The sequence below is a fragment of the Leptotrichia sp. SK-5 genome, from assembly GCF_055387215.1.
The window spans coordinates 634,387-692,057 of the sequence record NZ_AP028931.1 but is presented as its reverse complement, the minus strand read 5'-3'; the positions used below and the strand labels follow the sequence as shown (position 1 = coordinate 692,057).

Genomic DNA, 57,671 nt, shown 5'->3' with positions numbered 1-57,671 from the left:
TCCTGTTACTCCATTTATTTTGAGCGGTGAATTATCTCCATTCTGTATTTCAACGATTATTTCAGACAATTTTGGAACATTTTCTAAATTTATTATCAAATTTGACTTTTCCCCAACTTTAGAAATTATCCCTTCTGCATAAAAATTATCTCCGCTTCTCACAGCATAATTTCTCTGAAACTCATCATTTACATCTAGAACAATATTTTTTAACGGCAAAAACTTGCTCTTGATTTTCAAAATTGTATTTTTTCCTTCCTGCTCAACTTTATAATCTAATTTTGTCCCTACAGTTTTAAGTTTTCGAGCCTCACTATTTGACAATTTCAAAATTGCTTCACTAAAAATATTCCCTTTATCTAACGGCGTTACAACTTTATAAAATTCATATCTTTTTTCCGAAAATTCTATTGTCAAGTTTGCCTTATCAGGTGTCTTATAAATTTCTCCCGAAGTTATCTGTTCCCAATCTGTACCGTTATTACTTCCAAGCAAAATATATTCGCTGTAAAAATTTTTGGAAGAAATCAGCACAAGCCTGTTTCCAATTATATCCTTTAACAAACTATCAGAATTAAATTTTACAATAAATTCCATTTTATCCTTTTTCGTCAATACTTCATCTATTTTTTCCCTTGCCACAATTTTTTCACTGTGCTTTTCCTGCTCTTTTCCAGTTTCAATAACATAAGGAACTTCTTTCCCATTCTTATCGATTATCCGTATATCTCCAAGATTATTTTTACTGTTCTCATAAATATCCTCTGTCAAAAAAAATTGCTTGTATGTAGACTTTCCTGTTATTTTTATAGTTTTAAAATACTGGCTGGAAAAAAGTTGAACAATTGTCAATAAAAATAAAAACAATATTATCTTAGTTATTTTCTTCATTTTTCTCACCTTTCCCAAAATCCGTGTCACTCAAACTCTCTTTAACTTCCTGCTCCAACTTTTTCAAAGCCGTCTGATAAATATAGGAAGTTCCAATCAAAATAGCCCCCATACTAAAGTAAGCAATCAACTTATAGGAATTATCAAATCGTAAGAAATCCCATAAAAAACTTTTTGCCACAAAAAATATTCCTATTCCAAGCCCAATTCTTCTAACATTCCTATTTGGCACTTTAAACCCTTTCCAGACTAAGTATCCACATAATAGCAGTCCAACTATATCCAAAGCCAATCCAGCTCCTAAAAATAGCATATTTGACTGTTCGTATATTCGTAAAATAATATTTGCTACACAAAGGAAATATATTGATTCTCCCAGTATCCACAATGGTTTTTTCTCATTTTTTTTGAAAAAGCATAAATGAATATCATTTTTAGCAACCATAAATAAATATATATTTATTACAATTGGCAAAAAGAACGGAAATATATAACTTATTGATACTCTTTCTTTTAATATATCCGAACTCCAACCAAAAAAATACAGGATAAGATTAATCATATTTATGAATAACAAATAAATTATTTCAATTATTATCAAGAATTTCAAACTAAAACTGTCTTGTAATTTTTTCGCTTTATACGTTACTGTTCTTAAAACAAAAAGCGAAACTAATAAACTCAAAAATATATCTTCACCATAATTTATTACTTTAAATGAAGTAACAGCATTAATAACAACTTTATTTATAAAAAATACTGAATATGTAAAAATCAGATATTTGAATATTCCATTTAAAATCCTAACTTCTGTCTTGTAACTTTTTTGTTTTATCAGGAAATAAAGCACAAATGAAAAAGATATTATCATCAAATCCTGAATATACACAAGCAAATATTTTTCTTCCCGCACAATCAAATTACTTACCAGCGAAACTAGATAAATTGCAATCGTTCCGTATCGCATTTCTTTATTTTTATATTTTCTATAAAAGAAATATAATAGTGCAGTTTCAGCACCCCACGCAACCACAACAAATTTTTCTGGCACAATTAACGGGATAATCAGGATAAAACTTCCTAATGCAACGATATAAAAGATTTTTGCAACTTTGTTGTCCTTGAGCCTGTCGCCAAAAAATCCGTAAATTATTCCGACTGTTGCAACTAATACCGCTTTTAGCCAACTTGGCGTTGTCTTGTCAAACAGGCTGTAAATCAATGAAAATTTTATAATTAGATTTAAACTTAGAAATATATAGTCGATTATGTTACTTTGGCGATTTTCTTTTTTGTGAGAATTTAGGAAAATAAAACTGTATGCTGTTGTGAAAATTACGATGTAGAAAAACGCCGTAATCTTGTCGTGAATACTATGATTCAAATAATAAACTAGCCCCGTCATATTTACTACACCTGTAACAAATCCAAAAATCTTGCTGTATAGCCAGTCCTTTTTCCAAGAAACTCCAAGCACAATTCCCTGCAAAATCAAAGAATATGCCAAAACATAATAAATCTGGACATTGCTCTTATTCACCCAAATATAAGCTCCGTAAGGCAAATATCCACCAATCAGCGACAATACTCCAATTATCTGGCTATCATATCGCAATGAAAGAATCACAACTAGCCCTGTCAGTATTACCGATATAAAAAGTCCTGCTGTCATTGGATAAAGTTTGAGATATAACGTAGAAAGAAGCGTAGTCAAATAAAGAATCCCAATTCCACCGCCAATCAGCCCAACTGCAAAATGCTTTTTATTTTTCTGATAAAATTTTTCTCCAGCAAAAAGAAAAAACATCCCAAGCAAATACGACGCCGAACTTTTTACATAATTATTTGAAAGAATTTTTACAAACTGTGTCCGAAATACCAAAAAAACTCCCAAAAAGATTGATATTATCCCTAAAAAGTTAAATCCTTTAAGTCCAATAAGTTTTTCAAATACAAATCTTTTTTTCTCTTTTTCAAAAAGAAATTCCCCTTCCTTTAAAGCCGCTTCTTCCTTTATCTTATTATGAAACACCGAAGATTCTTCTTGAAGAAATACCTTATTTTCAAAAGTTTTCCTGTTACTTTTCTCTAAAAAATCACCAATTTTTCCATTAATTTTTTTGAGTTCATCTCTTAATGAATCAGCTTCATCTGAAAATTCGTGAGAAAGATTTCTTTCCAGCATTTTTACTTTTCTCTTCATCTCCTCTGCATAATTAGAAAGCCTTCTAGTCACTCCACTTTCCAATTCCACATTCATCTTCTCCGCCAAAATATTCTGAAACTTATCAATCTCACCATTTTTCCTAACCTTTTTCGCTTCCTTCAATTCCTCAATAAGCACTGCATTACTATTTTTAAGCCTTCCAATTTCCTCTTCCCTATCTTTCATCTTTTCATGAAATGCCTTTAAATCTTTTGATAGCCTTTCATTCTCTTCCAAGAGTTCCTTTTCCCTGCTTATTCCAGCCTCATTTTTTATATTTGCAATTATTGATTCTATCTCCGAATTTAATTTCCCAATCTCCTTATACTTATTCTCAAGATTTTCCAATTCCTTTATTTTGTCAATCATTGTAAAACCTCCTCAAAACTCACAATTTTTTATAAATGTATTTTTAATCTGTAAAATAATTTATAACTTTATACTATTCCCCATTTAAATAGTGAATATTTAATAAAACAAATATTCTAAAGCAAGGGGTCAAGACCCCTTGTGGAAATAAAAAAACTTAGGTTAGCGAACACATCTAATATAAATTGGATTTAGTATTAACTATAATTTCTATCAAATTTAACTGCTACTTCTTTTCCAAAAAATGCTATCCCAATTTTCAATACATTCTCAACTCCAGAATTTTTTAATACAGAAGCATATTCTTTCTTTTCAATCTGCTGTAGTGCAATATCACACTCATTCTCTAATTTTTCAAAAATTTTATCTTCACTCAAATTTTCCATTGCATTTACAACCTTCAATTCCAAAATAATCCCTTCTTTTCTTTTTTCCATATTTTTAGGCTTCAAAAGCAAATCATATCTGCCTTTCCCGGCAAAATTATTTGAAGTTATTTCATACTCATTTTTCAAAGTCAAAATTATTCCAAGCATTAAGCCATGATAAAATTGCTCTTTATAAACTCCGCTTACATCCAATATTCCCACGTTTTCCAATAAAATTTTTCTTAATTCCTTCTTAAAAATTTCGATATCTCCATTTTTCAAGGAATATACCATATTATAAAAGCTGTTATAATTCTCAAAATATACTTCTATAAACATTTTTGAAAACATTTTTAATATTTCTTCATTCGGAATTTTCAAATAAACTTGTTCCTCATCATCTTGAACTTCTTCTGCCAATGTCAAATAACCGCTGTGAAAAAACAAATTCCATATATTTTCTTCATAATTTGCTTCCAAGTTTGCAAAAGTCATATTCTCATCTATTCTTCTTAAAATGGATTTTTTATTCAAAAGTTTTGAAAAATCATCAAAAATCTCATTTTTGAGTTTTTTTAAATATAATTTTATCAATTCATTTCCACTCGTATTTACCCAGTACGACTTTAATTTTTCATCATTCAGAAAATTAATAATCGACCACGGATTGTAAACTTTTATATCTCCAAACAAATATCCATTGTACCATCGTTGGACATCTTTAAGTTCAAATTCTAAATCAAAATCCTTTAAAGCCTGCTCAACTTCACTTTCCGTAATCCCAAAATATTCTGTAAATCTATTGTCCAGAATTGTATGAACTCTTAAATTATTCAATCCAGAAAATATATTTTCCTTTGCAACTCTCAAAATCCCAGTCATAATTCCCATTTCCAGATAATTATTATCCTTTAGGACAACTCCATAAAATGTTTTAAAAAAGCTAATTGCTTCTTGATAATAGCCTTTCACGTATGAATCAATTATCGGCTGATCATACTCGTCTATTAGCACTACCACTTTTTGTCCATAATATTCATATAGATATTTTGTTAAATCCAGCAAGGATAATTTCCATGTTGCTTCTGTTGCTCTGTTAAATAAAATTGAATCGTATTTTTCTTTTTTTCTCGCACTTAAATTTTCCTTTACAAATTCAAATTCATCATATAAATCCGAAATTGTATTTTTTATCATCTCAAACCCATTTCCCCAGCTACTTTCATCATAATTCCTAAATGAAATCGAAATAACTGGAGCGGTTCCCTGCTTTTCAAAATACTCATTTTCAGAAATTTTTAAATTCTCAAACAGCTTTTTATTTCCATTTTTATTTTCAATATCAAAAAAATATTTTATCATCGACATATTAAGTGTTTTTCCAAATCTTCTTGGACGTGTAAACAGCCTAACTTCGCCAGGTTCTCCTATAATGCTTTTTATCAATTCTGTTTTATCAAAATAATAGTAATTTCCGTCTATTATTTTTTTAAAATCTGATATTCCTATTGGCAGTTTTTTCTTCATTTAACATTCCTCCCTTTTTACCTGGTCAATACCAAACTAGACTATTTATAAATAAACAGCAGAATTTCCCTAAGCAGTTTGCAAGCTAGTGCCGTAGATTGCCCAGACTGATCATATACAGGCGATAATTCGTTCATGTCAAGCCCAACAATATTTAACTGCGAAATTTTTTCTATTGCCTTATGTAGTTCCACAAAAGTAACTCCTCCAGCTTCAGGCGTTCCAGTTCCAGGAAATTCCGATGGATCAAGTACATCTAGATCCAATGTAAAATACACAGGTTTTCCTTTTAATTTTTCTACAACTTCATCAAGTCCATCAAAATTAAATTTTGTTGTATGGAGATGTTCCTTTGCAAATTTCCATTCATCTCTTTCCCCACTTCTTATTCCAAACTGAAAAATTCTGTCATCTCCAACAATGTCCCAACATCTTCTAATTACAGAAGCATGTGAATAATACTGCCCTAAATACTCATCTCTCAAGTCTGTATGTGCATCAAACTGGATAATATGCAAATCTGGATATTTTTCAGCAACTGCTCTCACAGCTCCCAATGTAACAGAATGCTCTCCACCAATCATAAACGGAATTTTACCATCCTTCAAAATTTCTGCCGTTTCATCCTGAATATCCTGCAACGTACTTTCCGAATTTCCAAACGAAAGTTCCAAATCTCCTCCATCAAAAACCTTAATATCCTCCAAATCCTTATCTTGATAAGGGCTATAAGTTTCTATCCCAAAACTCTCATTTCTCATAACCGCCGAAGCAAATCTAGTCCCTGGTCTAAACGAAGTTGTACTATCAAATGGTGCTCCAAAAATAGCGATTTTGCTCTCATTATATTCATTGTCACACCCTATAAATGTATGTATATTTTTATTTTTCATATAAACTCTCCTTCTCATTTTTTATTCTAAATTATTTTATTAAATCTTTCACATAATTTGGCAATGCAAAAGCCCCTTTATGCAATTCTGTATTATAATATCTTGTTTCTATCCCAAACTTATTCCATTCATCAGTCTTCAAGTCCTTTACAGGATTGTATTTTTTTGAAGCAAAACCAAATAGCCAATGTCCTGATGGATATGTCGGTATATGCAGCTGATAAACTGTCGCAAATGGGAAAACCGCCCTTAATTGTTTGTTTGCTCTTGCTGTCGCTTTGGCATCTGCCTCATAATATGGGCTTTCGTGCTGATTCACAAGAATTCCATCCTCTTTTAGTGCATTAAAGCAATTTCCATAAAATTCTCTTGTAAATAAATCTTCTCCAGGCCCAAACGGATCTGTCGAATCCACAATTACAATATCATATTCATCAGTTTTTGAACGTACGAATTTTAGTCCATCCTCATAATAAATATGTACCCTTTCATTATCCAATTTATTTGCCGTCTTAGGCAAGTATTCTCGACAAATATCGACAACCATCTTGTCAATTTCCACCATATCAATTCTCTCAATATGTTCATACTTTACAAGTTCACGAACAGTACCTCCATCTCCAGCACCGATTACCAATATTTTCTTAGCCTTAGGATTTACAGCCATGGGAATGTGAGTTATCATCTCATGGTAAATAAACTCATCCTTTTCTGTCAGCATCATAAATCCATCCAATGTCAAAAATCGCCCAAATTCTGGCGACTCAAAAATATCAATTCTCTGAAAATCACTTTTTGCACTAACTAACTGCTTATCAATCTTTATAGAAAAACGAACATTTTTCGTATGTTCTTCTGTGTACCATAATTCCATCTGCTACACTCCTTTCAATTTGTATTACCTTTTTTTAATATCTAACCTTTTATTTCCAATATTTTGTACTTTAAAATTTTTTTATAAATTCCTCAACTTTTCCATTGTTTATAATTTTATTCTATTTCTTACACTCATTAAACATTTCTCAAATAATTTTCCTTAACCTTAACTCTGTTCAGCCATCCAGCTAGAAAATCATTCTGAGTTACATTATTTTTAGCAAGAGACTTGTAATATTCACGCTGTAAATTATGATAAGCCATCAAAAATTTAGCTGGATTAACTTCGTTTAAATATTTTAATGTCATAGGCCCAACCGCTCCATCTACACTAATTACATTTTTACCATAAACCTTGTTCACAGCCTCCTGAGCCTTTTTAATTCCATATCTCCCAGCATTTACTGAAAAATCAAATATGCTTAGTGCCACTTTATCATTTTTCACTTGATCCAATTTTCTAGCCTTATAATATTTTTCCTCATAAATTTTTTGTGCCATTGCTTTTGTTAAATCTTTCATACTACCTTTGTATCCACATTCTCTAGCTCGCTCCTTAGTAATGCCATATTTTGTTTCCCCGCCTTTATCATTCTTATCATTAGAGTAGCTTCCTTCAACTAGCAAAATATAATTAAAAAATTTCAAAAATCTGCTGTCAACCATTTTTAATTCCTTCTTTCATTTATTTTAATTGGAATTTCGCAGATACGGTCTGCGTTTTTACATCAAAAATTTTCACTCTAAAACAACATTTATCTTTTCAACATGCATATCCTCAGTTCCTGTTAATAGACATCCTTTTTCCTTTGCATATTCGATATAATTTATGATTTCCTCAGTAATTCGTTCTCCTGGTGCTAATATCGGTATCCCTGGCGGATAAGCCATAACAAATTCCCCGCTTATTTTACCAGCACTATCTTTTATAGGAAGCATTTCTTTTTCTGAATAAAAGGCTTTTTGTGGCGGAAGCACAACATCAGGATTTATATATTCATGATCAAACATTCCTGTAGAGTCTTTTGAGTAAAGCCGTTTAATTTCTGCAAGCGAAGATATTAGCCGTTCTATTTCCAAACCTCTGTCTCCCGCCGAAATTATCGCCAAAATATTTCCCAAATCTCCAAATTCAATCTGAATTTCATAATCATCCCGCAAAATATCATAAACTTCAATTCCAGCAAGCCCAATATCTTTTGTATACACAGATAATTTTGTCGTATCAAAGTCATAAACCGAATCTCCATCAATCAGTTCTTTCCCGTACGCATAATACCCACCTAGTTTATTAATTTCATTTCTGGCATATTCTGCAAATTTAACTGTTTTTTCAAAAAGTTCCCTTCCGTTTATCGCCAAATTTTTTCTTGCCACATCAAGTGAAGTCATAAGTAAATACGATGCACTCGTAGTTTGAGTCAAGTTTATAACTTGCCGAACATAATCAGCGTTTATTCTCTCACCACTTAACAAAATCGAACTTTGTGTTAAAGAACCACCTGTCTTATGCATACTAATTGCCGCCATATCTGCTCCAGCTTCCATAGCTGAAATTGGTAAATTTTCATCAAAGTAAAAATGTGCTCCGTGTGCCTCGTCAACTAACACAAACATATCATTTTCATGTGCCAGCTTTACAATAGATTTCAAATCTGAACAAATTCCGTAATAAGTGGGATTATTCACTAATATTGCTTTTGCATCAGGATTTTCCTGAATTGCCTTTTTCACATCATTAATCGACATCCCAAGAGATATTCCCAATTTCTTGTTAAGTCCGGGATTAATATAAACTGGAATTGCTCCAGAAATTACCATTGCATTAATGGCACTTCTATGCACATTTCTTGGAATAATAATTTTATCTCCAGCCTTGCAAGTTGCCATAATCATAGCCTGTACAGCCCCAGTCGTCCCGCTTACCATAAAATAAGCCTCTTCTGCCCCAAAAGCTTCTGCCGCTATATCCTGAGCCTCTTTAATAACTGAAGTTGGATGGCATAAATTATCAAGCGGCTTCATCGAATTAACATCCATCTGCATCGCATCCAGCCCAATAAAATCTCGAAATTCCTTATTTCCACGCCCTCCTTTATGCCCCGGCACATCAAATCTCACAACTCTGTTAGAAAGATGATTTTTTAAAGCATCAAAAAGAACAGTCTTATTTTGTCTATCTTTATCAATATTTTTCCCCATTTCTTCAACTCCTTTCATATTTTTTAATTTATTTATAATTTTAAATCCCAAAATTTTTTATTAAACATTTAGACAAGTACATTTACATTTTGATTAGTAACTATTTTTTTGTAATTTATATGTTTTTTCTTTTTCTTAAAAGCAAAGGGGAACAATCGCCATTCCCTTTTATTTCGCAATATTAGTTATTTCAATTTCTTCAAATTATAATATCTGAAGATTTTGGCGAAAGTGCTACGCACTAATCCCCGCTCGTCTAAGCATTTTTTGAAAACAAAAATTAAACTCGCTTCGCTCACTTTCGCAAATAAAAATTGATAAAACTTTACAAAATAAATTTACTATAAAGATTATTGCGAAAAAAACACATAAATGTGTTTAGTAATTTTTATTTCCAAAAAATCACGACATTTCTGATTCAATTATAACAATTATTTTACTTATTATTTTCATGAATATAATTAAAAAATTTTTTATAAATTTCCAAGATTTTAATTTTTCAGTAAAAGACAACTTGTTTGAGCTTTTCTGTTATATTTGAATTAAATAACAACCTTATGAAATTAAAATAACTTTTATTAAAAGCGAGTTTTGTCTTTTGCTGTAAAATTGAAATTCGAGAAGCGGGAGTGCAGAGGTATGGCGTTTGATACCTCTACTTTAAAAAAATTAATATAAATAAAAATAAGTGAAAAACTATTATTAATCAAAATACTTTAGAAACCAAAATATAAAAAATATTTTTTTTGATATTTAATTTAAGTATAAAATGTTCTTAATAAATATTCATTCCACTATAAATTTCAATCATTTCCTTCCTAAGTCTATCTGTAATTTCCAGCCTTTTTTTAGGTGCGATTTCATAAACATCTTGATTGAATAGATAATTTTGTAATCTGATTTCCTTTATTAGCATTTTTGTATGGAAAATGTTAGACTGATATACATTTACGTCAATTGCATCGTATATTTTTAATTTTTCAGGCTCAATATAATCTTGAATAGAAGTTATATTATGATCTGTAAAAAATTTCTTTCCTGAAATATCTCTTGTAAATCCACGTATTCTGTAGTCAATTGTAATTATATCAGAATCAAAGCTGTCTATCAGATAGTTTAACGTATTTAGTGGGGAAATTTCCCCACAAGTTGCAATATCAATATCCACTCTAAAAGTGGAAATTGAATTATCTGGATGGTATTCTGGGAAAGTATGCACCGTTATATGGCTTTTATCCAAATGAGCGTGAACTGTATCAGTGTCTTGACTTGTATTTCCCTTTTTCATGCTCTGGCTATCTATCCCAATTTCCTCAAAGAATGGTTTCCCTTGATTACAAGATTTATCAATGTTCTCAGGACTTATTCTTTCTTCTGCAATTAAAACATTTACAGAAGCTCCTTGTGGCTCATAATCCTGCTTTGATATATTCAAAACTTGTGCTCCTATCATTTCTGCAACACGAATAAGTATTTTTGTAAGCCTTTCTGAATTATATTGCTCGTCAATATACGCAATATAGTCCTTCTGCTCCCTCTCTGTTTCCGCATAGCAAATATCATAAATATTAAAACTTAATGTCTTTGTTAAATTATTGAATCCATATAACTTAATTTTATTATTTTCCAACTCATTCATCACTTCCTCTCCTTTTCCATCAATTTCTTTCATATTTTTAAAACTCTTTTAAATACAGATAAATTTATGATTTAGATTTGATTTTAAAATCTTATTTTGATAGTCTTAAAAATTATTTATTTTTCTTTATATTTTTAATTATTTTTTTGACTTATTTTTTCGCCAAATTATAACATTTATAGACAATTTTTACAATTAAAATTACAAAATGAATTTTAAAAAAAAATCACAGCTAAATTAATAACTGTGTTTAATAAATAAAATATCTTTTTATAAAACCATCCTATACTTAACTATCCTATTTCCACACCCCATAACATAAATTTCATCTTCAATTACACAAATTTTTACAATTCCTTCCTTCAATACTTTTTCCTGTTTTAAAATATGAAATTTACTATCTGTAATTACCAATTCTCCACTTTCCAAACCAATAAAATATTTCCCTTCAAATTCTTCAATGTACGTTATTTTTCTGTCAGAAATTTTTATTGAATTATAAAGCTCTTGATCCAAAATGTTCCATATTTCTATTTCACCATCTTCTGTTCCTGCAAAATATTGAAGTCCAACTATTTTTGAGTAAGTGTGATTATTTTCCGTTTTTACTTCAAATATTTTTTTTAATTTATTTTCAAAAATATTTATTGTATTTATATGTTTATGGTCTTCCCTAAATTTGATTATAACGTTTTCTCCACTTGTGAAAATTTTGTAATTTCCATTTTTTCTAGTTCTTGTCAACTTTGTAGAAATAAGTTCCTCTGTGTCAACATCATAGGAAAATAGACAATTTTTTTCAATATAGACAATCCTGCCGCTTGTTATGAAATTCATTACTTTTATGTTATCATTTGTATCAAATACAAGTTCAACTATTTTCTTTTTATTTCCATCACATTTATAAACTTTACCATTAGGAGTCGAAACAAAAAACATACTTGAAACAAATAACTGGTTTTTTTCTTTTATATATTTTATAATTTCGCAGTTTTTTACTTTTCCGCCGCTTTCCTTTTCAAATTTATTTTTATTAAAATATATCAGCTTTTCTCCAGTTGTTATAATTCTTTTGTTAACCGGCTCTACGCCAAAGTCGTTTATTTTTGTTCTATATACAATATCTTCTTCTAAAATTAATTCCATTTTTCCCCTTAATTAATACACAATATCTTCAGTAGGATTATATCCGCTATCCTTCAATGTTTTTCGCATTTTCTCGCTTGTTTTGGAGAAAATTTCATTATTATAATATGTTTTCCAGTCCCCGTCAATCTTATTTGTGTCTAAAATATATTTAAATAGCATAAAAGTATCTTTTTTAGTTGCATCATAAGCATAGAGTCTGAAAGTATAATATCTTGGTTTTTTCTTTTCATCTTTTTTTGGAATATTTGTAGGAATCAGTTTTGCAATATCATTTTCAAAATCAATTAATATTTTAAAAATATTTTCATATGTCAATTCTCTTCTTTCACGTATATTGTAAACTAATCCAACTTCCAAATTATCTAGCCCAACATAATAAGTCATAAAATCACGTTCTACATCGCAATAAATATTTCCTGTCAGACGTGAACGACCTATAAGTTCAATTTCCTTAGTTACATATATATTCGGATCTTTTATCCAATTACAAGTTTTTGAAAATGAAATACCCGACACCAATAAAATAATTAATATGATTAATTTTTTCACGTTTCCTCCCAATGTTTACAATTTCATTCAATATAAATATTTTATAAAAATATCCTTATAATTAAATTTTAAAAAACATAGTTTTGGATTTTAAAATTTTTTGAAATCTATTTTATTATTATTTTTATAAGTTTTATTTTATCTTTTATTTCTATTAATACATCTACTAATAAAAGTTTACCATATTTTTTTATTAATTTCAAGACATATATTAAAACCTCTTTAAAAGCAAGCTCAAAAATCAAGTTTTTACGTAAAAAAGAAAATCAAATTAATGATTTTCCAAAATTATATATGTATAATATTTAAAATACTCATCAAAACAGGTACTACTAATATAAATAAAATTGTACTTGTTGTAACTACATTGGTAGAATATCCAATATCCCCATTAGTTTCATTAGCCAAAATTGGCAATGCTGCAAACACTGGTGCTGCTGACTGTATCACAAACGTCTTTATTTCCAGTTCATTCAACTGCACAAAATGTCCAGCAATTTTTAATAATACTATCATGACAATTGACGAAAATACAAATCTTCCAAGTAAAGCCAAATTTGTATCCAAATCAAACCGAATACTGTGAAGCCCTGCATCTGCGAGCACTATTCCTATATACAGCAACGCAAGAGGAGTTACAACACTTCCAAGATATTTGGTAGTTTCTACAATTGGAGTTATCACTCTTATGCCTGACAAAAGTACAGCAAAGGCTATCACAAAAGCAATAAGTGGAGGAGATAATAATTTTTTTAAATTAAATCCACCTTTTCCATCTTTACTGCCGTCAATCGAATCTCCTGCTAAAAGCATGTATCCCAATGTCCAGATTGACACAGTATTTGTAATGTAATACATCAAATAATATTTTGAAGCGGCTTCTCCAAAAAGTGCCATATTTAACGGAAGCCCAATAAATATAGTATTTGCATTTACCACAGCATTATAAAAGATACCACGTCGTCCATCTCTCATTTTTACCATCTTTATCACAAAAAAAGCAGCTAAATATCCAATAATAACTGAAGCAAATGTAAAAACTAAACGATTTGACACTTCTTTCAAGGCATCCATATTCAAATATTTCAAAACTGAATAAAATATTGAACAAGGCAAAGCTACATTTGTAATAAGTTTTGAAACATTTTCACTAAACGTATGATGAAACCAGTGCCTTTTTTTCAAAATATATCCAATCGCAATCATAACAATAATTGGGAAAATACTCCCTAGTGATTTCAAAAAAATCATTTTTTAATATTCCTTTCTTTACTACATAATTTTTAAAACAAACAAAGCAAGGACTTTTAAAGCCCCTGCACTTTTATCAATACTATAACTTAAATAATAAATCCGTGTAAGTTGGGAAACTCCAATATTCTTGATCAATAACTTTTTCCAAATTATCACAAGGAATTCGTAATGCCTCAAGTCCTGTTACCAATTTTTCTTTTGCCAAATCTGTCTGTTTTCCTAAATCTTTTTCATTTCTTACTCGATTAATTTCTTTTTCAAGTGATTTTACTTCTTTTCTCAAGCTTGTAATATTTGCTAATACATCTTTTAAGATTTCTTCCTGCTCCTTTATGAACGCTTTCCCGTATTTTGAATTTTTTTCAATATGATCAGCTAATAAATTTGCATATTTTAATCCTGATGGCAAGATATTTTTGTTTGCAATGTCAATCAATGTTCTTGACTCTATGCTTAACTGAGTTACATATCTGTCTGCATAAGCATTGTATCTTGCAATAGATTCCTGTTCAGAAAGCATTCCAACTTCCTGAGTTAGTTCAAGCACATCTTTATCTATCATTTTTCTAAGTGCAGTATTTGAAGCCACTTCGTTTGTAAGTCCACGTTTTTTAGCTTCTTTTGCCCATTCTTCGCTGTATCCATTTCCATTAAAAATTATTCTATGATGTTTTTTATATGCATTAGCAATAATCTCATTTGCCACTTTCGGGAATGATTTTTCAGTTGCTTTTTCAAGTTTATCTGCATATTCAGACAGCACTTTTCCTACCATTGCATTTATTACAGCCGCAGAAGTTGCAGGTGTCGAACTTGATCCCGGCATTCTAAATTCAAATTTATTTCCAGTAAATGCAAACGGAGAAGTTCTATTTCTATCTCCAGCATCCATACTAAATGTAGGTAGTACATCAACTGACAAGTTTACTTTTGATGATTCTGACACAGGTGCATCTTTTTTATATGCAATATTGCTTAAAACTGTTGTCAATTCATCACCTAAGAAAACTGAAATAATTGCAGGTGGTGCTTCATGTCCACCAAGTCTGTGATCATTTGTAGCAGTTGCAGTCGCATATCTTAACATCGGGTAATATCTGTCAACAGCTTCAATTACCGCAGCCACAAAAATTAAAAATTGAGTATTTGATTTCATATCTTTTCCAGGACTGAAAAGATTTTTACCATCATCTGTTCCTAGTGACCAGTTATTATGTTTACCTGAACCATTTACCCCTGCAAACGGTTTTTCGTGAAGCAATGCTACTAAATCGTGTCTTAACGCTGTTTTTTCAATAGTTTCCATTATTATCTGATTTTGATCCGATGCCAAGTTCGCTACTGAAAATAATGGTGCTACTTCAAACTGATTTGGAGCCACTTCATTATGTCTTGTTTTTGATGGAATACCCAATTTCCATAATTCAACGTCAACATCACTCATAAAGTTTATTACTTTTTCTTTAATTTTTCCATAATAATGATCGCTTAATTCCTGTCCTTTAGGTGCAGAAGCTCCAAATAACGTTCTTCCTGTAAGCAACAAATCATCTCTTGCTTCAAACATATCTTTTTTAACAAGAAAATATTCCTGCTCTACTCCCAAAGTATTAAATACATGATTAGAAGTTTTATTTCCAAAAGCACGCAAGACTCTCAATGCTTGTCCACTTATATATTTCATTGATCTCAATAAAGGTACTTTTTTGTCCAACGCTTCACCAGTAAATGAAATAAAGGCTGTCGGAATATACAATGTAACTCCATTTTTATTTTCTCTTATAAATGGATATGAACTCGTATCCCAGATTGTATAACCTCTTGCTTCAAATGTGCTACGAAGTCCTCCATTCGGAAATGAAGATGCATCAGATTCACCTTTTATCAAATTTTTTCCAGAAAATTTATAAATAAGTTCCTCATTTTCAGTAGGTTCCAAAAATGAATCATGCTTTTCCGCTGTCAAGTCATTTAATGGCTGAAACCAGTGACAATAGTGAGTAGCACCTCTTTTAGTCGCCCAGTCCTTAATAGCGTTTGCAATAACTTCAGCAGTTTCTTTCGACAATTCAGTTTCCCCCAGTTGCGACGCCTTAAACTCTTTAAAAACAGCCTTGGAAACTCTTTTTTTCAAATTACTGTCCCTAAAGACATTTTCTCCAAAGCTTTTCATAGCGTTTTCCATAAATTTTAACCTCTTTTCCGTATCAATTTATTATGAAGCAGTATTTTTAGACTCTTCATTTTTTCAAATATATTTTATTATACAATGTGGGAAAATATAAGTCAAACAAAAAATTTTTTCATTTATTATTTCTTTATACATAAATAAATTTCTATTTTTTGACTTATTTAATTATTTTGGTTAGGATATGTATAAAAATCTAAAATATTTTATTTTATAAAAAATAGTAAAAACTTAAAATATATGTTAAAATATTAGCATAAACAAAATTATAAAAGGAGTTGATTACCTATGAAAAGACTACTAACTTTTCTACTACTAACACTTTCAATCCAGCTATTCTCAGCCAATTACAAAGTTGTTCTAAAGAAAGGCGTTACTTTATCACAGCAGGAAATTACAAAAAATAACAGTGAAATTGAGATTGCGGCTAAAAGGGATTATGATTCAATTAAACGAGCAGTATCAATTGGGATGAAATCTATGATTTCCAGAATGATGGATGAACAAATTCAATTACCCGCAATAAGTCAAAAAAATTCTCTTAAATTTCAGAAAAAAATGAACGAATTATATAATGATATGTTTGATTATATAATGGATAAAAACAAAATTGACGTTGAAAAAATAAGATATGTTACAAATGATATTGTTGAAGTAACATTAAATATAAAAACGCCAGATGTAACAACAAATTTACAAAAATATTCAGAATTAATGAATAACAACTTTCTAAACGAAAAAGAAATGAAAAATCTAAATAATTTCTCAGAAGACGAAATCTTTGATAAAATAATAACAAAAATGTTTAGTTCAATGAAACAAGCCTTCCAAAAAACCGATAAGTATGCTTCTATGAAAACAACAATTTACTTGGAAAAGGATAATGGAAAATGGGGAATTGCTGAACTTGATGAAAAACTAAAAAACTTTAGAGAAATATATAAATCTGTAAATTAATAAAAAATATAAAAGGGCTATCTAGTTTCAGGTAGCCCTATGTTTTATTAATTATTTAGGTGATACTAAAATTTTAACTTGACTTTTTTCTTTTACAAGTGCGTCAAATCCTTCATTCACAATATCTTCTAGTTTAATTCTTTTTGTTACTAATAAATCTTTTGAGAAGTATCCTTGCTTCATTAATTCTAATGTTTTAGGGAATACATCACGGTATGCGATAACTCCTTTTATTGTTCTTTCTTGAATTACCACTTCGTTAGGCTGAATCGGTGCTTCTGTTTCCCAGATACTTACAACCATCAATTCTCCATCTTTTTCAGCGACTTCTAAAGATTGCTGTAATACAGCGGGAACTCCTGTAACTTCATAAGAAACGTTTACTCCACCATTTGTTTTTTCTTTTATAAATTCAACTGCATTCACTTTTGTAGGATCTACGATTATTGCTCCTAATTTTTTAGCTATTTCCTGTCTTTCAGGCGAAACTTCCACAGCATAAATTTCTGTTGCTCCAGATGCTCTCAATGCGTCAATTATAAGAAGTCCGATTGGTCCACACCCAAAAACTGCTGCTGTATCTCCTGTATTAAATCTGCTTTGTCTAACTGCATAAACTGCTACTGCTGCAGGTTCTGTCAATGCTCCCTGTTCATAATCAATTTCATCTGGTAATTTATGAGCCTGATCCTCATTTACAACTACAAATTCAGAGAATCCCCCTCCTCCACCAGCAAGTCCGATAAAGTTCAAGTTAGGATCCAAATTATATTTCCCAATTAATCCATTTTTTGCTAAAATTGGCTCAACTGTAACTCTGTCTCCTACTTTAAATTTTGTAATTCCACTTCCTATTTCCACAACTTCTCCACAAAATTCGTGTCCCATTGTGATTGGGGCTTTTTCATTTGTATATGGATGTGGAGCATTTGCTGGAATAAATATTGGTCCTCCTAAATATTCATGTAAATCACTACCACATATTCCTGAATATTTTACTGCTATTTTAATTTGATTTTCTCTTGTAATTTCTGGAACTTCAACTTCTTCCACTCTTACATCTTTTCTATTGTGCCATCTTGCAGCTTTCATTGTTGCCATTTTAATTTCCTCCTAATTTTTCTTGTTTTATTTCTTACCTTAATAGTATACCCTACTTTTTCTTAAAATCAATATCCTCTTCTTATTTTTCATTTTTTAAATAAAATATAGTATAAATTAATTTGTCGGAGTATTTTTATGCGATGACAAAACTGTTTGAGCATCGTGAGTTTTTTGTCAGTGCAGAAAATTGTCGCAGACTAGCCATAGGTTATTGCGTAGCAATCTTGCCAAATATTTTGATTATCTTGATAAATCTTTACTGCAAGATAAGGATTGACAGCAATGATCAATTCTACAAAAATAAATAAAGAAAAGGTATAATAAAAATAGCAAAAAATGTTTATTAAATAAAATAATCTAATATTAAATCCTATTAGAAAATAGTATATAATTCTAAATTGATCAAATAAAAAAAAGGATTATCAATCACTTATGATAACCCAAAATAATTATTTTAAATTTTTATTCTTCAAAAAATTCCCCAATTTTTCTATATTTATCATATCTTCTTTTTAGCAATTCCCTTAATGAAAATTTGTCTATCCGCTTAAATTCCTTCACAACCATTTCTTTTAAATTTTGTGCTGTTTCTTCAAAGTTTCTGTGTGCTCCGCCTAAAGGCTCTTTTATGATTTCATCTATTACTCCAAGACTTTTTAGGCTGATAGCATCCATTCTTAGACTTTTTGCAGCTTCTGCAGCCTTTGTTGAATCATTAAAAAGAATTGAGGCGCATCCCTCTGGAGAAATAACAGAATATACACTATTTTCAAACATTAAAATTGAGTCTGCTACACCAATTCCTAATGCTCCTCCACTTCCACCTTCTCCAATAACAACAGATACAATTGGTACACGGAATCCAAACATTTCCGCTAAATTTTTAGCAATAGCCTCTCCTTGCCCTTTTTCTTCAGCTTCTATTCCAGGATATGCTCCAGCTGTATCAATTAATGTCAGAATTGGCAATTTAAAACGTTCTGCCATTCTCATTAATCTAAGAGCCTTTCTATACCCTTCAGGACTCGCCATACCAAAATTTCTAAAAATATTTGATTCAATGTCTCTTCCTTTTTGCTGACCTATTATCATTATTTTATAACCATCAATTGTTGCAAGCCCTCCTACAATGGCATTATCATCCTTTGAAAGCCTATCACCGTGAAGTTCTACAAAATCCTGCGTCAATTCCTTTATATAATCCAAAGTATATGGTCTCTGAGGATTTCTTGAAATTTGAATTCTATTCCAGGCATCCATTTCATTTTCCTCAAAATCTCTATATTTATCTTCGAGGTTTTTTTCAAGTTCTGTTATTTGAGCAGAAAAATCAATGTTTCTTTCAGCTGAAAATCTTTTTAATTCGGCTATATTATCTTCCAATTCTTTAATTTCATCTTTTATACTCATATTTTTATCCTTTCGTTTGAAAAATTTTAAAACTTACACTAATTTTTCCAATACTCTATAAATCGTTGTTTTTAAGTCTTTTCTTTCTGAAATTATGTCAATCATTCCGTGTTCCAACAAAAATTCTGCTCTTTGGAATCCCTTTGGCAACTTCTGATTTACAGTCTGCTCAATAACTCGAGGTCCTGCAAAGGCAATCAAAGTATTTGGTTCTGTTATAATTACATCTCCAAGCATTGCAAAAGAGGCAGTTACTCCTCCAGTAGTTGGATCAACTGGAACCGAAATAAAAGGTATTCCTGCTTCATTTAATTTTTTTACTGCTCCAGAAGTTTTTGCCATCTGCATAAGTGACAAAATTCCTTCCTGCATTCTAGCTCCACCAGAACTTGAAACAATTACAACTGGTATTTTATTTTTAAGCCCTCTTTCCAAAGCCCTTGTAATTCGCTCACCAACAACAGAACCCATACTTCCACCCATAAAATTAAATTCCATTGCTGCAATACTTACTTCTATTCCGTTTATTGTTCCAGTTCCACTAATTACTCCATCCAACATTCGGCTTTTTTCACGTGCAACTTCAAGTTTTTCTTCATATTCAGGAAAATTTAATATATTTTTTGAATTAAGCGTTATATCCTTTTCCATAAATGTTCCTTCATCAATTAAAAGTTCAATTCTTTCAAATGCCGTTAATCTAAAATAATTTCCACATTTTGGACATACATTCAAATTATTTTTTAAATCTTCGTTATAAATAATCTCGTTACATTGATTACATTTTTTCCACTGATTATCATCTACAATATCAACTGTCAATTTTGATTTAGATGTTAGTGTTACATATTTATTTTTTGATTTTCTACTTGAAAATAATCCCATTTTCTTCACCTCGTGTTTAAAATTAAATAACAGATGTTACAATACTTTATATAATACCTCATGTTTATTAGAAACAACTTTGTTTGTATATATTTTTTAAAAAAATGCTTTATCAAAAATTGAAAACTTGTAATTATCAAAAGAAAGAAAGTAACAACAAAGAAAAAATCTGTCACTTCCATCTTTTATACCATATTTTTTATCTCCAATAATTGGAAAACCTTGATCTGCGATTTGAACCCGTATCTGATGTTTTCGCCCTGTTACCAGCTCAATATCTAGAAGAGTTGCATTTTTACTATTTTTCCCCAATAAATTTAATATTTGTTTTGAATTTTTTAATTTATCAAAATTAATTTGTTTAAAATGTGTAATACTTTGTTTTGATTCCTTTGAAACAGGATTTTTTGAAACTGCTACCTTATTTTCTGTTGTTGTCAAATAATTTTCAATTGTAAAATTTTTCAAATTAAAATCTTGATTTTCTTTATTTATATTATGAACAACTGCAAAATATTTTTTATGAACTTCATTTTCTCTAATTTTCTCAGAAATATACCTCAAAAACTTCAAATTTTTACAACCTATGACAAGTCCTGATGTTTCAAAATCCAATCTATTTGCAAAATTAATGTTTTCATTTTTATAAATTTCTTTAAAAACTTCAGCAAGTCCATATTTATGACCTGTTCCTTTGTGCATTGGCACTTTTTCCTTTTTATTTACGATGAAAAAATCTTCATTTTCAAAAATAATCATTTTTTTATATTTTTCAATCTCATTTTTTTGTATTTCTAATTTTTTTACTTTATTTTTAGTTTTTTGTGACTTTTCATAATTATTTTGAAATAAATTTTTTACAGTAATTTTATCTTCTAATAAAAGCCTGTAATTTTCTTTTGATTTTTTTCCATTTACTTTAACATCTCCAGCTCTTATTGCTCCGAAAATCCTACTAAGTGATTCATCTTTAAAATGTTTTCTCAAATATCTGTCTAGCCGCATTCCTTCCAGCTCAGAATCTACAATAACTTGCTTAACTTCTTTCTTTTCCAAAAATTCTCTCCTGTTTTAATCACTATGAAGTTTTATACTTTCAATTATTCCTATCATTATAAACGATGCCAAAAAGGAACTTCCACCATAACTCATAAACAATAGAGGTTTCCCTGTAACAGGTACAAGTCCGATTGTCATCCCAACATTTACAATTACATGCATGAATATTACTCCTGCAAGCCCATAGAGTATAAGTTTCCCAAAGTCATCTTGAATAATTCGAGCTATTCGCATTATTTCGTAAATTAGTCCAAAATAAAGCAATAATACCAGTGAAGACCCTACAAATCCCAATTCTTCAGATAATACTGAAAAAATAAAATCTGTCTGTGCTTCTGGTAAAAATTCTAATCTACTTTGACTTCCTTGTAAAACCCCCTTTCCTAATACTCCTCCTGCTCCAACTGAAATTTTTGACTGTATTACATGCCATCCGCTTCCTTTTCTATCAGTTTCAGGATGTAAAAATGTTTCTACCCGTGTTCTCTGATAATCACTCAGTACAAACCTGTAAACTGGATAAACTGACAACATAACTACTATTGTTATTATCCAAATCGGTTTCATATTTGCACCATACAAAAAAATCATAAATACAAATGCACAAACTATTATTAATGTTGTTCCCAAATCAGGCTGTATCAAAATTAATAAAATAAGTGGTAATGAGGGTAAAATTGCTCCCACAATCTCTGTTAGATTATTAATTCCATTTTTATATTTTGTTGCAATCCAGTAAGCTATAATAATAATAATTGATACTTTTACAAATTCAGAGGGCTGTAATTGAAATGGTCCTATTGAAATCCAACGCTGTGCTCCTAAAGTTTTTTTCCCAGCAAATCGTACAATTAATAATAAAGTCGCACCAATTCCATAAATATGCCAAATATATCTTTTTACAATTTTATAATCAATAGATGCTAAAATAAATAATAATACTGAACCTATCCCAATCCACAAAATATTTTTTATAACCATTCCGTTTTGTCTTGTTGCACTATACACAAATACTGTACTGATTGTTACAAGAGCGTATACTATTAATAAAATCATTTTATCCATCCGAAAAATACTATTTTTCATTCGATCAATTAATTTTTGACTTTGAAACATTTTTTTCTCCTATTTTCTTATTTTTATTTAATATTCCCCAAAACTGTAATATTTTCCGTCAAATATTTAGTTTTTGCAAAATTATTTACATCCTCAAGTTTTACTGCATTGACTTCATTTTTCATCTTTTCAGAATCTAGAATTTCATTTTTCCTAATATAATAATTTCCCAAAATTCCCATTCTCGAACGTGGATTTTCCATTGCAAATGCAATCCTGCTCATATATTTATTTTTTGCCTTCTGAAGTTCATCCTCTGTTACTCCATTTTCACGTAACTTTTTAAACTCTGAAAGTGTTATTTCTATTGCCTTTTCATAATTTTCCAGATTCGTTCCAATGTATGTCGATGTCAAGCCTCCTGATAAATAATATTGATTATATGTATATACAGAATAGGCAAGTCCGTTTTTCTCACGAATTTCCTGAAAAAGTCTGGAACTCATTGAACCGCCAATAATATTTGCTAAAATATCCGTGTATATTTTATTTTTACTGTTGTAGTCTTCACTTTGATGAGAAATACAGATATTAACCTGGTTTATATCCTTTGTGACTATTTTCTTTCCAGTATTAAATGAAAAATCTATTTTATCACGTCTATCAGTCTTTTTATCGCCTAGTTTTGAAAAATACTGATCAATCTTCTGGATAATCTCATTTTTATCAAAATTTCCAGAAACAACAATTAAAATATTATCTTTTGTGTATCTTTCCTTATAATATTTTCTGATTTCATCTGCAGTAAAGCCTTTTACACTAGCTTCTGTACCAATAATAGGCTTTCCATATTGCCCATTTATACTGTCAGCATAATTCATTTCAAATACCAGATCATCTGGCGAATCCTTATACATCTTAATTTCTTCTACAATTACATCTTTTTCTTTTTCCAGTTCCTTTTCATTAATCGTAGAATTTGTAACAATGTCAAACAAAATATCCACAGATTTTCCCAGAAACTGTGTTAAGGCATTTATATAAAAAACTGTTTCTTCTTTAGTCGTATGTGCATTCACATTTGCCCCAAGATAGTCAATTTCTTCAGAAATTTCAAAATAATTTCTAGTAGGAGTCCCTTTAAATATCATATGTTCCAGTACATGAGAGATTCCTTCTTCTGTATCACTCTCATCTCGTGAACCTGTTTTCACAAATACACCAACCGAGCAGGTAGAAATACTTTCAAGCCTATCAAAAATAACTTCTATTCCACTATTTGTCTTTATTTTCTCTATCATACCATTCCCTTCTTTTTTATCTTATTCTAATTAATATTAATTTTTTCTATTAAAATTACCATGATAATTACGTTGAAATCTTGTGATTTTTTAGAATGTAAACAATTGATTTATACTACTTAAAAAAAACATATAAATACCTATTGACAATCACTTCATTTTATAAAAATCAAAAATATTTATTAGTATTCAGAATCTTTAAATAATTTTATTCCAACTACTAAAAATATAAGTAACGGAATGAAACATGCCGCATAAATTGGAACTGCTCCAGATACTGCCATCGAACGTAAAATCGTGCTGACACCATAATAGGCGTAACCAATTATTACAGATAATCCTATATTTAGAGCTGCACCTCCCCTTACGTATCTACTTCCTAGTGAAAGTCCGATTAGACACATTACGAAAGAAGCCAGTGCAAATGATATTCTGTAATAAAATTCAATTCTCAAATTTAACGAATCTGCTCCAACCCGTGTAAAATAAACTACTTTTTCACGTAATTCAGGCATTGTCAAATTCTTTGCTTTTACTGGACTTGCTAGGATATTGTCCATTGATGCGATAAATTTAAAATTCTTTGTATCAATCTGTTTTGTAACATTCGTTTTACTGTCATATTCTTTTAAATCTGTAAAAGTCCATTGGTTTGTTTTTGGATTTATTTTGGCTGATGGTGAAGTGTAGATTTTTTTTATCTGACTAAATCCTTTTTCAAATTTTAAAATTTGAATAAACTCCATAGTTCCAGTATTCTTATTCGCATGTTCACTAAAAAGAACTGTACTTTTGTTAATTTTTACAAAAATGAATTTCTTTTCTGATTTTACTGGCTCTTTATTATCAATTTTTAATGATTTTAAATTTTCTTTTTTTGTATTTGATTTCCCCAAAACATCATAATTTAAATAAAAAACACCTAAACTTACTAGAAATGAAAAAATCATGGGAAATAATGCTATCCTTGCAAAACTTATCCCACTTGTTTTCATCGCTGCAATTTCTAATTGTTTTGCCATTTTACTTATACATAAAAGGCTTCCTAACAGTACTCCAAGAGGAGCAGTATTTGTTATAATTTCAGGTACTCCGTATCTAAGATATCTTATGGCATCTCCACCTTTCATTTTTCCATCCATAAGCCATCCTGTAAGACTAATACTTTCAGCTAGTAAAAATATTAGAAAAAATATCATCATTCCCAGAATAAAACTTTTTACATAATTTACAATTATATATTTATCTAACTTGTTCATACTCCCCCTTTCGTTAATTTCCTTTATATTTCTTTATTGAAAAATAGATACATAATATAAATAAAACAAAATTAGGAATCCACATTGCAATGTTTGCAGGTACATTATTCTTTAGTACCATAATTTTTGCATAACTTGCCATTCCTATATAACCAAATATAACTATTAAACTTATTCCAAAACTTATTCCTCTTCCACTTCGTCTATGCCCTACTGAAAGTAATACTCCCAGCCAGCACAAAAATGTACTCGCAAGTGGTCCAATAATTCTTTGATAAATTTCCACTTGTGCTTTTAATGCCGCTTCCTTTTCTTCAGGATTTTTTATATTTTTTTTATAAAATTCATTTAACTCTTTTATATTCATTTCATTACGGCTCTTTTTCTTTTCTTTTGTGTCTTCTCTAAAAAAAATTGTAATTGGAATTTCTTGCTCCTGATATTCAGCCGACACTCGACTATTTCCATTTTTTTCAAAAGCGTATCCTTTTACTTTCTGTAATCTTATTATCCCTGGATCAAATTTTGCATTTTCTGCTAAAAATACTATTGGATAAGGATTATCTCCACGTTTATTTATAATCAAAAAGTTTTTAGCTGTAGCTTTTTCATTGTTAACTTCGTCAATGTAAAATCCAAATCCTTTTTCTTCGTTTGTTAAAAATACTTTTTCTTCTGATAATGAACTTGGCTTTGAAGCTAAAACTTGTTTTGTCTGAGCATTTATATTCTTTAGAGCACGTGGATTTACATAAAGCTCAAGTCCAAGTCCAATAAGAGTAAGTATAACTCCAAAGATAAATGCTGGACGAATTATTCTAAAAAGTCCTATTCCAGAACCTTCCATAGCAACGATTTCATTAGTTTCAGAAAGCCCACCATACACAAGCATTACTCCTAAAAACGCTCCCATTGGAATTGTTTGGACAAGAACCCCTGGTACAGCATAAAACAAATAGTCAATTATAGATATAAATGGCAAATCACTTGCAAACAATCGCTCCATAACTTCCATTACCACATTTAACATCATAATGAATGTAAATATACTTATTCCAAATAACGACGGTAATATAAGTGAATTGTAAATATATCTGTCAATTATTTTCATTTTTATCAATTTCCTTTTTTATTTTTCTTTTAAAATTTATACTTCTTTAATATTTAAGTAAATAAAAACAACATAAATTTAAAATTTAAGAAGTTTAATTAATAACTTTATTTTTTTCAAATTCATCTGGCTTCATGTTTTTGTAATTGCTCAGAACATCCTCTATTACTTGTTTTTCCCTATTACTTATAACATATCCTTCAACGTCACTTTTTATAAAGTTTGGAAAAGAATCTGCAAATTTTAATGCATATTTTGTCATAATCTGTATAGAAAAACTTTTGTCTCTTATGTCTTTTATTCTTTTACTAGATTTAGAGCCTGTAATTACAATAATATAGGCAATGATTGCGACAAAAAATATTTTCATTATACCAAAAATCATCCCGTAAAATCTATCAAATTTTTTCATTTTTATACTTTGTAAAAATTTTCGATTGATTATTAGAATGGCAGAATAGACAATACATTGGATTAAAACCATAATAATAAATATTTTAAACTGATTTCTTGGTGTGATTTTATTTGAGTTCAAAAAGAACTTATAAATATGGTTTGTTATAAAAATAATAAAAATATACTTAAACATATTAAAAAATTCCAAGGAAAATCCTCTTCTATAACCAAGAATAATAAATATTACTAACAACACTATAAATCCAATATCTAATATCATTTTTTTACCCCTATTTTTTTACATAAATTCTAGGCACTCTTTGACTTATTCCACACATAATTTCATACGAAATTGTATCGCATAAATCAGCAACTTCCACAACACTTATATTTTCCCCAAAAAATTCTACAACATCGCCTTTTTTAGCCTCATTTTTCAATTTTTCAGGAAGTAGAATTATAAGCTGATCCATGCAGACACGTCCCACAATTTCACATTTATGCCCTCTATAAAAAACATAACCTTTATTTGACAAATCACGTCTTACTCCGTCAGCATATCCGATAGAAACTGTAGCATAAGTCTTTCCAGCTTTTCCTTTATAAGTATTTCCATAACTTATAAAACTATCTTCCTTTAATGTCTTTATATAGCTAATTTTTGCAAAAAGAGACATTACTGGCTTAAATCTATATGGAGCTGTTTCCTCATCTGTAACTCCTCCATAAAGTATAATTCCCACTCTTACAAAATCTTCTATGCTGTCTTGAAACTTCAAAGTTCCAAAGCTATTGTGTAGATGTCTGTATTTTATTGATGGTATCCCACTTGATATTTTTTCACACATTGCTTTAAATTTGCTTTCCTGCAATTTTGTATAGTCTTTGTCGCTATCAGATGATGAAAAATGCGAGAAAATTCCTATTGGATTAATATGGCTAGAATTTTTTAAGGTTTTATTCAAATCTTCGACTTCACTTTCCTGAAAGCCTACACGTCCCATTCCCGTATCTATCTTTATAAATACATCTGTAGTTTTCCCTTTTTGTTTCCCAGTTTTTTCCAAATATTCTATTTCTTCAAAATCTGTCACCATAAAATAAATATTTTTATCAGCAATTAAATCCATGTATTCATTTTCCACAGGACCCAGTATAAGCACAGTAATATCATTGTGAAGCTCCTTAATTTTAAGCGCTTCGTCACTCGTCGCAACTGCGAAGTTCTTTATTCCCTTTTTTATCAAAGCATCGCATATTTCAAGCATCCCATGTCCATAGGCATCTGCCTTTATAACTGCTATTATCTTATCTTTTGCCGCAATTTTTTCAATTTCATCAATATTGCTATATAAATTATTTATATTTATTTCTGCCCAGCATCGCATTTTTCAATTCACCTTCTAAACTTATCATTTTATTTCTTTATCCGCATCATCAAATCGACTTTTTTAATTAAACTAAAACTTTATCTCTTTCATCATACCCGTTTACTGTTTTACCAGAGCTTTTTATAACATCTTTAGCTTTTGGCTCATTTTTACCTTTTTTCATTATATAAACCAAAGGACTTGCTACAAACACTGATGAATAAGTTCCAACAAGCATTCCTATAAATAAAGTCATACTAAATGTTTTTAATGTGCTTCCACCAAGAATAAGAAGTACAATTACAGAAAACAACGTAGTTAATGATGTGTAAATTGATCTTGTAAAAACTTGGTTTATGGATTTTTCTATCACTTCTCCAAATGATAATGTAACTTTATTTCTACCTTCTCTATTTCTTTTAATATTTTCACGAATCCTGTCAAATACAACAATCGTATCGTTAATCGAATATCCTAAAATTGTAAGAATTGCAGCAATAAACGGTGTATCTATCTCATATTTAAGCATTGCAATAACTCCAAAGGCAATAATAACATCATGAATTAATGCCACAATTCCCGCTACCGCATAAATAAATTCAAATCTTACTGTAATATAAATAATAATCAAAATACTTCCAATTAACAATGCCTGAATTGCATTAGATGTTAATTCCTTACCAATTACGGCACCTACAGTTTCATTTTTCACAACTTCATATTTCCCAGTTTTTTGGCTCAATTCTGACATTACTTTTGCTTTTTGTGTATCTTTTAATTGTTCAGTTCTTATAATAACAGTATTATCTGTGTCTGAAAATTGCACTCTTTTAGCTTTCATTTGTGGTATTTCTCCAACTAAACCACTTAATGTACTGTTTACTGCATTCTGGTCAATTTTTTTCTCATATTTTAACTGAATTAATTCTCCACCTTTAAAATCTACACCAAGATTTAACTTTATTGCAAATAATGAAACTAGCGAAACTATAACCATTACTGCCGAAATTCCCAAATAAAGTTTTCTACGCTCTATTACTTTTAAATTAATCTTCATTCAAAGCTCCTTTCCAGAACAACTGCTCTCTTTTTATATTAAATATTTTTATAAATAACTTTAATATTACTTTTGAAACAAATACTCCTGTAATTACAGTAGCCACTACCCCAAGCGACAATGTTACAGCAAATCCTTTAATCGGACCAGTTCCAAGAAAGAACAATACCGCTGCCACAAGTAATGTTGTTATATTTCCATCAATTATGGCAGGAAAAGCATTTTCATAACCTCTTTCAACCGCATCGTGAAGCGATTCTCCAAGCCGTAATTCTTCCTTTATTCTCTCATAAGTAATTACATTTGAATCAACTGCCATACCAAGTGTAAGGATAAATCCTGCAATCCCAGGAAGCGTCAAAGCCGCACCAATACCGCTAAGCAGTCCTAAAACTAGAACTCCATTTATTAAAAGCGCAATATCCGCAACAATTCCCGGTATTTTATAAATAGCAATCATAAATACTGAAATTACACCTAAGGCAATCAGCCCAGCTATTCCAGTCTGTCTTATAGAATCTACTCCAAGTGTTGCTCCAACCGTTCTATTTTCAACAATTTTAATTTCCACAGGCAATGCCCCTGATTTTAACAGATTTGCTAGATTATTGGCTTCTTCGATTGAAAATCTTCCAGTTATAATTCCACTTCCTCCGTTAATTTCACTGTTAATTGTAGGTGCTGACTGTTCTTTGTTATCAAGCATTATTGCCAGCTGTTTTCCTATATTCTCCCTTGTAATCTTAGCAAAAGTATTTGCTCCTTGTGAATTTAATTCAAAACTTACAGAAGGCATCCCAACCTGATCTCTAGAAACTCCTGCTGTCTTTAATGCAGAACCTTCCAATAAAACAGGCCCGTAAGAACCATCCTTATTTTTTATTCTAAACTCAAGTTTTGCTGTCGTACCAATCAGTTCAATAGCCTTTTGAGGATCTTTTATCCCCGCAAGCTCCACTATCAGTTTATCATTTCCGCTAAGCTGAATAACAGGTTCAGCAACTCCAATGCTATTTACCCGTCTTTCAATAATATTTCTAACTTTACTCATTGTATCAGCCTCTATTTTCCCCTGTGCCTGTAATACAACTGATGTTCCACCACGTAAATCAAGTCCCAGTTTTACTTTATTAAAGTACAAAATAAGAGCTGGAACAAAAATTACTAAAAGTAACCAAATATAATGTGATTTTTTATTTTGCATTTTTTCATCCTTTCTTTTTTTATTTAAATATCTATTCTTATAAATATGTTTAATATATTTTAAAATAAATATATTTTTATTACTTTTTAAGTTTTATTTAAGCAAGGACATCAAACGCCATGTCCTTGCATCCCGGCTTTACGCAAAACTTTCTTATAAAAGAAAAATAGAACTCGCTTTTCAATTTTAATTATTTTTAATATAAATAATTAAATACATTTCAAAATTTATTCCAAAAGCTCAAACACCTATTTTTCTTTTAATGAAATTTTGCTTATTTTAAAATACATCAACTTTTATAGTATTAAAAATTTTACATTTAGACTTTTTAAGACAATGTATCAAGATATTTTTGCAAAATTATTGACGCTGCAACCATATCTACTACTTTTCTACGTTCTTTTCCATTCTTTTTGGAATAGTTTTTTAGATAATGCTCAGCCTCTGTTGTTGTGTAACGCTCATCCACAAAGATAATCTGAATATTTGGAATACTCTTTTTCAACTCTTCCACAAATTCCTCTACTTTTTCCACCTGACGTTTTTTCGTACCATCAAGGCTCTTTGGCATTCCCACAACAACTTTTTTTGTGCCTTCATCATCTAGTATTTCCTTTATTCTTTCAACAGGATTTGTCTTTGTTCTGTCAATCACTTCAAGAGCAGTCGCAAGAATTCCCAAAGGGTCGCATTTTGCAACTCCAATTCTGACATCTCCCACATCCAATCCAATAAATTTTTTCATTTTTTATTTCTCATTTCTTAAACAATTTAACATTTTATAGACTTAATAAAATATAATTTTAGATTGTCTTGTAAGGGGGATTACCCCCTTACTAAATAATATCTGTTTTAGTACAAATCTAAACCTGTATGGTTATAAAGTAGATTCACTATAATTTTTCAGTTACAAATTCAAATGCTTTTTCAACAGCTTCTTTTACAGCACTTCCATCTTTTCCACCAGCCTGTGCAAAGTCAGGACGTCCTCCACCGTTCCCTCCAGCAACCTGCGCTGCAACTTTTACTATTTCTCCAGCTTTCACTTTTGAAATCAAGTCTTTTGTAACTCCAACTACAAAAACTGCCTTTCCATTGTTATTTGTTCCCAAAATGATGATTCCAGACTGCATTTTTTCTTTTCCTCTGTCTACAATCTCTTTCAGTTCATCAACATTTTTATCTTCAAATGAAGATTTTAGTACTTTCACACCATTTACTGCTTCAACATTTTCAAGCATTTCATTGATTTCATATTTTACAAGTTTTGTTTGCATTTCCTCATGCACTTTTACTGCCGCTCTCATATCTCCAATATATTTTTCGATAATATCGACAACATTTTTTTCGTCTGTTCTAAAAATATCAGATATTTCCTTTATTTTATCTTCAAGCCTATTCACATAATTTAGACTTTTATATCCAGTTGTAGCTGTAATTCTACGTGTTCCTGAAGCAATTCCACTTTCAGACTCGATATTGAATAATCCTATTTCTCCAGTTGATTTAACGTGTGTTCCCCCACAAAGTTCAATTGAATATCCGTCAATTTCCACAACACGAACTATATCTCCATATTTGTCTGAAAATAATGCCATCGCTCCTCTTGCTTTTGCATCTTCAATATTTTCATAATTTATTTTTACTTGTAAATTTGATAAAATAATGTCATTTACACCTTTTTCAATTTTTTCAATCATTTCTGGACTGATTGCTTCGTAATGTGAAAAGTCAAATCTTAATTTTTCATCATCCACAAGCGATCCAGACTGCTCTACATGTGTTCCTAGATTTTCTCTTAAAACTTTGTGTAAAATATGTGTAGCTGTATGATTTCTCTGAATATCTTTTCTACGGTTTACATCAATTTGCATTTTCACCTCTACACCTACAGCTGGAGCAATTCCCCTTGTGATTTCAACCTGATGAATAAAGACATCGTGTTTTTTAACCACATTTACAACTCTTCCTTCAAATTCTCCAGAAGTAATAATTCCCGTATCAGCAACTTGTCCTCCAGATTCAGCATAAAACGGAGTTTTGTCAAAAATCATCTCATATCCTGAAATTCCTTCACTTTTGGCAATATGTAAAAGCGTGCTTTTTTCCTCAAAATTTTGTAAATATCCAGTAAATTCTGTTTTCCCATGTTTTTCAAAAAATTCATCTATAAATTCATCTTTTATCATATCAGAAATTGTTGTTCTGCTGTCCTTCGAACGCTGTACCTGTTCTGCCAGTTTTTTCTCAAATTCTTCTTCTGATGCTTCAAATCCTTGATTTTCCAAGATTAATTTTGTAAGTTCAAACGGGAATCCAAAAGTGTCATACAGTTTGAAAGTCAGTTCAGCTGGTAATTCCTTCTGATTTTCTGCTTTTAATTTCTGAATTTCTTCTTCCAGCATTTCAGTTCCATTTTTCAAAGTTGTTGCAAATCTTTCTTCTTCCAGTCTTATAACTTTTTCGATATATTCCTGCTTTTCAGCTAATTCTGGGTATGCTTCATTCATTGTTTCAAGAACGTAAGGCACTAATTTGTAAAGAAATATATCCTCTTTTTCAAAAACCTTCTGTTTTGCAGAACTTCCGGCTCCAAAAGCACGTCTTATAATTTTTCTTAAAATATATCCACGCCCTTCGTTTGATGGTAACACTCCATCTCCAATCAAAAATACTGAGGCTCTAACGTGATCGGCAATAATTTTTACTGCTTCCTCGCTTTCATTTCCTTGAATTTCAAGTACAGATTTTATCCCTTTTGTAATATTTGTAAATAAATCAGTATCAAAGTTGTTATCCTTGTTTTGTACAACTGAAGCAATTCTCTCAAGTCCTGCCCCTGTATCAATATTTTTTTCTGGAAGCGGCACAAGAGAACCGTCTTCAAGCCTGTTCCATTCAGTAAATACCAAATTCCAGATTTCTAAAAATCTATCTCCATCATCTCCTGGCTTTCTGTCAGCTTCTTCATTATTTTTCCCCATATTCTGAGTATCATAATAAATCTCGCTGCAAGGCCCGCAAGATCCCACAGGTCCTGCCGCCCACCAGTTGTCCTCTTCTCCAAGCCTAACAATTCTTTCTGCCGGCACTCCAATTTCCTTGTTCCAGATTTCATAAGCCTCATCATCTGTTTTATACACAGACACCCAAAGTCTGTCCTCTTCCAGTTTCAAAACTTTCGTTATATACTCCCAAGACCATTCAATAGCTTCCTTTTTAAAATAATCTCCAAATGAGAAATTTCCCAACATTTCAAAAAATGTATGATGTCTAGGCGTTCTTCCTACATTTTCCAAGTCATTAGTTCTAATACATTTTTGATAAGTAGTAATTCTTTTAAACGGAGCCTCCTTTTCCCCTAAGAAAAATGGCTTAAACGGTACCATCCCTGCTACAGTCAGCAATAAGCTCTTATCGTCTGGTATAAGCGATGCACTTTCAAAATGCTTATGCTCTTTTGATTTAAAAAAATCTACAAAACTTTTTCTTATTTCATTTCCTGTCATTATTTGTTTGAGATTGTTGAAACAATCCCGCTCCTTTCCTATTGTATCTTTATTTTATTATTGTAAAATTATTATTTTCAACCAATATTGCTTCCTTATTATTAATCAATTTCAAATCCAATTTATCTTTATACAGTTCAACTGTATTTCTAGAACCTTCCACAAAAGGCTCTTCCTCAAAATGAGGAACTATGTAAAAATCTACTAAATCTAATCCTGTATAATCATCTAATTCTGTTGCCAAAGTCTTGTCATCCACTATAGAGGCGTACTCTATGTTAGGAGCCGCTATTACTGAACCTGCTGATTCTCCAATATAGAGCAGTCCATTTTCTATTCTTTCCTTTAAATAAGATGTTAAATTTTTTCTTTTTAATTCTTGTAATAAATAGAAAGTATTTCCACCAGAAATAAAAACTGTCTTCGCTTCTGACAATTTTTCTTTTGCAATTTCTTCTGAAAAAATAGAAATATCAAAATTTTCCACTTCATAACCAAAATCTTCAAATGCCTTTTGAGTAAGATGTATATATTTTTTGTATTCGTCTACGTTAGTCGCTGTTGGAATAAATAGTATTTTTTTACTTTCAGTATTTTTATCTAAAAATTTTTTTACAAGTTCTATACTTTCGTATAAAGACGATGTTAAAATCATATTTTTCAAAAAAATCATCCTCTCTAATCAAGTTTGAAGTTATCCCCTAGATACACTCTTCTAGCTGTCTCATCATTTGCAATCTGCTGTCCTGTTCCTGCAATCAGAATTGTACCTTCCGCCATTATATAGGCTCTTTCCGTAATTCTCAATGTTTCACGCACATTATGATCGGTAATCAATATTCCAAGCCCACGTTCCTTTAACTGCATTATTATATTTTGAATATCCTCAACTGCAATCGGATCTACTCCTGCAAAAGGCTCATCAAGCAATATAAAGTCTGGATTTGTAGAAATAGTTCTAGCGATCTCCACACGTCTACGTTCCCCTCCAGAAAGTGCATATCCCAAACTTTTTGCTACATGAGACAATTTAAATTCCTCGATAAGATTTTCCATTGTGGCAATTCTTTCTTTCTTATTAACTCCTCGCATTTCAAGAACCGATACAATATTTTCCTCCACAGTCAAGTTTCTAAAAACAGAAGCCTCCTGAGGCAAATATCCAAGTCCAAGCCTAGCTCTCTTGTACATAGGCAACGTTGTAATTTCCTCTCCATTGTACATTACTCTTCCATGATTTGGTCTTACAATACCTGTAATCATATAAAAGGTAGTTGTCTTTCCCGCTCCATTAGGTCCAAGAAGTCCTACAACCTCGCCCTTTTCCATTGACAGACTCACACTTTTCACAACTTCCCTGTTTTTATATATCTTTTTCAAGCTATCGGCTTCTATACTAATTTTTCTAGCCATATCTTCTCCTATTTTAAAATTATCATTCAAATAACTTTACTTATCGAAAGTTACCACTTCGCTATATTATAAATCATTTTTGCTTTTTTTTCTACTTTTTTTTAAAATTTGCAAAAAGTCAGATTATTATTTTATCCTTCTATCCATATATTCCACATTCAAATATATTATACACTGTAAAATTACAAACAATATCAATATAAAAGTTCCAAAAAATTCAAAAAAAACTGTACCAAATATTGTACTAAAAAATAAATATACAACATTTAATCTTTCTAACATTGGGTATGTTAAACCTAAAAAACTTTCTGTAGTAAAAAAAATAAAAATTAGATATGTAATAACGAAAAATATTATTTTTAGCCAGTTTCTTTTCATCAAATGTAAATTATAATCCCAAGATTCCTTTAAATTAAACGGTCTTGCAGAAAATAATGGAATAAAATAAAACATATACAACCAAAAAATTACCATCGCTATCCAATATATTGCAAGAAAAACTAAGAGAAGTTCATCAAAAAATGTCAGATAAGGAAAAAAAGACTCTCCAATATAACTAGCTATATAGTATATAAAATATAAAAAGAAAAATTTTGAAGCTGACTGTCCTAGTCTTAAATAATTTTTCTCCTCTATTTTAAAAATTATTTTTTGATAAAACAAAAAAAGTACCAAATAATAACAAAAGTTAAAAATCGAAAATAAATTTAACATAGGAGAAAGTGAAGTATTCTGAAAAAGATATACTCCTATAATTTTAATACAATCTATTAAAAAGAAAAATAATATCCACCACACACCATTTCTGTCGAAAATTAAACTTTTAAAAACAAAAAAAGTATATTTTATTTGCTGAAAAATATTTAATTTTTTTTCTGTCAATTTTTCTTGTAATTCTTTCATATCCATACTATTTAATGCATCCTTTCTTTTTATAATTTTTTATATTTTTTTTATATTAAAGAAAAGTGAGTATATTTCCTACCCACTTTTCTTATTTATCTAAAACTGTTTCTGATAAGAAGCACCACCGTATCTTAATGTTGCAACATTTCTATCTCCATTTTTGCTCCAAGAAATTGGCACATCTATTGTTCCCTTGTTCACATTTACTCTTACTGACGAAGGTAAATTGCCGCCATCTTCTGGAACATAAATATTTTTTGCGGCTCTAACAAGCATTTCATGTGCTGATTCTGTCGGAACACTCACGTTAAAGGTTCTTTCAGCTGTATCTACACCAGCTTTAGCTATTGCAGTCAAAGTTACTCCTTTTGTTCCTCCACCATAAAATTGCTTGTTAATTCTTCCAGATACTGAAAACAGGCTTGAATTTGAAGAACGCCATTTTATTGTAACTGGAACTCCATTTGAAGCTGTCATTGATTTTGGCAAGTTAATTCCTCCTCTTGTACTGACCTCTCCTTCAGGAATTGACAATTTGCCTATTACTTCCTGAGTTGCCGCTGCATTTTTAGGATCTGACCGTCCTTGTTCCTCGTTATTCTGAATTTCATATTGCATCTGAATATTTCCTTCGTTTTCAAGGATTCTCTTATCCATATCGTAAATTGCACTTTTAGATGAAATTTGCGTTTTCCCTTGATAAGTCACTACATTTCCATTTAATTTTATTTTTTTATCTTTCAAATAAATTGTAGCCTTATCTGCACTTGTATTAATCGCTCTGAACTGCGGCAATGTACTTACAATTTTTACATTGTTTCTGGCATACCCTTCCTGCTTGTTCATATCCATATAAAGATAATTCGCTGTCATCTTTGTATTATTCTTAAAGTCAACCATAACCTTGTCCCTTGCAAGAATAAGGTTTCTTCCAGAATCCATTTCATTATATTGTGAATCAAGAGTAATGTCTTTATAAGTCATATGCACATTTTCCTTAATTTCACTACGTGTAATACTCATATTACTTCCATTTTTATGTGAAACGAAATAAACTTTGGCAGTATTTCCTATGAAGTTTACTGCTTCTGATTCTACAAGCGGTCTTGGGTCATTTACAAGATCTTTTACATTTCCACGAATTTTACCTTTAACATGCCCATCAAACCTAAATTCCTTTTTCTCAAAACTTCCACGTCCTGTGTCAGATGTAATTCTATCTCCTTGAACACTTGTCATTTCCATTTTATTGGCAAAAATATCTTTTGAAATTGTGTTCATTGTCCCATTTGCACCATGTACATTAAAGTTTTGCTTTTTAACGTTAAATGGTCCGTTCATTGTGGCATCTCCAGTTGGGAAGACGTATATAAGTCCCGTTCCATCCATTTTATAGTCATCATAATTTGCAGTATAGTAGTCATTCGTTGTAAGTGTTTCGGTTTTTAAATCATAAACTCCACTTCTATATGTTCCTGTTGTTTTTCTTGGCAAATAGTTATATGTACCATTTCCATCACCATTTAATATTCTGGCAATTTCATCGTAAAATACGTGATCTCCTGTTACTATTAACGTTGGACTTGTATATTTTACATGTCCTCTTCCATCAACCTGTTTTTTCTTTACAAAATATGAAGCTGTGTCTGCCGAAATCACACTATTTTTACCAGTATAGACAATATTCCCCTGCCCATCTATACGCTCATCCTTCATATAATAGTCAACTTTATTTCCTGTTAATTTATTTTCAGGATCTGTATAAATTACATTTCCTTCTGCATTTCCAATTTTGTTTATATCATCATAACGCATTTTGTTAGCACGGAGTTCTCTTTTTGTCTGTTCTTCTTTGTAAATTACATGACCTTCTGCATCTGACACTTTTGTTGGATCATGATATGTAATTTTGTCTGCTGTCAAAGTCTTTTTATCTTTCTTGTTATTATAACTTGCATTTCCAATTGCTACAATTGTTTCGAATTTTGTTGTTGTTTCAACTCTATCTGCTTCAGAAACTGTATCATCAACAGTATTTATAAGTTTTGTCCTTACTGGTGAAATTAATAAATCGCCTTGTTTCTTGTATTCTACACGTTCTGTATAAATTTCCCATTTTTTGTCCTTCGTTGTTCCAACGACTTTTTTCATCAATGTAACATCAGATGTTTTAGTGTTCACTTCGCCTTCTTTTCCAGAAATTATCATCTGTTTCTTTACCAAATCTACTATTACATTTTTGAACTTGATAACTTCGTCTCCTTCAGAACCAATTTGCTCATCTGCATAAATAATCGCATCATCTTTTAATCTGTACACAACTTTTTTTGCTTTCATATCCTTTTGCATCTGTTCAAGCGGTGCCGGAATTTTTTTAAAGAATACCGCATATATAAAATATATCAGTATTAATACAAGTCCTCCATAAGCTATTTTTTTCCACATTATTTTTCTCCTATTTTACCAATTTTAATTCTCTTTTTTGATTTCTTGCTTTAATTCAAACAAAAATTTTATAGCATCCATCGGTGTAACATTATTCACATCATAATTTTCTATTTTATTCACAATTTCTAACAAACTTTCCTTTTCTTCTTCAACCTGTACTAATTTTTCCGTATAAAATTGATTACTTTCAGTATTTTCAAAATCATTTGCACTTTCATTTTCAAATTCTTGAAAATCATTCTCTAACTCTGAATTTCCTCCAAAAAGTGAAAGCTGGTGAACATCTACGGTTCTTTCAATCAATTCCTTTTTTTGCTCCAGCCGTTTCAATATTTTCTTGCTTTCAATCAATATTTCCTTAGGAAGTCCAGCCAGTTTTGCCACTTCAATACCATACGACTTATCAGCCCCACCTTTTACAATATTTCGTAAAAACATTACTTTTCCCTGCTTTTCATCCACTTCTATCCGATAATTTACAATATGTGCAAATTTATTTTCCAGATCAGTTAGTTCGTGATAATGGGTTGCAAAAACTGTCTTAGCGCCAATTTTATCGTGAATGTACATTGAAATGGCAGTCGCTATGGAAACTCCATCGGTTGTGGAAGTTCCACGTCCAACTTCATCAAGTATTATCAGACTTTTTTCAGTCGAATTGTTTAGAATATTGGAAACTTCACTCATTTCGACCATAAATGTACTTTGCCCTGTCAAAATATCATCAGAAGCCCCAATTCGTGTCAAATATTTGTCTATAACTGATAAATTTGCTTTTTTAGCAGGAACAAAAGAACCAATCTGAGCCATTATGGAAATTAATGCGATTTGCTTCATATACGTTGATTTTCCCGACATATTAGGCCCTGTCAGCACAACAAAACTTTCCTTTTCAGTAAAGACTGTATCATTTGAAACATAATCCGTCCTTCCAATCAGCTTTTCCACAACTGGATGCCTTCCGCCTTCAATCTCAAAAGCATATTCCTCATTCATTTCAGGTTTTGCGTAATCATTTTCAATGGCACTTACAGCAAAAGATACCATTACATCAATGTATGCCAGCCTTTCTGCAAGCTCTGACAAAATTTTCCGATGTTCCTTAAGTTTTTCGCTAATTTCCTTAAACAAATGGTATTCCAAATCTTCAATTTTTGCTTTAGAATTTATTATTGTATCCTCATATTTTTTCAGTTCAGGCGTAATGTACCTCTCTGAGTTTGAAAGAGTCTGTTTTCTTATGTAATGTTCTGGCACCATATCCAGATTTGCTTTTGTAATTTCAATAAAATAACCAAAAACCTTGTTAAATTTTATTTTCATATTTCGAATTCCAGTTGCTTCCCTTTCACGCTGTTCAATATCCAGCAAAAAGTCCTTCCCAGAATTCATAATATTCCTTATTTCATCCAGTTCCTCATTGTATCCAGATTTTATAATACCTCCTTCACGCACTGAAAATGGTGCATCTTCATTTATACTGTCGTCAATTATTTTATAACACTCAAACAAAATATTTGCATCAATATTCCTAAAAAAATCAGTATTTTCCAAAATTTTCATTATTTCAACAGCCGATTTTATCGTTTTTTTCAATGCCGTCAAATCTTTTCCATTTTCACTTCCAAAGATTATTTTCCCCAAAAGCCGCTCTAAATCGTAAATATCCTCAAGTTTTTCCCTCAAGTCTTCACGAATTAAGATATTATCAATAAAATACTGTACATCTTCCTGTCTTTTTCTTATTTTATCAACATTTAAAAGTGGATTGTTTATAAATCTTTTTAAAAGCCGTGTTCCCATCGAAGTTTTACATTCGTCCAGCACCCACAAAAGCGAGCCGTAAACAGTTTTTTCCCTCTGATTTTTCAATAGTTCCAAGTTTCTGCTTGTAATCGCATTTATTTCAGCATAATTGGAAATATTCACAAACTCAATTTTTTCCACAGTCAGCTCATGCTCAACCTGCATAGCAGCTGAATAATCAAGTGCCATGGCTGCAGCTCCAATTATCGCTTTTTTATCCTTAATCCCATAACTTTCCAGCGACACAATCTCAAAATAATCCATAAGATACTTTGCACTGTCCCGAACCTTATTCACAAAAGTTACAACCGAATCATTCTTTTGTAAAAAATCATCTAACTTTTCCTTTATTTCCACGTAAAAATCCTCTGTAACAAGCACTTCCTTAGGCTCAATCTTATTAATCTCGTTAAATAATTTTACAAAATCATCATCCTTTTCAACTTCCGTTACCTTAAACTCTCCAGTTGTTATATCAATATACGCAATTCCAAGTTTATTCTCAACTTTCAAAATACTCATCAAGTAATTATTGCTCTTCGCATCAAGTGCTTCCACATCTACAACTGTCCCTGGCGTTATAATCTTCACAACTTCCCTTTTCACAATTCCCTTTGCCATCTTCGGATCTTCTGTCTGTTCACAAATCGCAACTTTATACCCTTTTGAAACAAGTTTTGTTATATATGAATCTGCCGAATGAAACGGAACTCCCGCAAGCGGTACATCCATATTCTTCTCCTTATTTCTCGAAGTAAGCGTAAGCCCCAGCTCTCGTGACGCCTTCACCGCATCCTCAAAAAACATCTCATAAAAATCACCCAATCTAAAAAACAATATAGAATCCTCAAAATTTGATTTTATCTCCTTATATTGCTTCATAAGCGGTGTATCTGCCATCGTTATTTTACCTCTGTTCTCTTTATTTTTTTATCTTTAAATTTTATCATAGTTTATTTTCTTTTTCAATTTTTTAAAAAATTAATAAAAATTATCCCCTGCTTATTTCTTATTAAATTATATAAAATAAATTTTTGTTAATAAACATTTTTTCTATATTTTATATGTTTTTTCTTTTTCTATACGTAAAGGGGATCAATCGCCATCCCCTTTTATTTCGCAATATTAGTTATTTCAATTTCTTCAAATTATAATATCTGAAGATTTTGGCGAAAGTGCTACGCACTAATCCCCGCTCGTCTAAGCATTTTTTGAAAACAAAATCGAAACTCGCTACGTAAAACTTCGCTCAAACAATCGATTTAATTTCCAAAAAATCACGACAATTTTAATTTAGTTATAACAACTATTCTAATTAAAAGATTTTCGAGCAAAATTTCGTTAGAAGAAAAATAGCTGTTTGAGCTTTTGAAATATTTTTTAATTATACATATTTATTTAGGTATAAAATAATTTTTATTCAAAAGCGAGTTCTATTTTTCTTTTATAAGAAAATTTTGCGGTAAGCGGGGTTGTAAGGGCATGGCGTCTGATGCCCTTACGTTAGAAAAGATTAAAATTATAAAAGAAAAAACTATTGTTAATAAAAATAATCTAAAATAGATATCAAAAATATAATCAGTTTATTCTTTTTAAAATTTCATCGTAAACTCTTTTACAATTTCCTTTATCCACATACTTCAAAAACTTTTCTCTCAACTTATCAGACTTTTGCTTCATTTCCTTATCATAATGAAAATTATTTTCGGAGATTTCGATGATTTCTTTAACACATTTTTCTACAGTTTTGGCTTGTTTTCCAAATAAATCTTTATCTAAGTCTACGTAAGAACCGACTTTTTCTTCATATTCACGTTTATCAAACTGGAAGAAGATAATTGGCTTGTTTAGATAGTAAAAATCGTAGGCTACGCTTGAATAGTCTGTTATTAATAATTTTGATTTTTGCAGTTCTTCGGTTATATTTACTTCTTTTGGAAGTATTCTTATATTTTTTCCAAGTTTTATATTTCCAAAGTTTTTTAGATAATCCTGCATTAATTGATGAATGTAAATATTTAATTTAATATCATTTTTTTCCAAATAGTTATTTAATTTCTTGTCTGTAATTAAATTTGCAATATTTTGGAAATATTTTGTATCTTCAAATTTCTGGTTTTCTGAGTTTTCTGACTTTAGCCAGTTTCGCCATGTCGGCATAAAGAATATTTGTTTTTCCATAATTTTTAGATTGTATAATTTATCGTATCTTGGGTAGCCTGTTATAACTGCTGTTCCCTTTGGCACTTCCCACCAAGTTTCTGTTTTTACTTTTTTTTCAAATTCTGAATCGCAAATATTTAAATCATACGATTTTACAAGTGCTTCTGCTACTTTTGCTGTTTTTGGATTTATTGCCTGTCGGACTTTAAAACCTACTGTTCCATGATTTAGGAATACTTTGAATACTTTTTTATGAAATTTATTTATTAATGGCACTACAAACAGGTATGGGACAATATCCGCAGAAATTGAGTGAGAAAATAATGCAACTTTTGCATTCATAAAATACAGATAGCTTTTTACACTTCCTTTTATCAATTTTTCTCCTGGAATTTTTTTTGCAATCTTGGCATTTCTGTTTATTACCCAGTACACTTCTTCCTGCTGTCTTGACCGTAAATACTCATACATCGCACGTCCATTATCCACAAAAAGCTCTCCTGCGTTTCCACCCACAAGCCAAATATTTCTATTTTTAAATTTCCCTTTGTTAAATGGATAAATGAGATAAGCTATTATCATATTTATCAAGCATTTTATCTTATCCATATTTTTCTCCTAAATTTTATATTTTGTATATCCAATTTTTCTACCCTTCATCACAACCCTATGATACCTTTTATTTCTTGTAACAATCATTCCAACAAAACTTCTAAACTGCCGTTTCCAGTATTTCAGAATGTAAAATTTGTTTTTTCTACCCTTTACTTCCTTTTTTACCAATGCTCCAAAACCTAGAGCATATTTATAGGCACGTTCCAAATCATTATAATTTCCCTTTTTAGCTGGATGGTAAATTATATCATTTGCAAAATATCTTCCCTTGTAACCTTTGTGAAGCAATGTCAGCACATAGTCTGTTTCTTCTCCACTTCCAAAAGTTGCACCAACTCCTAAATTTTCATCAAATAAAATGATGTCATCCTTGCCATAATTTACAAAAAATGTTATAGATTTCACAGTCGTATCGACACTATCCTTCGTTATTTCCGTGTCTTTTTTCTCCATAACACCTGTTCCATAGTTTTTCCCACGTTCAAGTGTACGGCACGAGTAAATTCGATAATTCTTTTTTCTTTCAAAAAATTCTACAACTTTTTCAAGTGTATCGGGACTATATTCACAATCATCGTCAGGAAATCCCACAATTTCGCCTTTCATCAAGATAAGTCCTCTATTTCTATTTAGGCTTAACCCTTTTTCATCACTTTTTACATATTTTATTTTAAAGTCCTCTTCGTAGTCTTTCACAATTTCAAAAACTTCATTTCCTTCATTCTGATCCACTACAATTAGCTCAAAATCTTTATAAGTCTGTGCCTTCAGGCTTTTTAGAAACAAATCCAATTCTGTTGTAACATTTATTGTTGGCATTACAAGGGAAATTTTCATACTTTACATCTCCTTCTTCTTTTATTTTATATCTAAAATTGTCATATACGGAAGATGATCCGACAGTTTTGTCCAGTCCTGCGTTGCATCATTAATAAAATAGCTTGATTTTACCTTCCATTTTTTCGACTGGCTACCAAAAATATAGTCAATACGTGGATCTGAAAGCGTTCTTACACCACTAGCATTGGATTCCATGTAAGTATCTCTCCAGTCTTTTGTAATTTCTTCATAATATTTTGTCGTTGGCAAAAAATTAAAATCTCCACTCAAAAATTTTATATCATCCTTGTCAAAAAATTTTGTAAGTAAGTCCAGCGATTCCATTTCTTCAGGTTTTATATGCTGTTTAAAGTCCAAATGTGTATTCATAACCAGCACCTTTTTCCCAAAAGTTTTTTTAGAAAGCTCTGCAACTACAAGCTGTCTTCTTTCTACTCCTTCCGATGGCAATTCATAAGTATATATTTTCTCAAGCGGATATTTTGAAATAAATGAAATTCCATATTCTCCACCATCATAATCTCTTGATTTCTTAAAGAAATAATAATCATAACCAAGAACTTTTGCAATATCAGAAGTTATATCACGAAAATTACTTCTTTTCGTAAACTTGTCAACTTCCTGAAGTGATACAAAATCAGGCTCATACGGCTTAATGCTTTCACCTAGTTTTTGACCATTAGTAAGTCTTCCCCCATAAATATTATATGTCATTATCTTAAATTCCTTCGCCCAGCTAACAGTTGCCCCAAAAATCATAAGCGACAACAATATTTTTTTTAAATTATTCATTTTTCCAATATTTCTCCTAATCCTTCTTTATTTTCTCAAAATAACAGCTTCTCTCCTACAAATTTCATCTGTTATTTCAAATTTTTCATTCAATTATATCACTTTTTTTAGTATCTACCAAACCTTTTTATTTTTACTTTTTTATTTCTATCTAAATAATCCTTATTTTTATCTCTTTTCCTTCAAATAATATCTCGCAATTATCCTCATCTTTTTAACCAGTTTTTTTATCCCACTCAAATGCTTCGTTTCCAAAAACAATCTAGCCTTTAAACTGCTCCAGCTGTCATTCCACCAATGAATTCCGTATGTTTCAGGTTTTATGCAATCATCAGAATAAATTTCCTTAAATCCATAAGGATAAAAATATTCTTTCGGAAAAACAACTATTTCCCTATTTTTCAAAACATTTTCCCTTTTCTCGCTCAAATTATATTTTTTCTCAAAAGTACACGTAAAAATTTTAGGAATCGTCCAAATCGGCTTTTTCCAAATGTCATTCTCGTAAAAATCTTTAATGTCCTTTAACACTTCATTATGCTTAGTTGTCCCAAAAATCCCAACACTTATGTGTTTTTCATCTTCATAGCCAATAAAAAAATTCATCTTCCCATTTTTAGAAAATTCATCTTTTCCTTCCAAAATCGGTGTCAAATCTTTAATTATTTCCATATCCGTATCCACATAAATTCCAGAATTTTCATACATAAAATGCACTCTCATATAATCCGAAACATACGCCCAAAGCCTTCTTTCGTAACATTCACGAAAAAATCTATTTTTCGCAAGATGTTTTTCCATATCAAAATTTTTCTCATTTATCTCTATTATTTCAAAATCAGGCAGATTTTTCTTCCACGATTTCAGACATTTATAAAAAATATCTGGTTTTTTGGCATTTCCAATCCAGACATAATATATTTTTTTTTCTATCATTATTTTCTCCTATTTTTCATCTTTTTTCATAATCATCATATACTTTTTCATCGGATTTTCAGTAACATTCACAACTTCAAATCCAACTTTCTCATACAATTTCTTTGCCCCCGCATTATAATCGAACACATTTAACGTAATCGAATTCCCGTCCTCATCTTGAAAAATTAAATTTATAAACTCTATCAAAGCCCTTTTTCCAAGCCCTTTTCCAGTAAGCTCAGGATTAATCAAAAACCGTCCAATATGAACATTCTCCGTTTCTTCACGTATTTTCTGAATAATCCCAATAAATTCATTTTTACAAAAAATCGAATAAACATTACTCATATTGTCAATTTGGCTGACTGTAAGTGGAAAATCAAGACTTTTTCCAGCCCATTGCTCAAGAAAGCCCTTTCCCTTTTCATTAGTCCATTTGACTATATCATTTTTATTTTTATCATTTATTCCGTCTATTATTTCTATATTTTCTATTTCCATCAACGTTAAACTCCTATTTTTCTACACCAACTCATACTCAATTCCATTAACAATACAAAATTTAACTATTTCTTCATAAAAAGTTTCGTAATCCTCATCCTTTCCAGAATTTTTAAACTCTGAATTTTTAGAGATAATTAGTGTATAAACCTTTTTTTCATTATTTCCAAAAATTTTTAACATTCTGTATCCAAAATCTATCGTTCCACTTTTTGTATTAGGACTTGTAATCATTAACTTTTTTATATCATACTTACTGTATTTTTCATCATCAATACTTATAAAATTACTAAATATTTTTATAATTTTCGGTGTATAAATTTTCATTCTGATTAAAGAAACAATTTGTAAAATAATAGCTCCCAAAATAATAATTATCAAAAAGTAATTCAAGAAAATATTATCAGAATATTTAACTACTATCAAGACAATAATTATCTTAACAGCATCATTTTTAAAAATATTTTTACATTTTTCTACAAGTAATTCCTTTTTTGGAATCTCAAATACTGTATTTTCAATTTCTTCTTTTTCAATTTGAAATTCATAAATAATTTTTTCAAGTTTTAAGCAATTTTTCTTTCCAAATAAAGAAATAACAACATAACAATAATCTATCGAAAGATATTTAACATCACCATAAAATAAATTATTCTCATTAAATATCCTAACATTATCTTTTTCTATTCTCCTACACCAAACTTCTTTTCCTCTTTCATAATATGTCAAAATATCATCAAAGACTTCAATTTTTTTGTTAAAAACAAAAATAGATAAAATTAAAAATAGTATGATTGAAAGCAGAACAGTTAAAAAGCATTTAAAAAATATTTCATTTATTGAAAAATCCAAAGAAAATCTCCACCCCCAAAAAAGGAATACTGGAATATAAACCAGTCTACACACTATTTTTAATTTCTCCACCCAATAGACTTTAAATACTAATTCTTGCTTATTCAATTCCGTTCAACTCCCTAAAAAATCAAATCAGTTCCTTCTTTTCCTCAATTTTCCTATACATATAGTCAAAACTAAAAATCAGGACATAAACTGCTATTAGCATTGCCATATTTTTTATTAGACCTTCCCCAAAGAATGAGCCTCTTGGGATATAAAATAAATTTGGTATGAAGTAATAGCTTGTTAATAATAAAAATCTATTTTTTACAACATATTTTTCGTATTTTATAATAAAAATTCCAAGCAGAATTGAGATTATAATTAACCAGAAGTAGCCTAAATCATACATTTCTGCAATATAGTTTGAGCCGATTCCTTCCCCTTTTAAATAAGCACCTGAATTTAGGTAATATGTTAATTTATCCGCAATGGAGTTGGTTGTGGCAAGCGTTTCCAGCGACTGTGGCTTAAAGCCGAATATTCCCTGCAAGATGTAGGGATAACTTCCGTTACCAACAATGCTGTGCTTAAAATTGATTGTGTAGCCAAGCACAAGATAACTTACTCCTTGAGAAAATAGAAAATTAAAAATTGTGTTTATCAAATCCAAACTGAATATTTTTTTACTTCGCACAGACACCAGAATTTGTGAAAAAATCACGGTAAATCCTACTAATTTTACCATCGTCTTGGCTTTTATCCTGATTCCATAGACTTTTGCGTAATACCACATTATAAAAAGCAGCTGTGTCAAAAATATTGCTCTTGCCCCCTTGAATGAATCCAGCAGTTTTACCATAAGATAAAGTGAAGAAATTGTCAAAAATTTTCTTTTGGATGGAATTGAAATTAAAAATATCAAAAATCCAATTGTCATCACTGTACCAGAACCTTTTGTAAATGCAGGATAATCAACTCCTTTTAAAATCCCAGTATAATAAGCCTCGTATCCAGCCCGCAAAATAACCCTTAGCTGAATAAACATCTTGTAGGCTAAAGCAGGCAATGAAATTATAAACAGAGCCATTCCGACATTCGTAAACAGCCTTCTGCTTTCAAGCGTAACACTGCTTCTAATCTCACTAATCTTCTCGTTTGAAATCGCAATGAAAAATCCTAGATGCGTAAACAGTAACACTAGCAGAAAAACATTTATTATCTCATTTCTCACATCATAAAAAAAATAAAAATTAGCAAACTTCGTAGCCCATCCAAACTCCTTATAATTCACAATATCTAGAAATATCCTTGTAAAATTAAACAAAAACAGCGTATACAAAAAAATCATATACGAATTTAGCCACTCCAAATAAATTTTCGCTGTAAAAAACGTATAAATATAAACACCCATAAGCAGGCATTCCAAAAATTTCATCTCCAGCGCCTCATTCTGAAAAGTAGCTACATTTTTCAAAAACAGCACAAAAGCAATAAAAAATATATGAAATATCAAAAACCCAATTTTATCTTTTTTCATCAATTTACCTCTATTTTTCAAAATTTTTTCTTATATTATTTTCTTCTAAAATTTTATCATATCGGTATTAAAACTTCAATCAGAAATGTTGTATTTTAATATAAAATCTATCTTTTAGATTATTTAATTTTTTTACTTTAAAATCGTTTTCATTTACTAAATAAAAATTTTAAATCTAACAACTTTCTAATGAAAACAAAAAAAATAGTCTTATAACTCAATATAAACAATACTTTTTAAAACAATAAACAAAATAATACAAAGGAGCTGATTTTTATATGAAAAGTCTATCTAAAATTTTGATTATCACTATGCTTGGCTTGAGTGTTGTCGGATGTGAATTACTTGATCCAAAAGGATAGGAGAAGGCTGCAGAGTACAGAAGAGAAAGAGGAAGAAAATGTTATCGAAATCAGTATGGAAATGTCTATTATGAAGATACTAAATAAAATATTAATTTATGAATTAATGGAATAAAAATACAATACTTAACCAAAAAAGACAGGAACACATTCCCAAATCTGGAAAGCCCCTGTCCTTCAAATTCATTGTTTTTAAACTTCCGTTATTCGTTTCATCTGTTCCGTATCACACATAGCTAATATGTTCTGTTTCCATAATCGTCCTTGCAGTAAACAGTTCCACTAGCCCTCCTATAACATGTTTCTCCTTTTTCGGCAGTATCCCGTTCTACTTCTTTCCAGAATTTAGGGTCAAACAGCTCACACCCCGCAACAGACATCGCAAGAATAATCATCAGTAAAACTTTCTTAAACATCCCATACCATCTCCTTCTGTTTTAAATATCTATTCCAAATTACCATTCCATTTTATGTATTAACTGCTTATGTTTTTATATTTTTATTGTACAATATTTTATGTTGGAATACAAGGTGTTTCTGTATTTCTTTAATTTGCTCTTTTCAAAGTTTTAGCTGTTATTCTTTGGATTTTAAGCGATTTAATACTATTTACCCATTTAAATAACGAAATTATTACAAACTTTTCTAATAAAGGGTATAAATCTAATATTTTCAAATAATTAAAATATAATTTTCATTTTTCAAACAGATTCTAGTATAAATAACCCGTCGGAGCATTTTTCTGTGCTGGCAAAACTGTCTGAGCATAGCGAGTTTTTTGGCAGTGCAGAAAAATGTCGTAGACTAGCCATAGGTTGTAGGATTTGCGGCAATGAGCAATCCTATGAAAATAAAAAAGAAAAAACATAGTAATATGAAAAAATATTTATTAATCAAAATATCTAAAAAATAATTTAATTTAATGATTATGAATTAGCTATTAAACAACCTTATTATAAAAATTTTAAATGAAATTTAGTATAAAGCTATTTTTTTCAAGATTATATTATTACAATCTATATAATTTAAAAATTTCCAAAAAAAAGACTGAACATTTTGTCCAGTCCCATATAATCTATTTTTGTTCCACATCTTTATCTTTTTTAGCAAGTTCCGAAAATGCTGTAACCATTCCAGCCAGATTTTGCAGCTCGCTTGGAATAATGATTTTTGTTGATTTTCCGTCTGCCACTTTTTCAAATGTTTCCATTCCTTTTAGTGACAATACCTCTTTTGTTGGTGCTGCTTCGTTTAACAGTTTCAACGCTTCTGCTTGCGCTTTTTGAATTGATAAGATTGCTTCTGCACGCCCTTCTGCTTCTTTTATCTGCTGTTCCTTTTTAGCTTCTGCTCTTAAAATTGCAGCCTGTTTTTCTCCTTCTGCAACCAAGATTGCCGCTTCCCTTTTTGCTTGCGCTTCCAGAATATTTGCTCTTTTTTCACGTTCCGCCTTCATTTCCTTTTCCATTGCTACACGAATGTCAGCTGGTGGCAAGATGCTTTTCAATTCCACACGGTTTACTTTTATTCCCCAGGGATCTGTGGCATCATCCAGTTCCTGACGCATTTTCGTGTTGATAATATCTCTTGAAGTCAATGTCTGATCGACTGTCATATCTCCAATAATATTTCTCAAAGTTGTCGCTGTCAAATTTTCAATTGCTGAAAGTGGACGCTCTACTCCATAAGTGTACAGCTTCGGATCAGTTATCTGAAAATAAACAACTGTATCAATTTGCATTGTGGCGTTATCCTTTGTAATAACAGGCTGTGGAGGAAAATCCACAACTTGTTCCTTTAAAGACACGCTTCTTGCAACCCTGTCAAAAAATGGATTCAGAAAGCTAAGCCCCGAACTTAGGGATCTGTCGTATTTCCCCAATTTTTCAATAATAAGTACACGTGATTCTGGTACAATCTTTATTGATTTAAAAATGTAAATTAACGCTATTACAATAAGAATAACTATTAATGGTAAACTCCAATACATAATAATATTACCTCCTATTTTTATTTAAAAAATTATCATTTTCTTTCAAGAATTATCTTGTTGCCTTTAAAGCCTTTAATTTTAACAATTTCTCCATTTGACAATATTTCCTCGCTTACTCCTGTCCAAATGGACCCTTTAAATTTTACTTCATATTCCTTTTCAGCTTGTTTAGTATCGACCACTTTTTCAATTTTTACATCAGTCCCTTTCATGCTCGCATCAAAATTTGTCTTTCTTTGCGATTCAATATATTTTCTCAAGACTGGACGTGTAAATATTAGGAAAAGTACCGAAAGTACAGCGAATATTAAAAACTGTATTAGCGAATCTTCTATAAAATTTGCAAGAAACATTACAATTAAAGCTGAAAGTGCAAACCAGATTGTTACAAGCCCTGGAATAATTATTTCCAGAATTGCCGCTGTTCCTGACAAAATTGCCCAAAATAATGCTCCCATTTTTCTCTCTCCTTTTTTCTGATAAATACTTCAACTACAAAATCTTAAAGTCCTGAAAAACCTACTCCAACATGAATCGAATTTGTCCCTTTTCCAGTACTGCTGCAAGCTACAAGTGTAAACAAAATCATAATCAAAATAATTAACTTTTTCATTTCATCCTCCTAACTTTTTCAGTTATAAATTTTTAAATTTTAGTAACAAATTTATCGTTCTACTTTATAACAAATCTCCAGTTGCCATCAACTTTTTCCATTAATTCTCTGCTTTCTCCATAACTATAAACAGCATTTTTTAAATTTAATTTCACAACTTTTCTTGCAGTATCCTTTATTATGCTGTCTATTTTTTGTCTGTCTGTATTTGATAAAATTTTTCCATCAATTTTTTCAAAAGAATAACCCATTTGTCTTTTAAATTCATTTTTAAACATTGCATCATATTTAGGCAGAGAATTTGTTCCTATTGTCGGAGTTTTGTATTTAGCTGTTATTTCTGCTTTCTTTTCACTTAAAAATTCAATTTTAGTGATTGTTATTTGAGCATTTGTAGACAGTATAATAAGCGTTTCATCAACAAACTTACTGTATATCTCGTCTGATAAATTTTTATTTTTTTTATCTTCTATACGCGAAAAATGATTTTTCAATCCAGATTCTGTGAATGTATTTATTACACTTTTTTCTATAAGCACAGAATTTTTTTCCATTTCGTTCTGCGTCATTTTTACCGAAGTTCTTTTAGAAATTTTATATTGCGCTGTAAAACTTATAGAAAATACCATTAAATACAATAATATTAAGAATTTTTTCATAGCTTTAATAACCTTTCCTTAAATTTAAAAATAAACTCCAACTCCACCATGCAATCCACCTGGTCCAACACCTACATTAGCTGATAAGCACGAACTTAAAGCCAAAGTCAATAAGACCAATATCAAAAACTTTCTCATATTTCCTCCATTTTAAATTTATTTTACTTAATATATTTTACAATATCATCTTAATTTTTCAATTTTTTATTTCTTAAAGTTGTCTAATAAATTAAATTTTATATTATTTATACAAATTCATTGATTCCTTAAACTTGACAATTTTGTTTTCAAGCTCTTCTTTTATTCTTCTTTCTTTTTCTACAGCTTCAGGTTTTGCTTTCGCAACAAAATTTTCATTAGATAATTTTTTCAATACTTTATCCAGTTCAACTTGAGTTTTTTCAATGTTTTTCTCCAATTTTTCAATTTCCTTGTCCAAGTCAATTAACTCTGCTAAAGGAACAAAAATCTCAGTTGTGTCAACTAGTCTAAATCCTACAAGTTTTGGAATTTCAACATTAAATTCATATTTTTCAACATTTGCCAGTTTATCCAGTATTTTGGCATTATTTTGTAAAATATTTCTTGCATTTTCATCAGCTGTCTTGAAAATAACTTCAATTTTCTTAGAGGGCGAAACATTTGCTTCTCCACGGATATTTCTAATTGCTGAAATAATTTCCTTCAGATAGTCAAATTCCTTTTCAGCATCAATATTTATAAACTCTTTTTCTTCTTTTGGAAAATCTGATAACATAATTGTTTCTTCGCCAGTTTGTAATTTTTGCCAAATTTCCTCAGTAATAAACGGCATAAATGGATGCAGCATTTTCAGCCCTTTATCAAGAACGTGTCTTAATACCCATTGTGCCACAACTTTATCACTACCCTCCTGTCCATATACACGTGTTTTGGCAATTTCAACATACCAGTCACAAAAATCTCCACGGAAAAATTCGTATGCCAATTTTGCAGCAGCGTCCAGTTCATATTTTTCCATATTTTCATTAATCAATTTTGAAGCAGTCTGCAATTTAGATAAAATCCATTTATCTTCAAGTTTAAATTCCGAATTATCCACAGTTGTTGAAACATCAAAATCTTCCAGATTTGACAACACAAATCTTGATGCATTCCACACTTTATTAGCAAAAGCTGAACCCATTTCAAGCAGTTTTTCTGAAAAATGAATATCCTGCCCTTGTGAAGTATTGTATAAAAAGCTGAATCTTATTGCATCTGCACCATATTTTGCTATCAAGTCAAGCGGATCAGGCGAATTTCCTAAAGATTTACTCATTTTTCTACCTTTTTCATCCCGTATAATTCCGTGCAGATAAACATAATTAAATGGAATTTCATCTTTTATGTAAAGACTCATCATTACCATTCTTGCTACCCAGAAGAACAATATGTCTGCCCCTGTAACAAGTGCATTTGTTGGAAAGAATTTTTTCAGATCTTCAGTTTCATTTGGCCAGCCCAATGTTGAAAATGGCCATAATGCTGATGAAAACCAAGTATCAAGCACATCAGTTTCTTCCGTCAAGTTTACATCTTTTCCAAATTTTTCACGTGCCTGAATTTTTGCCTCTTCCAGACTTTTTGCCACAAAAACTGTTCCATCTTCTGAATAATAGGCAGGTATTCTGTGTCCCCACCAGATTTGACGCGAAATTGTCCAGTCCCTTATGTTTTCCAGCCAGTTGTAATAAACCTTTTCCCATCTTTTTGGCGTAATTTGAATTTTTCCATTTTTTACAACTTCCAATGCTCTTTTTGCAAGCGGCTCCATTTTTACAAACCATTGCGTAGAAACTCTTGGCTCGATAACCGAATTACATCTGTAGCAATGTCCCACAGCATTTTTATGATCTTTTACTCCGACTAGCAGTCCCTGCTCTTCCAAATCAGCAAGTATAGCCTTTCTAGCGGCAAATCTTTCTAGCCCTTGATATTTCCCACCATTTTCATTTACATGTGCATCTTCTGTAAAAATATTTAAAAAGGCAAGTCCAGTTCTTTTCGCCACTTCAAAGTCGTTAGGATCGTGTGACGGAGTCATTTTAACTACCCCAGTTCCAAATTCCATATCTACGTATTCATCTGCCACAATTGGAATTTCTCTATTCATAAGAGGCAAAATTACAGTTTTTCCAATCAAGTGTCTATATCTTTCATCATTTGGATTTACTGCAACTCCTGTATCTCCAAGCATTGTTTCAGGACGAGTTGTAGCAATTACAAATTCCTCATCGCTATCTTTAACTGGGTATCTGATTTCCCAGATTTTTCCATTTTTATCCTCATGATTTACCTCATCATCAGCAAGTGCCGTCTTATCATGCGGACACCAGTTTACAATATATTCTCCACGATAAATAAGTCCATCATTGTAAAGTTTTATAAACACTTCCTTTACAGCTTCCGAAAGCCCTTCATCCATAGTAAATCTCTCTCTTGTCCAGTCCAGCGAAACTCCCAGTTTTCTAAGCTGCTTCGTAATCAGCCCGCCATGTTTTTCCTTCCATTCCCAAGTTCTTCTCAAGAACTCATCATATCCAATTTCCTCTTTGGAAGTTCCTTCATCAGCCAACATTCTTTCAACTTTATTTTGTGTAGCAATCCCAGCATGGTCCATTCCTGGAATCCAAAGCGTATCAAACCCGCTCATTCTCTTATACCTAATAATAGTATCCTGTATTGAATTATTAAGCATATGCCCCATGTGCAAAATCCCTGTAACATTTGGCGGCGGAATAGCAATTGAATATCCTGGCTTTTCTGCATTGTGCTGTGCATTAAAATACCCTTTTTCTTCCCATATTTTATACCATTTATCTTCTATTTCATTTGGTGAATAAACTTTATTCAGTTCGTTTGGCATTATTTTTCCTCCTGTTTTAATTATATATAATTTTTATTTAAATTTTTTTATTTCACAAATCATATTGTATATTTTATCACAAAGATGAGTTTTTTTCTACTTTTATAAAAAAATTAACAAAAAAAGCTCACTAAAATGATTAATCATCATTCAAATGAACTTTTTACAACAAATCTTTTAAATTTCAATAAAATTAACAAGTCTTAATAACAAAAGTATACCACAAGGTCTTTTGAAAAAACAATAAAAAATCAAATTAAATTTGTTGTGAGATAATACATATGTGACAAGAATATACAAAAAAAGAAAGGTTTCTGATATTAATGTAAATCTACCAAACCACATTAAGGAGAAACCTTTCATATGAGTAGTATATCAGAAATATACCGTGTTCGTCAACGGGCAATTGAGTATGCAATAAAACATAATAATAATTCAAAGGCAGCAGTGAAGTATAAGACATCACGTCAGCAGATAAAACGTTGGAGAGACAGATACGACGGCACAGTCCAATCTCTTCTACCAAAAAGCAGAAGACCTAAAAGCCACCCAAACCAGCACACGCAAGAAGAAATAGAACTGGTTATGAAAAAATACAGGAAATTTGGCTATGAAGGGCTGGCAGAAGTTTATGTCAAAGCAAGAAATGAAGGCTACGGCCGTACATACGATTCAATGTGCAAGATAATAAGGAAAATGAAGGGTAATGCCAAAGAAAAGCTTAAAAAGCTACATAAAAGAAAAAAGAAGGTTGAACAGGCTAAGTACCCTGGGGAAAGAGTACAGATAGACATAAAATATGTTCCGGAAGAATGCATACAGTTTGGTACACGTGACCAGAAGTATTATCAAATAACGGCATTAGATGAATATACAAGAAAAAGAGTGTTAAGAATAGCAGATGAAAAAAGTACCTATCAGACTGCAAAGTTTCTAGAGAACTTGGAAAAGGAGCTGGGATTTGACATAAAGAAAGTTCAGACAGACAACGGGAAAGAGTTCACAAATTCTGAAAGTGATAAGAAAACACTGTTTGAGCTGAAACTGGAGGAGAAGGGGATAGAGTACGTGACAACCCGTCCATATTCGCCATGGGAGAATGGAAAAGTGGAAAGAAGCCACAGGCTTGACAGCAAGTACTATGGGGACAAGAAATTTAAAAGCAAGGAAGAACTGTTAAGGGCAATAAGGAAATACAATACAAGATACAACAACATATCAAGAAAAGTACTAGGCTTTAAGAGTCCAAATGAAGTATTAAAAGAGTACAAGGAAAATCAGTAGGTTAAAGATATATTAGGAAAGAAATATTTTTTTTAATATATTTTTGTAACAAATGTTTGACATCTATACAAAACAATAAAAAATCAAATTAAATTTCCCTTGACATTACAATAAAAATCCGATATAATATCTTTGTAAATTTTGCCGCTTTAGCTCATCTGGTAGAGCAACTGACTTGTAATCAGTAGGTGGTTGGTTCGAGTCCGACAAGCGGCACCACTTTATAAAAATCACTCATATTATAATTTAGAACTATTTTATTTCAGTAAAATAGTTTTTTTTTATAAATTTTTGAAAATATTAACTTTAATTTTTGGTATTAAATTATAAAATATTTTATAACTCAAAAAGAATAATAATCATAAAAATTTATAATAATATTTCTTTAAATTCATTTGATATTTATTCATTTATAAATTTTGATTCTTTATATTCCAAATCATTTAAAATGATTTCAATTCTTCTATTATTATATCTTCCTTCTACAGTTTCATTTGTATCCATAGGTTCTTTCCCACCTTTTCCTATAATTTTCACAATGGAAAATCTTTTATCTAATCCATATTCCCGCAATAATTTAGCTGTATTTATTGCCCTTTCCAAAGATAATTTTAGATTATGTTTTTTTGAACCAGTTGAATCTGTATGTCCTATAATTTCAAGAGAACCTTTTTCTATATGGACATTAAGCATATTTGCAATGTATTTCAAATCATAACTTTCAGATTCATTCACTTTTTCTCCATCTACCTTAAATCCATGAACTACGCATTTTCCATCTGTTATAATACAAGGCGGAAATCCAAAATTTATCTGAGTTGACATTGGGGTTTCTGGAATATAATTAGTATTTCCCATATTAATTTTTTCTTCTTTTTTTAAAATTTCCTCTGCCTGCACACTCATACCTGTTACTATCATCAAAAGTATAATTAATTTTTTCATAATCTTTGTTTCCAATTTTACTTACCTTCTTGATTTTCAAATTCCACATTATTCAAAAGAATTTCAACCCTTCGGTTATTATATCTGCCTTCAACTCTGTCATCTGTATCCACAGGCGAATTTGCTCCTTCACCTTTTATTTTTCCAAAGGAAAATCTTTTATCTAGCCCAAATTCCCTCATTAATCTTGCAAAGTTTTTTGCCCTTGTTTCTGATAATTTTAAATTATGTTTTTGTGAACCTGTAGAATCTGTATGTCCTATAACATCAATTGTCCCTGATTTGCCATATTTATTCAATATATCAACAATCTCTCTAACACTAGAAACTTCTGATTCATTCAGAATATTTCCATCTACC

General features: G+C 30.6%; 49 protein-coding genes and 1 tRNA gene (2 of these 50 only partly in view). 6 read left to right on the top strand and 44 right to left on the bottom strand.

From position 1 onward, the window contains the following. The 12 genes from ACZ5B9_RS03560 to ACZ5B9_RS03505 all read right to left on the bottom strand — a co-directional run. Positions 1-891, bottom strand: partial view of a hypothetical protein gene (locus tag ACZ5B9_RS03560; RefSeq protein WP_464423388.1) — the 5' portion only. 282 nt of this gene lie to the left of the window's left edge; the window shows 891 of its 1,173 coding nt (coding positions 1-891); the start codon lies at positions 889-891; its stop codon lies beyond the left edge, outside the window. Further along, on the bottom strand, positions 875-3,466 hold the full coding sequence (locus tag ACZ5B9_RS03555) for a DUF2339 domain-containing protein (RefSeq protein ID WP_464423387.1): 2,592 nt from the start codon (positions 3,464-3,466) through the stop codon (positions 875-877). The genes ACZ5B9_RS03560 and ACZ5B9_RS03555 overlap by 17 nt, the downstream gene beginning before the upstream one ends. A gap of 197 nt (positions 3,467-3,663) precedes the next feature. After that, a complete protein-coding gene (locus ACZ5B9_RS03550) occupies positions 3,664-5,361 on the bottom strand; it encodes an AAA family ATPase (RefSeq protein WP_464423386.1) in 1,698 nt (565 codons plus the stop codon). Positions 5,362-5,402: 41 nt separating this feature from the next. Beyond that, positions 5,403-6,254, bottom strand: coding sequence for an agmatinase (gene speB, locus ACZ5B9_RS03545; RefSeq protein ID WP_464423385.1), 852 nt, complete (start codon positions 6,252-6,254; stop codon positions 5,403-5,405). A 31-nt stretch (positions 6,255-6,285) separates the two neighbouring features. Beyond that, a complete protein-coding gene (speE, locus tag ACZ5B9_RS03540; RefSeq protein WP_464423384.1) occupies positions 6,286-7,128 on the bottom strand; it encodes a polyamine aminopropyltransferase in 843 nt (280 codons plus the stop codon). Positions 7,129-7,265: 137 nt separating this feature from the next. Beyond that, positions 7,266-7,796: a glycoside hydrolase family 108 protein gene (locus ACZ5B9_RS03535; RefSeq protein WP_464423383.1), complete on the bottom strand. Its 531-nt coding sequence runs from the start codon at positions 7,794-7,796 to the stop codon at positions 7,266-7,268. A gap of 72 nt (positions 7,797-7,868) precedes the next feature. Beyond that, entirely contained in the window at positions 7,869-9,332 is a 1,464-nt protein-coding gene (locus ACZ5B9_RS03530) for an aminotransferase class I/II-fold pyridoxal phosphate-dependent enzyme (protein ID WP_464423382.1), read from the bottom strand. Between the two features lie 775 nt (positions 9,333-10,107). After that, positions 10,108-11,004, bottom strand: a complete 897-nt coding sequence (gene speD / locus ACZ5B9_RS03525; RefSeq protein ID WP_464423381.1) for an adenosylmethionine decarboxylase — start codon at positions 11,002-11,004, stop codon at positions 10,108-10,110. Between the two features lie 237 nt (positions 11,005-11,241). After that, a complete protein-coding gene (locus tag ACZ5B9_RS03520; protein WP_464423380.1) occupies positions 11,242-12,117 on the bottom strand; it encodes a hypothetical protein in 876 nt (291 codons plus the stop codon). Positions 12,118-12,129: 12 nt separating this feature from the next. Beyond that, positions 12,130-12,669 carry a hypothetical protein gene (locus ACZ5B9_RS03515; protein WP_036071185.1) on the bottom strand — a complete coding sequence of 180 codons (540 nt, stop codon included), beginning with the start codon at positions 12,667-12,669 and terminating at the stop codon, positions 12,130-12,132. Positions 12,670-12,957: 288 nt separating this feature from the next. Then, the gene (locus tag ACZ5B9_RS03510) at positions 12,958-13,920 is read right to left on the bottom strand and encodes an AEC family transporter (protein WP_464423379.1); all 963 of its coding nucleotides are present in this window, start codon (positions 13,918-13,920) and stop codon (positions 12,958-12,960) included. A gap of 82 nt (positions 13,921-14,002) precedes the next feature. Next, the gene (locus ACZ5B9_RS03505; protein WP_464423378.1) at positions 14,003-16,108 is read right to left on the bottom strand and encodes a glutamine synthetase III family protein; all 2,106 of its coding nucleotides are present in this window, start codon (positions 16,106-16,108) and stop codon (positions 14,003-14,005) included. A gap of 291 nt (positions 16,109-16,399) precedes the next feature. Here ACZ5B9_RS03505 and ACZ5B9_RS03500 point away from each other — a divergent pair, with 291 nt between their 5' ends. Beyond that, on the top strand, positions 16,400-17,068 hold the full coding sequence (locus ACZ5B9_RS03500; RefSeq protein WP_464423377.1) for a hypothetical protein: 669 nt from the start codon (positions 16,400-16,402) through the stop codon (positions 17,066-17,068). Between the two features lie 51 nt (positions 17,069-17,119). On the opposite strand, the gene ACZ5B9_RS03495 is transcribed toward ACZ5B9_RS03500, so the two are convergent. Further along, entirely contained in the window at positions 17,120-18,169 is a 1,050-nt protein-coding gene (locus ACZ5B9_RS03495; RefSeq protein ID WP_464423376.1) for a 2,3-butanediol dehydrogenase, read from the bottom strand. A 143-nt stretch (positions 18,170-18,312) separates the two neighbouring features. On the opposite strand from ACZ5B9_RS03495, the gene ACZ5B9_RS03490 reads away from it, so the two are divergent. Then, the gene (locus ACZ5B9_RS03490) at positions 18,313-18,480 is read left to right on the top strand and encodes a hypothetical protein (protein ID WP_464423375.1); all 168 of its coding nucleotides are present in this window, start codon (positions 18,313-18,315) and stop codon (positions 18,478-18,480) included. Between the two features lie 154 nt (positions 18,481-18,634). Here ACZ5B9_RS03490 and ACZ5B9_RS03485 read toward each other — a convergent pair whose 3' ends face one another. From ACZ5B9_RS03485 to wzy, 24 genes are all read right to left on the bottom strand, one after another. After that, positions 18,635-19,582: an acetyl-CoA carboxylase carboxyltransferase subunit alpha gene (locus tag ACZ5B9_RS03485; RefSeq protein WP_464423374.1), complete on the bottom strand. Its 948-nt coding sequence runs from the start codon at positions 19,580-19,582 to the stop codon at positions 18,635-18,637. A 33-nt stretch (positions 19,583-19,615) separates the two neighbouring features. Next, positions 19,616-20,467, bottom strand: a complete 852-nt coding sequence (gene accD, locus ACZ5B9_RS03480) for an acetyl-CoA carboxylase, carboxyltransferase subunit beta (RefSeq protein ID WP_464423373.1) — start codon at positions 20,465-20,467, stop codon at positions 19,616-19,618. 96 nt (positions 20,468-20,563) lie between these two features. Further along, on the bottom strand, positions 20,564-21,523 hold the full coding sequence (locus ACZ5B9_RS03475) for an RluA family pseudouridine synthase (RefSeq protein WP_464423372.1): 960 nt from the start codon (positions 21,521-21,523) through the stop codon (positions 20,564-20,566). 15 nt (positions 21,524-21,538) lie between these two features. Continuing rightward, positions 21,539-22,642 (bottom strand): rod shape-determining protein RodA, encoded by a 1,104-nt coding sequence (gene rodA / locus ACZ5B9_RS03470; protein WP_314292849.1) that lies wholly within the window; start codon positions 22,640-22,642, stop codon positions 21,539-21,541. 23 nt (positions 22,643-22,665) lie between these two features. Beyond that, positions 22,666-23,883 (bottom strand): M16 family metallopeptidase, encoded by a 1,218-nt coding sequence (locus ACZ5B9_RS03465; protein WP_464423371.1) that lies wholly within the window; start codon positions 23,881-23,883, stop codon positions 22,666-22,668. Positions 23,884-24,065: 182 nt separating this feature from the next. Then, positions 24,066-25,142, bottom strand: coding sequence for an LptF/LptG family permease (locus tag ACZ5B9_RS03460; protein WP_464423370.1), 1,077 nt, complete (start codon positions 25,140-25,142; stop codon positions 24,066-24,068). Positions 25,143-25,155: 13 nt separating this feature from the next. Continuing rightward, positions 25,156-26,253, bottom strand: coding sequence for an LptF/LptG family permease (locus ACZ5B9_RS03455; RefSeq protein ID WP_464423369.1), 1,098 nt, complete (start codon positions 26,251-26,253; stop codon positions 25,156-25,158). Between the two features lie 94 nt (positions 26,254-26,347). Further along, the gene (locus ACZ5B9_RS03450; protein WP_464423368.1) at positions 26,348-26,929 is read right to left on the bottom strand and encodes a CvpA family protein; all 582 of its coding nucleotides are present in this window, start codon (positions 26,927-26,929) and stop codon (positions 26,348-26,350) included. A gap of 10 nt (positions 26,930-26,939) precedes the next feature. Continuing rightward, positions 26,940-28,037: an alanine racemase gene (gene alr, locus ACZ5B9_RS03445; RefSeq protein ID WP_464423367.1), complete on the bottom strand. Its 1,098-nt coding sequence runs from the start codon at positions 28,035-28,037 to the stop codon at positions 26,940-26,942. Between the two features lie 67 nt (positions 28,038-28,104). Beyond that, positions 28,105-29,076, bottom strand: coding sequence for a protein translocase subunit SecF (gene secF, locus ACZ5B9_RS03440; protein ID WP_464423366.1), 972 nt, complete (start codon positions 29,074-29,076; stop codon positions 28,105-28,107). Next, positions 29,066-30,280, bottom strand: coding sequence for a protein translocase subunit SecD (secD, locus tag ACZ5B9_RS03435; RefSeq protein WP_464423365.1), 1,215 nt, complete (start codon positions 30,278-30,280; stop codon positions 29,066-29,068). The genes secF and secD overlap by 11 nt, the downstream gene beginning before the upstream one ends. Positions 30,281-30,608: 328 nt before the next feature. Next, positions 30,609-31,025, bottom strand: coding sequence for a Holliday junction resolvase RuvX (gene ruvX, locus ACZ5B9_RS03430; RefSeq protein WP_369712583.1), 417 nt, complete (start codon positions 31,023-31,025; stop codon positions 30,609-30,611). Between the two features lie 148 nt (positions 31,026-31,173). After that, positions 31,174-33,789 carry an alanine--tRNA ligase gene (alaS, locus tag ACZ5B9_RS03425; protein ID WP_464423364.1) on the bottom strand — a complete coding sequence of 872 codons (2,616 nt, stop codon included), beginning with the start codon at positions 33,787-33,789 and terminating at the stop codon, positions 31,174-31,176. Between the two features lie 49 nt (positions 33,790-33,838). After that, positions 33,839-34,444 (bottom strand): Type 1 glutamine amidotransferase-like domain-containing protein, encoded by a 606-nt coding sequence (locus ACZ5B9_RS03420; protein ID WP_464423909.1) that lies wholly within the window; start codon positions 34,442-34,444, stop codon positions 33,839-33,841. A 23-nt stretch (positions 34,445-34,467) separates the two neighbouring features. Continuing rightward, positions 34,468-35,202 (bottom strand): LPS export ABC transporter ATP-binding protein, encoded by a 735-nt coding sequence (lptB, locus tag ACZ5B9_RS03415; RefSeq protein ID WP_036071194.1) that lies wholly within the window; start codon positions 35,200-35,202, stop codon positions 34,468-34,470. A gap of 1,002 nt (positions 35,203-36,204) precedes the next feature. Next, a complete protein-coding gene (locus ACZ5B9_RS03410; protein ID WP_464423363.1) occupies positions 36,205-38,553 on the bottom strand; it encodes an LptA/OstA family protein in 2,349 nt (782 codons plus the stop codon). Between the two features lie 24 nt (positions 38,554-38,577). After that, complete coding sequence (gene mutS, locus ACZ5B9_RS03405) at positions 38,578-41,262, bottom strand: DNA mismatch repair protein MutS (RefSeq protein ID WP_464423362.1); 2,685 nt, start codon at positions 41,260-41,262, stop codon at positions 38,578-38,580. A 678-nt stretch (positions 41,263-41,940) separates the two neighbouring features. Continuing rightward, positions 41,941-43,134: a CDP-glycerol glycerophosphotransferase family protein gene (locus tag ACZ5B9_RS03400; protein ID WP_464423361.1), complete on the bottom strand. Its 1,194-nt coding sequence runs from the start codon at positions 43,132-43,134 to the stop codon at positions 41,941-41,943. 9 nt (positions 43,135-43,143) lie between these two features. Next, complete coding sequence (locus ACZ5B9_RS03395; protein ID WP_464423360.1) at positions 43,144-43,977, bottom strand: glycosyltransferase family 2 protein; 834 nt, start codon at positions 43,975-43,977, stop codon at positions 43,144-43,146. A gap of 21 nt (positions 43,978-43,998) precedes the next feature. Then, positions 43,999-44,772, bottom strand: a complete 774-nt coding sequence (locus ACZ5B9_RS03390) for an endonuclease/exonuclease/phosphatase family protein (protein WP_464423359.1) — start codon at positions 44,770-44,772, stop codon at positions 43,999-44,001. A 168-nt stretch (positions 44,773-44,940) separates the two neighbouring features. Beyond that, positions 44,941-45,708, bottom strand: coding sequence for a glycosyltransferase (locus ACZ5B9_RS03385; RefSeq protein WP_464423358.1), 768 nt, complete (start codon positions 45,706-45,708; stop codon positions 44,941-44,943). Positions 45,709-45,717: 9 nt separating this feature from the next. Continuing rightward, positions 45,718-46,191, bottom strand: coding sequence for a GNAT family N-acetyltransferase (locus ACZ5B9_RS03380; RefSeq protein WP_464423357.1), 474 nt, complete (start codon positions 46,189-46,191; stop codon positions 45,718-45,720). Between the two features lie 21 nt (positions 46,192-46,212). Continuing rightward, positions 46,213-47,043 (bottom strand): hypothetical protein, encoded by an 831-nt coding sequence (locus ACZ5B9_RS03375; protein ID WP_464423356.1) that lies wholly within the window; start codon positions 47,041-47,043, stop codon positions 46,213-46,215. 130 nt (positions 47,044-47,173) lie between these two features. Then, a complete protein-coding gene (gene wzy / locus ACZ5B9_RS03370) occupies positions 47,174-48,568 on the bottom strand; it encodes an O-antigen polysaccharide polymerase Wzy (RefSeq protein ID WP_464423355.1) in 1,395 nt (464 codons plus the stop codon). 336 nt (positions 48,569-48,904) lie between these two features. On the opposite strand from wzy, the gene ACZ5B9_RS03365 reads away from it, so the two are divergent. Further along, on the top strand, positions 48,905-49,045 hold the full coding sequence (locus ACZ5B9_RS03365) for a hypothetical protein (RefSeq protein WP_464423354.1): 141 nt from the start codon (positions 48,905-48,907) through the stop codon (positions 49,043-49,045). 121 nt (positions 49,046-49,166) lie between these two features. Here ACZ5B9_RS03365 and ACZ5B9_RS03360 read toward each other — a convergent pair whose 3' ends face one another. Beyond that, a complete protein-coding gene (locus ACZ5B9_RS03360; RefSeq protein ID WP_464423353.1) occupies positions 49,167-49,346 on the bottom strand; it encodes a hypothetical protein in 180 nt (59 codons plus the stop codon). A 328-nt stretch (positions 49,347-49,674) separates the two neighbouring features. Here ACZ5B9_RS03360 and ACZ5B9_RS03355 point away from each other — a divergent pair, with 328 nt between their 5' ends. Continuing rightward, the gene (locus ACZ5B9_RS03355; RefSeq protein ID WP_282705127.1) at positions 49,675-49,800 is read left to right on the top strand and encodes a hypothetical protein; all 126 of its coding nucleotides are present in this window, start codon (positions 49,675-49,677) and stop codon (positions 49,798-49,800) included. Between the two features lie 205 nt (positions 49,801-50,005). Here ACZ5B9_RS03355 and ACZ5B9_RS03350 read toward each other — a convergent pair whose 3' ends face one another. From ACZ5B9_RS03350 to ACZ5B9_RS03335, 4 genes are all read right to left on the bottom strand, one after another. Beyond that, positions 50,006-50,920: an SPFH domain-containing protein gene (locus ACZ5B9_RS03350; RefSeq protein ID WP_021770292.1), complete on the bottom strand. Its 915-nt coding sequence runs from the start codon at positions 50,918-50,920 to the stop codon at positions 50,006-50,008. 35 nt (positions 50,921-50,955) lie between these two features. Next, positions 50,956-51,381 (bottom strand): NfeD family protein, encoded by a 426-nt coding sequence (locus ACZ5B9_RS03345; protein ID WP_464423352.1) that lies wholly within the window; start codon positions 51,379-51,381, stop codon positions 50,956-50,958. A gap of 214 nt (positions 51,382-51,595) precedes the next feature. After that, positions 51,596-52,195, bottom strand: coding sequence for a hypothetical protein (locus tag ACZ5B9_RS03340; protein WP_314113995.1), 600 nt, complete (start codon positions 52,193-52,195; stop codon positions 51,596-51,598). Positions 52,196-52,436: 241 nt separating this feature from the next. Further along, positions 52,437-55,082 (bottom strand): valine--tRNA ligase, encoded by a 2,646-nt coding sequence (locus tag ACZ5B9_RS03335; protein WP_464423351.1) that lies wholly within the window; start codon positions 55,080-55,082, stop codon positions 52,437-52,439. Between the two features lie 363 nt (positions 55,083-55,445). On the opposite strand from ACZ5B9_RS03335, the gene ACZ5B9_RS03330 reads away from it, so the two are divergent. Both ACZ5B9_RS03330 and ACZ5B9_RS03325 read left to right on the top strand, forming a co-directional pair. Beyond that, positions 55,446-56,366 carry a DDE-type integrase/transposase/recombinase gene (locus tag ACZ5B9_RS03330; RefSeq protein WP_464422627.1) on the top strand — a complete coding sequence of 307 codons (921 nt, stop codon included), beginning with the start codon at positions 55,446-55,448 and terminating at the stop codon, positions 56,364-56,366. A 143-nt stretch (positions 56,367-56,509) separates the two neighbouring features. Further along, positions 56,510-56,585: transfer RNA gene (locus ACZ5B9_RS03325), tRNA-Thr, on the top strand. 183 nt (positions 56,586-56,768) lie between these two features. Here ACZ5B9_RS03325 and ACZ5B9_RS03320 read toward each other — a convergent pair. Next, positions 56,769-57,311 carry an OmpA family protein gene (locus ACZ5B9_RS03320; protein WP_464423350.1) on the bottom strand — a complete coding sequence of 181 codons (543 nt, stop codon included), beginning with the start codon at positions 57,309-57,311 and terminating at the stop codon, positions 56,769-56,771. A gap of 17 nt (positions 57,312-57,328) precedes the next feature. Further along, positions 57,329-57,671: the 3' portion of an OmpA family protein gene (locus tag ACZ5B9_RS03315; protein ID WP_464423349.1), read on the bottom strand. The gene runs 110 nt beyond the window's last position; the window shows 343 of its 453 coding nt (coding positions 111-453); the start codon falls outside the window, past its right edge — the gene reads right to left on this strand; the stop codon is at positions 57,329-57,331.

What these genes read in the sequence shown, in the direction of transcription:
- ACZ5B9_RS03555 (WP_464423387.1), bottom strand. Translation starts at nt 3,466, where the DNA reads ATGATTGACAAAATAAAGGAATTGGAAAATCTTGAGAATAAGTATAAG.
- ACZ5B9_RS03550 (WP_464423386.1), bottom strand. Translation starts at nt 5,361, where the DNA reads ATGAAGAAAAAACTGCCAATAGGAATATCAGATTTTAAAAAAATAATA.
- speB (WP_464423385.1), bottom strand. Translation starts at nt 6,254, where the DNA reads ATGAAAAATAAAAATATACATACATTTATAGGGTGTGACAATGAATAT.
- speE (WP_464423384.1), bottom strand. Translation starts at nt 7,128, where the DNA reads ATGGAATTATGGTACACAGAAGAACATACGAAAAATGTTCGTTTTTCT.
- ACZ5B9_RS03535 (WP_464423383.1), bottom strand. Translation starts at nt 7,796, where the DNA reads ATGGTTGACAGCAGATTTTTGAAATTTTTTAATTATATTTTGCTAGTT.
- ACZ5B9_RS03530 (WP_464423382.1), bottom strand. Translation starts at nt 9,332, where the DNA reads ATGGGGAAAAATATTGATAAAGATAGACAAAATAAGACTGTTCTTTTT.
- speD (WP_464423381.1), bottom strand. Translation starts at nt 11,004, where the DNA reads ATGAAAGAAATTGATGGAAAAGGAGAGGAAGTGATGAATGAGTTGGAA.
- ACZ5B9_RS03520 (WP_464423380.1), bottom strand. Translation starts at nt 12,117, where the DNA reads ATGGAATTAATTTTAGAAGAAGATATTGTATATAGAACAAAAATAAAC.
- ACZ5B9_RS03510 (WP_464423379.1), bottom strand. Translation starts at nt 13,920, where the DNA reads ATGATTTTTTTGAAATCACTAGGGAGTATTTTCCCAATTATTGTTATG.
- ACZ5B9_RS03505 (WP_464423378.1), bottom strand. Translation starts at nt 16,108, where the DNA reads ATGGAAAACGCTATGAAAAGCTTTGGAGAAAATGTCTTTAGGGACAGT.
- ACZ5B9_RS03500 (WP_464423377.1), top strand. Translation starts at nt 16,400, where the DNA reads ATGAAAAGACTACTAACTTTTCTACTACTAACACTTTCAATCCAGCTA.
- ACZ5B9_RS03495 (WP_464423376.1), bottom strand. Translation starts at nt 18,169, where the DNA reads ATGGCAACAATGAAAGCTGCAAGATGGCACAATAGAAAAGATGTAAGA.
- ACZ5B9_RS03490 (WP_464423375.1), top strand. Translation starts at nt 18,313, where the DNA reads ATGACAAAACTGTTTGAGCATCGTGAGTTTTTTGTCAGTGCAGAAAAT.
- ACZ5B9_RS03485 (WP_464423374.1), bottom strand. Translation starts at nt 19,582, where the DNA reads ATGAGTATAAAAGATGAAATTAAAGAATTGGAAGATAATATAGCCGAA.
- accD (WP_464423373.1), bottom strand. Translation starts at nt 20,467, where the DNA reads ATGGGATTATTTTCAAGTAGAAAATCAAAAAATAAATATGTAACACTA.
- rodA (WP_314292849.1), bottom strand. Translation starts at nt 22,642, where the DNA reads ATGTTTCAAAGTCAAAAATTAATTGATCGAATGAAAAATAGTATTTTT.
- ACZ5B9_RS03465 (WP_464423371.1), bottom strand. Translation starts at nt 23,883, where the DNA reads ATGATAGAGAAAATAAAGACAAATAGTGGAATAGAAGTTATTTTTGAT.
- ACZ5B9_RS03460 (WP_464423370.1), bottom strand. Translation starts at nt 25,142, where the DNA reads ATGAACAAGTTAGATAAATATATAATTGTAAATTATGTAAAAAGTTTT.
- ACZ5B9_RS03455 (WP_464423369.1), bottom strand. Translation starts at nt 26,253, where the DNA reads ATGAAAATAATTGACAGATATATTTACAATTCACTTATATTACCGTCG.
- ACZ5B9_RS03450 (WP_464423368.1), bottom strand. Translation starts at nt 26,929, where the DNA reads ATGATATTAGATATTGGATTTATAGTGTTGTTAGTAATATTTATTATT.
- alr (WP_464423367.1), bottom strand. Translation starts at nt 28,037, where the DNA reads ATGCGATGCTGGGCAGAAATAAATATAAATAATTTATATAGCAATATT.
- secF (WP_464423366.1), bottom strand. Translation starts at nt 29,076, where the DNA reads ATGAAGATTAATTTAAAAGTAATAGAGCGTAGAAAACTTTATTTGGGA.
- secD (WP_464423365.1), bottom strand. Translation starts at nt 30,280, where the DNA reads ATGCAAAATAAAAAATCACATTATATTTGGTTACTTTTAGTAATTTTT.
- ruvX (WP_369712583.1), bottom strand. Translation starts at nt 31,025, where the DNA reads ATGAAAAAATTTATTGGATTGGATGTGGGAGATGTCAGAATTGGAGTT.
- alaS (WP_464423364.1), bottom strand. Translation starts at nt 33,789, where the DNA reads ATGACAGGAAATGAAATAAGAAAAAGTTTTGTAGATTTTTTTAAATCA.
- ACZ5B9_RS03420 (WP_464423909.1), bottom strand. Translation starts at nt 34,444, where the DNA reads ATGATTTTAACATCGTCTTTATACGAAAGTATAGAACTTGTAAAAAAA.
- lptB (WP_036071194.1), bottom strand. Translation starts at nt 35,202, where the DNA reads ATGGCTAGAAAAATTAGTATAGAAGCCGATAGCTTGAAAAAGATATAT.
- ACZ5B9_RS03410 (WP_464423363.1), bottom strand. Translation starts at nt 38,553, where the DNA reads ATGTGGAAAAAAATAGCTTATGGAGGACTTGTATTAATACTGATATAT.
- mutS (WP_464423362.1), bottom strand. Translation starts at nt 41,262, where the DNA reads ATGGCAGATACACCGCTTATGAAGCAATATAAGGAGATAAAATCAAAT.
- ACZ5B9_RS03400 (WP_464423361.1), bottom strand. Translation starts at nt 43,134, where the DNA reads ATGGATAAGATAAAATGCTTGATAAATATGATAATAGCTTATCTCATT.
- ACZ5B9_RS03395 (WP_464423360.1), bottom strand. Translation starts at nt 43,977, where the DNA reads ATGAAAATTTCCCTTGTAATGCCAACAATAAATGTTACAACAGAATTG.
- ACZ5B9_RS03390 (WP_464423359.1), bottom strand. Translation starts at nt 44,772, where the DNA reads ATGAATAATTTAAAAAAAATATTGTTGTCGCTTATGATTTTTGGGGCA.
- ACZ5B9_RS03385 (WP_464423358.1), bottom strand. Translation starts at nt 45,708, where the DNA reads ATGATAGAAAAAAAAATATATTATGTCTGGATTGGAAATGCCAAAAAA.
- ACZ5B9_RS03380 (WP_464423357.1), bottom strand. Translation starts at nt 46,191, where the DNA reads ATGGAAATAGAAAATATAGAAATAATAGACGGAATAAATGATAAAAAT.
- wzy (WP_464423355.1), bottom strand. Translation starts at nt 48,568, where the DNA reads ATGAAAAAAGATAAAATTGGGTTTTTGATATTTCATATATTTTTTATT.
- ACZ5B9_RS03360 (WP_464423353.1), bottom strand. Translation starts at nt 49,346, where the DNA reads ATGTTTAAGAAAGTTTTACTGATGATTATTCTTGCGATGTCTGTTGCG.
- ACZ5B9_RS03350 (WP_021770292.1), bottom strand. Translation starts at nt 50,920, where the DNA reads ATGTATTGGAGTTTACCATTAATAGTTATTCTTATTGTAATAGCGTTA.
- ACZ5B9_RS03345 (WP_464423352.1), bottom strand. Translation starts at nt 51,381, where the DNA reads ATGGGAGCATTATTTTGGGCAATTTTGTCAGGAACAGCGGCAATTCTG.
- ACZ5B9_RS03340 (WP_314113995.1), bottom strand. Translation starts at nt 52,195, where the DNA reads ATGAAAAAATTCTTAATATTATTGTATTTAATGGTATTTTCTATAAGT.
- ACZ5B9_RS03335 (WP_464423351.1), bottom strand. Translation starts at nt 55,082, where the DNA reads ATGCCAAACGAACTGAATAAAGTTTATTCACCAAATGAAATAGAAGAT.
- ACZ5B9_RS03330 (WP_464422627.1), top strand. Translation starts at nt 55,446, where the DNA reads ATGAGTAGTATATCAGAAATATACCGTGTTCGTCAACGGGCAATTGAG.
- ACZ5B9_RS03320 (WP_464423350.1), bottom strand. Translation starts at nt 57,311, where the DNA reads ATGAAAAAATTAATTATACTTTTGATGATAGTAACAGGTATGAGTGTG.